We start from the raw sequence: 41,496 nt of genomic DNA, 5'->3' as shown, positions 1-41,496 counted from the left end.
CGCGGGCCGCCCCCCCCCCCCCCGCCGGGCGGGGGGGCGGCCCGCTGGGGGCGCCCCGCGCCCCCCCCCGCCCCGGGGGGCCCGGGGCGGCCGCCCCTCGGCGGGGGGGGCCGCAACCCGCCCCCCACCGCGCGGCGCCCCGGGTCAGGTGGTGCTGAAGGTGAACCAGTTGACGTTGACGAAGTCGGCCGGCTGGCCGCTGGTGAACGTCAGGTAGACGTCGTGCTTGCCGGTGGTCCCAGCGATGTTGGCCGGGACGGTCGTCCAGTTCTGCCAGCCACCGGTGTTGGCGACGGCGAACGAGCCGATCGGGGCGGCCGTCCGGCTGTCCAGGCGGACTTCGACCAGCCCGCTGACACCGCCCGCCGCGCCCGAGGCCACCCTGGCCTTGAACTGCCGGGCCGGGGTGCTCCCGAAGTCGACGCCCGGGTAGAGCGCCCAGTCACCGTTGGCGAGGGCGGCGAGGTTCTGGCCGCCGCCGCTGTCGGTGGTGGCCTCCAGTGCCGTCCCGGACTGCCCGCCGTAGCCCTCGGCCTGGATGGTGGCGTACGCGCTCCCACCGCCGCTCGGCGGCGGGGTGGTCGGAGGCGTCGTCGGCGGGGTGGTCGGAGGCGTGGTGCCGCCGCCCGAGCGGTAGACCGCGACGTAGTCGACCAGCATCGGGACGCCGGAGGCGGTGGCGGCGGTGGGCGTCCGGTAGCCCGCCACCGGGTCGGGGAAGGCACCGCCCATGGCGACGTTCAGCAGGATGAAGTGCCCGTGCGCGGTGGCCGCGTCCCAGGTGGCGGCGTCCATCTGGGAGGCGTTGACGGAGTGGAACTGCACGCCGTCGACGTACCAGCGCAGCTGCTGCGGGCTGACGCTGCGGTCCCACTCCAGCGCGTAGGTGTGGAAGTTGCCCTGGCAGGCCGACCCCGGGCAGGCGTGCACGGCGCCGAGACCGGTGGTCTCGTTGCACGGGCCGCCGGGGTTGCCGCCGCAGTGCAGCGTGCCCCACACCTGGTTGATGCCGTTGACGTTCTCCATCAGGTCGAACTCGCCGATGGTCGGCCAGTTCCAGTAGTTGCCGCGGTACGGCGCGCCCAGCGTCCAGAAGGCCGGCCAGTAGCCGGCGGCGGCCGGGCCGGTCACGTTGGGCATCTGGATCCGGGACTCGATGCGCAGCTTCCCGCCGGCGGGCGGCTCGAAGTCGCTGCGCCGGGTCTCGATCCGGCCCGAGGTCCAGTTGCCGCTGGCGTCCCGGATCGGGGTGATCCGCAGGTTCCCGGCGCCGTCCTGCCGGAGGTTGGCGTTGTTGGCGGTGTAGGTCTGGACCTCGCCGGTGCCCCAGTTCGCGGCGCCGCCCGGGTAGCTGGTGCCGGTGTCGACGATCCAGTCGGTGCCGGAGGGCAGGGTGTCGGCGGCGCCGCCGAAGTCGTCGCTCCAGACGGTGGTCCAACCGGAGGGCGCGGGCGGGACGGCGGCCGTGGCGGTGCCGAGCAGCGCCGCGCAGAGCGCGGTGGCCGAGCCGGCGGCGGTCAGGACGGTGGCCAGCGCGCGGCGCGGGCGCCGTCGGTGGGTGGCGGTGGTTCTGGACGTGGGGTTTCGGAACACGGTGGTACGCCTCCGTGGGTGGGCGGACGTGTGGTGGTGACGGTGTGGTGGTGACGGTGTGGTGCGGGCACTGCGGCGACAGTGCGGGCAGGACGGGCGGACCGGGGAAGGACGGGCGGGACGGCGGGACGGGAACGGCCGGCCGGACCGGCTGTCCCTGCGGTGCGGCCCCCGGCCCGCCGGCTCGGGCTACCAGCCGATACCGAGGGTCAGCCCGGTGGGCGGAGCGGCGTTGCCGAGGATCTGGACGGACGACTGGTCGTTGATGTCGTCGTAGGGGAAGGCGTACGAGCGGCCGCCCAGGCTGATGCCGTGCAGGTAGGCGGCGTAGTCGTTGGCGGCGTCGGCGCTGCGGTAGTAGGCCGCGGGCCGGTACCAGTCGGCCGGAGTGAGCGCCACGCCGCGTTGGAAGGCGGCGCACAGCTCCGCGCCGAGCTGCTTCTCGGTGTCGTTGCCGGTGGCCAGCGCGCCCCGCAGGCCATCACGTCCGGCGAGCTGGGCTTGGTCAGGTGGAACGGCCCGGCCCCGTTCTTGGTGAAGGTCAGGGTGTTGCCGGCGACCCGCCCGGTGAAGGTCTCGCCGAGCCGGGTGAGGGTGAACTGGTTCGCCGTGAAGGCGGACCAGAAGCGGTCGATGACCGGCTGGAGGTACCCCTGCTGCGCGCCGCCCGCCAGGAAGAGGGCGGACGAGCGCGGGGCGGTGATGCGGTGGGTACTCTGCAGCGGGCGGAAGGCGGGCCCGACGGCCGCGGCGTAGCCGGCCATCACCTCGGCCCGGGTGCGGGTGATGCCCGCGGTGGTGTCGTAGCCGCTGGAGGTCTGCCGCAACCGGGCGGTCATCGGGAAGCCGAAGCCGTCGACCTGCGTGGTGTTGCCGCCGAACGCGACCTCGTTGTGGACGTAGGTGTACTCGTACCAGTCGTAGTAGACGTCGCTGTTCGGGTCGGCGGGGTTCTGCGGGTCCGGCCCGCCCCAGCCCTGGTCGTCGGGCGAGACGGGGATGAACAGCGGCGAGCCGAGTGAGACGTAGACGCGGCCGCCGCGGATGGCGGCCGGCGAGGGGACGGTGGCGGCCCGGTCCAGGGTGAAGGACATGTTCGGGTAGTCGACGCCGTTCTTGGTCAGGTGCCCGGGGGCCTTGGCGCCGAGGTGGTCGATGTGCGCCATCGAGCCGTCGGGCCGCAGGTAGGACCACTGACCGGGGGTGACCATGCCGAGGACGGTCACGTAGATCTGGGCGTCGGCGTAGGTGCCGCGGGTGTTGTTGACGAAGGTGAGCGGGAAGCTCCCCGCCCCTCCGCCGCCGCCGTTCGAGCCGCCCGAACCCACGGTGGTGGTGAAGTGCGGGGTGTCGTACAGCGGGCCGGCCTTCTCGTAGGTGAACCAGTACTCCAGGGTCGAGCCGGCCGCCAGGCCCGTGGCGGTCTTCTCCCAGCGGCCGGCGACCGCCGTCATCCGGAAGTCCTGCTGGCCGCCGGTGCCGGGCCGGTAGTGGACGTCGACCAGGGTGGCGGGTGTGACCGGAGTGAAGGTGAACAGGACCGAGCCGGGGCCGGCGGTGGTCGCCGACTGGGTGTAGTCGGCGACCGCCCGCGCGCCGGCGGCCGTCCACAGGCCGGCGAGCAGCAGGGCGAGCACGGTGAGGACCGCCACCGGGACGCGGCGGCGGGGCGCGGCGGCGCGGGAGGGCCGGTGGGTCGGCCCGGGCCGGGCGAGCCGGGGCACGGGTGCGGACGCGGGGACGGAGGCGGGGACGGGTGGGGGTGGGGTTGCCGTCATGGGGGATGCCTTCCCTCGGCGGTGGGAACACGGCGGGACCGTTTGAGAGCGCTCTCAAGCGTCCGACACACTGTCCCGCTCCGCCCGAAGGTCGGTCAAGAGGTGAAGCAGTGGAACTTCCCTGTGCAGTTTGTGACTTCACCTCTTGAAGCGAGGCGGTTGGCAGCAGTCCTGGACATGTGTCTATTATCGTTGGACAACAGTCCAGAAAGGAGCCCCGTCATGGGCATCGTCGCGAGCACGCTGGTGGGCCTGGTGGCCGCACTGCACGGATACATCCTGGTGTTGGAGATGTTCCTGTGGGAGCGTGCGCCCGGGCGCGGGCTCTCCGGCTTCGACCCCGCGATGGCCAGGGCCACCGCGCCGCTGGCCGCCAACCAGGGCCTCTACAACGGCTTCCTGGCCGCCGGCCTGGTCTGGGGCCTGGTCGCGGACGACCCGACCGGCTTCCGCGTCCAGGTCTTCTTCCTCAGCTGCGTGGTGATCGCGGGCCTGTACGGCGCGGCGACCGCCAACCGTCGGATCCTGTTCGCCCAGGCCCTGCCCGGCGCGCTCGCACTGGCCGCGGTCCTGGTCGCCCGATGACCGACGCACGGGCCGACCGCACCCGGGCGCGGCTGCGCGCCGCCCTGCTGGCCGAGTGCGCCGAGCGCCCGCTGGCCGAGGCCAGCGTGGCGGCCGTGGTCCGCCGGGCGGGCGTCGGGCGGGCGACCTTCTACCTCCACTACGAGGACCTCCAGGCGCTCGCGGTGGACTCCTGCGCCGAGGTCGTGCGGGACGCCGTCGACGCCCTGCACGCCTGGCGCGGCACCCCCGACCCGGCCGCCCCGCCGCCCGCCCTCGCCGCGTTCCTCGCCGACGTGGAGCAGCACGCCGCCGTCTACCGCTCGCTGCTGCTGCCCGGCGGCACCGGTCCCCTGGGCGACCTGCTGCACCGCGAACTCCGCGAGCGCAGCCGCACCGAACGGGAACTGGCCGGCGCTCCGCACGCCGAGCTGGTCGCCACCGCCGTCGCCGCGACCTTCACCGCGCTGCTCGCGGACTGGCTGCACGCCCTCGTGCCGGCCACGGCCGACGAACTCGCCGCCCACAGCTGGCGCCTGCTGATCTCGCTCCACCGCACACCGTTCACCTGAGCCCGCTCGTGCCGGGGCGGCGCCGGGAGCCGGTGCCTGCTGCGACGACGGACCGCATTCAGGGGCGCTCCGGGCCCGGCTGCGCCCCCTCCGCGGCGGCGGGGCGCAGCAACGAGGCCGCCAGGCTGCCCGGCGCCGGCGCCGCCGGGGGCTGCTCGGCCCGCAGCATGTCCAGCGAGACCCGGGACCACTCGACGTCCGCCAGGTGCTTCGCCAGCAGCTCGACGCGCTCGCGGTAGAGGGCGGCCCGGTCGAGGTCCGAGAAGGCCGGCGGCAGGACTTCGCGCAGCGGCTCGAACCGCTCGGCGGCGCCGGCCAGCAGGCTGCGCAGGACGCGCTCCCAGGTGACTCCGCGCAGGCCGATCGACAGGTGCAGGGAGGGCTCGTCGGTGGTGTCGCCGACGTGCACGAAACCGCGCGGCAGGTAGAGGCACTCGCCCTCCTTGAGGACGACGTCGAGCACCGGCTCGCCGACCTCCGACGGGTCCACCGCGCGGGCGCGGCTCGGCAGCCGCCGCACGGGGGCGCTCACCCGCCAGCGCTTGGAGCCGTGGAGCTGCCGCAGGAAGATCCCCACCAGGTCGAAGTGCGGGGCGGCGCCGCGTGCCCGAGGGGGCGTCAGGAAGGCGGTGCAGTCGGCCTCGTAGCCGGTCTCGCGGGCCACGGCGGCGGCGAAGCGGGCGACCTCCGGGCTGTGGTTCTGGAGCTCCTCCAGGGTCAGGGTCGCGCCGCCGGCCACCAGGTCGGCGACCTTGGTGCCGTCCGCGAGCTTCTCGCGGCTCCTCGGGTTGCTCCCCCGGTTGCGCAGGACGCGCTCCGCCGGCAGCAGTTCGCCGTCGCGGAAGAGCCGCACCGCGGTCATCGGCAGGCTGCTGTGGATCAGCCGCTCGGCGGTCTCCAGCGAGAACACGTCACCGAAGTCGCCCAGGCCGGTACTGACGAAGGGCTCGCGCTCCCAGGCGGTTCGAAGAGTCGGCAGGTCGTCCACGAGCCGGAGCAGACTGTCCACGAGAGCCTCACAGGATGTTCGGGTGCCGGGCGGGAGGGCGACGACCGGCCTGTGCGGGTGCACCCGCACAGGCCGGCCCGGCCTCGTCCCGCCGGGACCGTCCGGTCTCCGTCGGCGAGTCGGCCGTTGACGAAGCGTCGGGCCGGGTCCGGTCCGTCAGACGCCGGCGGGGCCGTCGGCGGCGCTGGCGTTGAACTGGATCCCGCAGCCCGCCAGGTCCTCGTCCTCGTCACCCACGCTGTGGGCCTGCACCTCGTCGTCCACGGCACTGGCGTTGAACTGGATCCCGCAGCCCGCCAGGTCCTCGTCGTCGCCGCCCACGCTGTGTGCCTGCACCTCGTCGGACATTCGGATCTCCTCTCGCTCGCGCTCGGACGTCGGCCGACGTCACGGTGCGACGCTAGGAGCCGGCGGTTGAACTCCGGTATGTGCGGGGCTTCCTGGCAGCTTGTCCCGCCCCTCCCGACAGTCCGGTGCCACTGTTCACCAATCGCTCACCGCGTCCTTGCCAGACATCCTCTTCTCGGCGAAGCTACCCGTCGGAGTACAGACGAAGGCGACCGGCCCCGATCGGGCCGGCCCGAACTGTGCCCATGGCGTGGCGCACTCTGGGGGAGGGGCCAGTTGACCGGGAACACCGGCGCGACAAGACCGCTGCGTTTCACCGTGCTCGGACCACTGCAGGTACGGTCCGGCGACACCCTGCTCGAACTCGGCCCGTACAAACAGCGATTACTCCTGGCCGCACTGCTGAGCCGGGCGAACACCGTGCTCTCGGTCGACCAGCTCATCGACGCGCTCTGGGACGGCGACCAGCCCCGGACGGCGCGCAAGAACCTGCAGGTGTACGTCTCCGCCCTGCGCAAGGTCCTGCGGGACCGGATCGGCCACGTGCCGTACGGCTACACGCTGACGGTGACCTCCGAGGAGTCGGACCTGCTGCGGTTCGACGAACTCGCGACGGCCGGGCGGCAGGCGCAGCGGGAGGGCAATCCGGCCGGCGCGTCGGCGCTGTTCGGGGAGGCGGTGCGGCTCTGGCAGGACCAGCCGCTGGTCGACCTGCTCGGCAGCCCGTTCGCCGCCCGCGAGTCGGAGCGGCTCGCCGACCGGTTCCTCGCGGTGTACGAGGACTGGGCCGAGCTGGAGGTCGAGTCCGGCCGGGCGCTCGGACTGCTGGACCGGCTGGGCGAGTTGACCCTGCGGCACCCGTTCCGCGAGCGGCTGATCGTGCTGCACATGACCGCGCTCGACCAGGTCGGCGGCCGGCGGCAGGCGCTCGCCTGCTTCGAGAGCCACCGGCAGTTCATCGCCCGGGAGCTCGGCCTCGACCCCAGCCCCGTCCTGCAGCAGACCTACCGGGCGATCCTGGCCGGCGAGGGATCGGCCCGGCCGGGCCGCGACCGCCCGCGCGAGCACGCCAGACCCTCCCAACTCCCCCGCGACCTGGCGGACTTCGTCGGCCGCCGGGAGGAGGTCGAGGCCGCGGAGGCGGTCCTCACCGGCGGTGCCCGATGTACCGACGTCGCGGCGGTCTCGGGCCCGCCGGGCGTCGGCACCACGGCGCTGGCCGTCCATGTCGGCCACCGCGTCGCCGACCGCTTCGCGGACGGCCAGGTCTTCGTCCCGCTGGGACACCCCGACGGAACCCCCCGCGACTGGCACGAGGTGCTGACCGAGCTGCTGCGGAGCACCGGTCTCGACATCACCCCGCCCCGGGAGGAGACCGCGGCGCTGGCGCTGTGGCGGTCCTGGATCGCCGACCGGCAGGTCCTCCTCGTCCTCGACGGCGCGACCGGCGAGTCCCAGGTCCGTCGGCTGCTGCCGGGCCGCGGGCCGAGCCGCACGCTGGTCACCTCGGCGCACCGGCTCAGCGGCCTGGAGTGCGTCCACCGCATCGAACTCGACGAGTTCACCCCCGGCGAGGCCCGCGAGCTCCTGGTGCGCGTGCTCGGCGAGCAGCGACTCGTGGACGCGGACCGGACGCTGCACCGGCTTCAGGACGTGTACGGGCTCTCACCGCTGGTCGTCCGTGCGCTGGCCGCCAAGCTCACCGCGCTGCGCCACCTCTCCCTGCGCGAGTACGCGGACCAGTTGGGCCGGCAGCCGGCCTGCCCCCATGAACTCTCGGTGGGCGGCGCCTCCGTCCAGGACGGCTACCGCCGGTTCCACCGGGCGCTGTCCCCGCAGCAGCAGGCGGCGCTGGGCGCACTCGGCGCGCTGCCGGGGCCGGCCTTCGACCAGACGGTCCTGCTGGCGGCGCTGGGCGGTCTGGCGGAGCCGGCCGAGCGGATCGTCGAGGAGCTCATCGAGGCCCATCTGGTCGCGGTGGCCGAGGACGACGAGGTACGGGCCCATGCCGTCCGCTACCGCATGCCGAGGCTGGCCCACCGGTACGCCGCCGCCCTGCACCGCAGTCCGCTGCCGGGCGGCTGCTGACACTCCGAAGGGCGCGCGGCGGGTGGCGGCCGCCCGCCGCCCGCTCAGCGCGCCATGGCGGCGAGCACCTCGTGCAGGGACTCGACCAGCCGCAGCCCGCTGGCCCGCTGCTCGGGTGCCAGCTCGCCCAGCACCCGGACGATGCCGGCCAGCCGCTCGAACTCCGCGCCGCCGAGCGCCAGCGCGCTGCGGGCCGCCCGGCTGCGGACCAGGCCGTGCAGGGCGAGCCCGGCCTGGCCGGCGAAGGCCACCAGCAGGTCCAGGTCGGCCAGGCTGGAGCGGGACTGCGGGTGCGGGTCGAGCACCTGGATGACGCCCAGGATCTCGTCCCGGTGGACGACCGGGGCCGCCATGATCGCGTCCGGCACGTAGCGGGTCCGCTCCGCCAGGTCCTGCGCGAAGATCGCGCTGCCCCGCAGGTCGTCCACCGTCATCGGTTCACCGGTGTCGGCGACCCAGCCGGCGATCCCCCGGTGCGCCGGGAACCTGGTGCCGACCAGGAAGTCCTCGCCCTCCCCGGAGACGGCCTCGAAGACCAGCTGGTCCTCCTCCCGGTCGAAGAGGAAGATCGAGCTCGCGGCGGCGCCGAAGATCTCACGCGCCACCCGCACGATCGAGGCCAGCAACTCGCGGTCGTCCGGGCCGGGATCGGCCAGGGCGCCCGAGATCGCCGCGATCATCGCCGTGGAGTCCGCCGGATGGTCCATGGATCTCACACTCCCCGCACGTTGGCTGCCGTCAGGTAGAGGATCGTCTTCAGCTCGAAGGTCGTCAGACGAGGGTGCTTGCCGAGGATGAGCGCGCTCAGTCCGGTGACGTGCGGCGCCGCGAAGCTGTTGCCGGTGTTGCGGGTCGTGCTGCCGTTCGGCCCGGCGACCTGCACCGCCTGCCCCCGGGCGAAGAACTCCACCGGCGGGTCCGGGTTGTAGAGCACGAGGTCCGAGTCGTCCTCGGCGTGGCTGCCGACCGAGATCACCGAGGAGAACCGCCAGGGGAAGCTCTCGATCCGGGAGTTGTGCGCCGAGGCGACGATCACCGAGCGGTTGAAGTAGGCGTCGTCGGCCATCTCCCGCAGCACCTGGCTGAACTGCGGGCGCGAGGTCGACAGGCTCAGGTTGATCACGTCGAACCGCTGCTCGATGGCCCAGTTCAGCCCGGCGAGCAGGGCGGCGCCCGTCCCGCCGCCGTTCTCCCCGAGGATCCGGACGCTGTGCAGCTCGCAGCCGGGGGCCACCCGCCGGACGATGCTGGCGCAGGCCGTGCCGTGGCCGCAGGTGTCCGCCGGGGCCACCTCCTCCACCGTCAGGCCGCCGTCCCGCCCGACGACGGCGTGCGAGCCGACCACGTCGCCGACCAGCGGATGGCCCGCCTCGACGCCGCTGTCGACGATGCAAACCCGGACGCCGGTGCCGTCCGCTCCGCCGTACGCCCACTCGGGCGTGACGGGCACCGTCTCGGAGGTGGCGACCGGGATGTCGGCGGGGCGGCGGTCGAGCAGGTTCCAGGTCAGTGCGGCGGCCCGGGTGGCGGCCCGACCGGAGGGCGCGGTGGTGGTCATCGCTCGCCTGTCATTTCGCCCGCTCGCCTCCGGGCCGCTTGATCCGGTGTCGACGGTCGTCGCTCCCGCGCTCCTCCGTCGCTTCCTCGCTCCTCCCTTTCGACACCGGCGCGGCCCTTCGGCTCGGGGCGGGTTTGGTGCGGGGTGGGGCTCAAGACGGGCGGGGCGGGACTCAAGACGAGTGGGGCGGGGCTCAAGACGGGCGGGGCGGGACTCACTACGGGCGGGACGGGGCTCAGGCTCGCGGCGGGTTCGTCGCGCTCCGCTGCCCGTCCCGGATCCTCGGCCAGGCCCAGCTCCTCCGTCAGCAGCCTGGTCCTGGCCACGCCCACGAGGTGCCCCTTCGCGTCGAAGCGGCGGCGTGCGGCCCGCAGCGCCGCCCGGGCCTGGAGCGGCCGCCCGACCAGGGCGCCGGTGTACGCCAGGTCGAGGCAGGCCGTGGCCTGGTCGGCCGGGGAGTCGGTGCGGTGGGCCAGCAGCACCGCCCGGCGGGCCAGCGCCAGGGCCTGCGCGTGCTCGCCGCCGAGCGCCCGGATCCTCGCCTGGACGCCGTAGCGGTTGGCCTGTACCACCGGGTGCCCGTCGGCGACGGCCAGGTCCTCCACCAGGTCGGCGGCCTGGCGCCACTGCCCCGCCGCCAGCTGGACGCGGGCCAGTTCGAGCGCGGTGGTGCGGACCAGCCCGCCGGCGCGCAGCGCCCGGGCCGCCTCCAGCGCCTCGCGCAGGGCTGTCTGGGCCTGCTCCGGCCGGCCCGCCAGCGCGGCGAGCGTCCCGTCGAGCAGCGGCCCGAACACCGCGCCCTCGCCGTAGGCGAGCGCCGCCATCGCGCGCCGGACGGCGGCCAGGCACTCGGCCGCCCGGTCGGACCGGCCCTGGAGGGCGTGCAGCACGGTGAGCGGGAACCCGAGCGTGACCTGCACGGCCAGCCGGTCGGCGCCGTACGTGGCCAGCAGGGCCTCGCACCGGGCCGCGGCGGAGGGCGCCGGCTCCGGACCGTGCCAGAGCGAGAGCCCCGTCGCGCCCAGGGTGTTGGCGAGCTCCCGGTCGGCCGCCGCGGCGAGCGAGTGGGTCAGGGCGTGGCCGAGCGCCGCCACGGCCTCGCCGTGCTGCCCGCGGCGCTGGCAGGAGCCGGCGAGCACCAGGCGGCTGCGGGCCAGCCCCAGTTCGTCGCCGCAGACCCGGAAGACCGTCAGCCCGTCGACGGCCGCCTGTTCCAGCGCGGCGTCGTCGTGCCGGCACGCGGCGAGGTGCAGCCGGGCGTGGGCGGCCGTCCCCGCCGCCCCCTGCTCGTCGGCCTCCGCCACGGCGCGGACCAGCACCTCGCGCGCCTCGGTGGAGCGGCCGAGCGCCAGCAGGACCTCGCCCAGCCGTTGCAGCACCTCGGGCCGGCCCTGGTCCCCCGGGTCGGCGAGGTCGGCGGCACGCTGCAGCAGGGTCAGCGCCCAGGGCAGGTCCACCCGGCCGAGCGCGCCGACGCCGGCCCTGGCCAGGTGCCGCAAGGCCCGTCGGCGCAGCAACGGGTCGCGTTCGGTGCGGCGGCCGACCGCGCTGCGGTAGCGGTAGGCCTGCTCCAGGTGGGTGCCGATCAGCGCGTCCGGGCGCCCGGCCCGCAGCAGGTGTTCGGCGTAGCGCTCGTGGAGTTCGCCGCGCCGCACCTTGGTCAGCCCCTCGTAGGCGACCCGCTGGGTGACGCCGTTGACGAAGCAGTAGGCGGCACTGGCACCGAACGGACGGCGCATCGGCTTCACCAGACCGCGCCGGGTCAGGGTGCGGAGCACCGTGCCGCTCGCGGCCAGCGGCCCGGGCTCGCCGGCCAGGGCGTCCAGGTCCTCGGCGTCGAACTCGCGCCCCACCACCGACGCGTGGCGCAGCACCGTCCGGTCCGTCTCGTCCAGCCGGTCGATCCGGGCGGCGAGCAGCGCGTGCAGATTGGGCGGCAGGCCCTCGGCGCCGCCCGCTTCTTCGACCGTCGCGGCGAGCTGTTCGAGGTAGAGCGGGTTGCCGTCGGCCTGGGCCACGATCTGCTCGGTGGCCGCCGAGGTGTGCAGGGCGAGGTCGACCAGGTGGGCCGCGAGGACGGCCGAGTCCGCGCCGGAGAGGCCGGTGACGGTCACCGTGGTCGAGTTCGCCCGGCCCGTTCCCCAGCTGGGGCAGGAGTCCATCAGTTCGGGCCGGGCCAGGCAGAGCACCAGGATCGGCAGCCGGCGCAGGTCCTCCACCAGCCGGTCGAGCAGGGCGAGGAAGGGCTGGTCCGCCCAGTGGAGGTCGTCGACGACGAGCAGCATCGGGTGTTCGCCGGTGCGCACGGTGAGCACGTGGGCGACCGCCGCGCAGGTGTCGTCCTCGGAGGGGGCCGGCGTGCCGTCCAGCAGCAGCCCGGTACGGAGCAGCGCCAGCGCGGCGGCGGTGGCCGACCCGTCGAGCGCGTGCCGCTCGGCCTCCTCGGCGAGCGGGGCCATGCACTCGGCCAGCGCGTGCAGCGAGCCGCCGGTGCCGGCCGCACGGCAGCGGCCCGCGCCGACCGCCTCGACGGCCGGGGCCGAGCGCCTCAGCCATTCGTCGACCAGGCGGGTCTTGCCGATGCCCGCCTCCCCCAGCAGGGTGAGGACGTGGACGTCGCCCTCCTCGGCCACCCGCCGCCAGGCCAGGTCGAGTTCGCTCAGGTAGCGCTCCCGGCCGACGAACGGCACGTCGGAGCGGGGCGCCCGCTCGGGCTCCGAGAGGCCCAGCAGGCGGCCGGCCTCGATCGGCCCGGCCACCCCCTTCAGACGGACCGGTCCGACCTCGGCGACGGTCAGCCCGGATCCGCAGGCCCGCCAGGTCTGCGCGCTGAGCAGGATCTCACCGGGGCCCGCCGCCTGCTCCAGCCGGGCGGCGACGTTGACCACCTCGCCGGAGACCAGCGCCTGGCGCCTGGCCGGATCGGCCGTGGTGACCACCTCCCCGGTGTGCACGCCGATCCGGGCACCGAGCCGGACCCGGTGGTCGCGCTCCAGCTGGGTGTTGAGCTCGCCGAGCGCGGCCAGCATGTCCACGGCCGTCTCCAGCGCCCGGCGCGCGTCGTCCTCCTGGGTCGCGGTGAGACCGAAGACGGCCATCACGGCGTCGCCGATGAACTTCTCCACGACTCCGCCGTGGGCGCCGATCCGGCGCTCCATCAGCTCGTAGTAGCGCAGCAGGATCGACCGGAGCACCTCGACGTCGAGCTTGCCGGACAGCTCGGTCGACCCGACGAGGTCGCAGAACAGCACGGTGACGACCCTGCGCTCCTCGGCCGCCGGCGTCGGGGCCGTGACCGGGGTGCCGCACCGGGCGCAGAATCGCGCGTCCGGGGGGAGTTCCGTGGCGCAGGACGGGCAGCTCATCGGTGGGGCCCTCCGGTCAGTACGCCGTCATGTCGCCGATGCACCACGGGGTTTCGCCGTCGTCCCCGTCGGCGGAGTGCAGGACGACCTCGGGTTCGTCGTCGTCGGCCGGGTGGTCCGGCGCGGCGCCCGGGTACGCGGCAAGCAGGTCGGCCGGTGGTTCGGCGGACCGTTCGGCGGGGGTCGGCTCGGGCACGTCGATCAGCCCTCTTCCATGACGTCGGTCAGGCAGTCTGGTCGTCTCCGTGAGCTTAGGAGCGGCCAGTTGGGGTTCGGTTTACGTCCGGTATGCCCCCGCCGCGGGCCCCGGCCGCCCGGGCCGGGCCGGAAGCTGCCCGTCAACCTGTCGCATACCGGCGGCAAACCACGGCTGCCTAGCCTCGCGCTGTCAGGGCCCGCCGACGGCGGCCGTGCCCGTCGACCCAGGGAGAGCAATGATCGGCACCCGGCTGGACGAGGTGGACGCGCCCCGCCTGATCAGGAGCGACCGCGGTTGGTGGTTCATCGGCAACCGGACGTGGACGCTGCTCAAACCCGAGCATGTCGCGGCCGACGGTCAACTGCGCCCGGACATCGACGAGTTCCTGCGGGACGCGGGCGCCTACCGGGAGCGCACCGCGAAGTCCTTCGCGCTGACGGTGCTGACCAGCACGGCCTGCAACCTCGGCTGCGGCTACTGCTTCCAGAACACCGGCCAGGACCCGAAGGGCGGCCACCGGCCGCCCCGGATCAACCTGCGCCGGCTGAACACCCGGACCATCGACCGGATCGTCGAGTTCACCGGCGAGCGGATGGCGCAGGCCGGCCTGGACCGGCTCTACCTGCTGCTGTTCGGCGGCGAGCCGCTGCTCAACCCGCGCGGGTGCCTGGAGCTCCTGGAGCGCTGCGCTCCCCTGGGGCTCGGCACCGCCGCCATGACCACCAACGGCGTGCTGCTGACCGGCCGCCGGGCCGTCCAGCTCAGCGCCGCCGGGCTGCGCGCCGTGCAGATCACCTTCGACGGCAGCCGGGAGGACCACGACGCGACCCGGGTCACCCACGCCGGCGGGGGCACCTTCGACGCCATCGTCACCAACGTGGCGGCGGCCACCGAGGCCACCCGGCTGTCCTGGAACTTCCGGGTGAACGTCTCCCACCACAACGTGGACCGGATCGGCGCGCTCTTCGGCCAGCTCGACGGCAAGGTGGACCCGACCCGCTGCACGTTCACCTACGCCTGGGTCGGCGACTCCGGGATCGGCTACCGCAACGACCTCGCGCGGGCCCGGCAGGTGGAGGACCACTTCGTCGAGTGGGCCGTCGAGGCGCTCGAACGCGGCTACCGGTTCGCCAAGCCGAGCATGCGGACGACCTGCCAGATCTGCTCGGTCCCCGGCGGGCGCGAGGGCGCCGTGGTCAACGCCGACGGCACGCTGTTCAGCAGCTGGCAGTCGGCCGGCAAGCCGGGCTTCGAGGTCGGGCACGTCGACCACGGCTACCTGGAGACGGGCGCGGTACCGGACCGCTGGGTGACCTGCGGCTACGAGTACGAGCAGGCCGACACCGAGGTCATGACGCGCTTCCAGGACAACGTCGACGCGCGGATCCTCGACCACCTGCACGCCACCGGCCGGTTGTAGCCGGGGAGGGAGGGACAGTGCTGGCAGGCGTGCTGCGCACCAACCGCGACTTCCGGCGGTCCTTTCTCGCCGACCTCACCTCGGCGCTCGGCTCGGCGATGTCGACGATCGCCTACCCGCTGCTGGTGCTGAGTCTGGGCGGCAACGCGGCGCAGGCCGGAGCGGTCGCCACCGTCGCCCTGGTGACCAGGCTCGGCTTCCGCCTCCCGGCGGGCAGCCTGGTCGACCGCTGGAACCGGCGCCGGGTCATGCTGACGACCGACCTGGTGCGCCTGGTGGCGGTGGCCACCATCCCGCTGGTCGCCCTCTGGGGGTCACCGTCCTACGCCCAACTGCTGGTGGTGGCCGCGGTGGAGGGCATCGCCACCGCGCTGTTCGGGCCCGCCAACACCGTCCTCACCCGGGATGTCGTCGCCAAGGAGGACCTCGCCGACGCGCTGGGCATGGGACAGGCCCTGCAGGCCGCGGTCAGCCTGGCCGGGCCGGCGCTCGGCGGCGTCCTGTTCGCGGCCGACCGGATGCTGCCGTTCGCCGTCGACGCGCTCTCCTACGCCGTCTCGGCCGCCCTGATCTGGCGGATCACCGTGCGCCCCACGGCCGCGGAGCCGCGCGCCGAGGACCGCGGGCTGACGGCGGGCATCCGCTGGCTGGTGCGGCAGCGGGAGCTGTTCGTCATCCTGGTGTACGCGGCCGTCATCAATCTGGTCGCGGCCGCCATCGATGTGATCGTCATCCTGGAACTGCAGGCGGACGGGGCGTCCGGCTGGGTCATCGGGCCCGTGCTGTCCTGCGCGGGCATCGGCGGGATCGTCGGCTCCCTGCTGGCCCCGTGGCTCGTCAAACGGCTGAGCGTGCCGGCCATCCTGCTCGGTATCGGCGTGGGCTGGACGGCGGTGCTGGCGGTGTTCACGCTGACCTTCCAGCCGGGAGTGGTCGCCGCCCTGCTGACCCTGCTGATGACGCTCTCGCCGGCGGCCGGCGTGGTGGTCGGACAGGCCCTGTTCGGGCAGACCCCCCGGCACCTGATCGGCCGGGTGAGCGCCGCCACCGGCCTGCTGCTGAGCGGCCTGGCCGCGCTGGGCCCGGTCGCGGCCGGCGCGCTGTTGCAGGGGCTCGGCGGCGCCGGCACCTGGGCGGTGCTCGCGGTGCTGACGGCGGCGGTCACCGCGGGCGGCTGGATCCCGCTGCGCGCCACCCGCCGGCTCGGGGCCGGCGCCCCGGCCGGGGCCGCCACGGAGGCGGGCCCGGAGGCGGAACAGCCGGTGGAACCGGCGGTCGTCGCGCACGCCGCCCCGCCCGGCGCCGCACCCACCGAAGCCGCCGCACCCGCCACGCCCACCGCACCCGCCGGCACCGACCCCGGGAGAAGCTCCGATGACTGACGGCCTCCTGCCGCCCGACCCGTACCGCTGGCTGGAGGACGCCGACGATCCGGCCGTCCTGGAGTGGACGGAGAAGCAGGACGCCCGCTACCGCGCCGCCGCCGACGGCTGGCGGGCCCGCGCGAGCGCCGAGGCCCGGCTCACCGAGCTGTCCGAACGGCTCGGCGCCCGCTCCGCCCCCCGCCCGGCCGGCGCGCGGCTGTTCCTCACCCGCTCGCGCCCCGGGGCCGAACACCCCGAACTCGTCGTACTCGAACCCTCCGGCGCGGTCCGGGTCCTGGTCGATCCGGCGCTGGTCGACCCGACCGGCGGCACCACCCTGGAGGAGTGGGAGCCCTCCTGGGACGGCCGCCGGCTCGCCTACCAGCTGGCGTCCGGCGGCACCGAGAACGCCGCCCTGCTCGTCCTGGACGTCGACACCGGCCGGCTCCTGGACGGCCCGATCGACCGGGTCCGCCGCAGTACCGTCGCCTGGCTGCCCGACGGCAGCGGCTTCTACTACGTCCGCCGGCTGCACCCCTCGCTCAACCCGGGCGAGGGCCAGTACCACCGCCGGGTCCGGCTGCACCTGGTCGGCACCGACCCCGAACAGGACGCGGTGGTCTTCGGCGCCGGCCGGGCGAAGACCCAGCACTACACCGTACGGATCAGCGCGGACGGCCGCTGGCTGGTCGTCGGCGCCGCGGCCGGCGCCGTTCCCCGCAGGGACCTCTGGATCGCCGACCTGACCGAGGACCGCCCGGACCGACCCCGGCTGCGGCCCCTCCAGGAAGGCCTCGACGCCCGGTCGCAGCCGCACATCCGCCCCGGCACCCCGCCGGACGGCCGCTGCTACCTCACCACCGACCTGGACGCACCCCGGGGGCGCGTCGTCGTCACCACCCCCGGCGCCCCCACCCCCGACACCTGGACCGAACTGATCCCGGAGGACCCGCAGGCCGTCCTGGAGGACTTCGCGGTCCTCGACGGCCCCGACCCGGCCCGGCCGCTCGCCCTCGTGCTCCGCACCCGGCACGCGGTCGGCGAGATCACCCTGCACGACCTGGCCGACGGCCGGCTGCTCGGCTCCGTGCCCGTCCCCCCGCTGGGCACCGTCGGCAAGGTCCGGGTCGCCGCCACCGACGCCCACCGGGCCTGGTTCGTCCACACCGACTTCGCCACTCCCCCGACCGTGCTCTGCTACGACGCGCGCACCGGTGCGCTGGAGGCCTGGCCCGTCCCGGGGGCCGCCGCGCCCGCGCCGGCCGACGACCCGGCGGGCGACCTCGTGACCAGCCGGGTCAGCTACACCTCCCGGGACGGCACCACCGTCCGGATGTTCCTCCTCGCCCGGCGCGACGCCCCGGACCGCCCCCGCCCGGCGATCCTCACCGGCTACGGCGGCTTCGGCCAGTCGCTGACCCCCGGCTACGCGCCGGAGGCCATCGCGTGGGTCCGGGCCGGCGGGGTCTACGCGGTCGCCAACCTGCGCGGCGGCGGCGAGGAGGGCGAGGAGTGGCACCGCGCCGGGATGCTCGACCGGAAGCAGAACACCTTCGACGACTTCCACGCCGCCGCCGACCACCTCGTCGCGGCCGGCTGGACCACCCCCGGGCAGCTCGGCATCTGGGGAGCCTCCAACGGCGGTCTGCTGGTGGGCGCCGCCCTCACCCAGCGGCCCGCGAGCTTCGCGGCCGTGGTCTGCATGGCGCCCCTGCTCGACATGGCGCGCTACGAGCTCTCCGGCCTCGGGCCTAGCTGGACCGGCGAGTACGGCACCGCCACGGATCCGGAGCAGCTCGCCCGGCTGCTCTCCTACTCCCCCTACCACCACGTCCGCGCCGGCACCGGCTACCCCGCCGTGCTGTTCGCCGTCTTCGACGGCGACAGCCGGGTGGACCCGTTGCACGCCCGCAAGATGGCCGCCGCCCTCCAGGCCGCGACCGGCAGCGGGCACCCGGTCCTGTTCCGGCTGGAACGCGGTGCGGGCCACGGCGCCCGGGCCGCCTCGCGCCGCACCGCCCTCTTCGCCGACCTGCTCGCCTTCTTCGCCGACCGGCTCGGCCTGCCCGCCGGCTTCTGACCGCTCCAACTACCGACCGGTCCAGCTACCGGCGGGCGTGGCGGTTCGGGTCGATCAGGCGGCCAGCGTGCCGTCGTCGCTCCGGACGGCGCACAGGGCCCAGATGACGAAGCCACAGATGGCGATCACGGTGATGGACCAGAACGGGTAGTAGGGCATGGAGAGGAAGTTGGCGACGATGAGCAGCCCTGACAGTGCCACGCCCAGGATCCGGGCCCAGAAGGAGATCCGGAGCAGCCCGATGCCCACGCCGACGGCGATGACACCGAGGACCAGGTGGATCCATCCCCAACTGGTCAGGTCGAACTCGAAGACGTAGTTCGGGGTGTGCACGAAGACGTCGTCCTCGGCGATCCCCATGATCCCGCGGAAGACGCTGAGAGTGCCCCCGATGAGGAGCATCACGGCGGCGAAGACGGTCAGGCCCCCGGCCACGGTGGAGGAGCGGCTGTCGGTGCCGGTGTTCGTGGGTGAGGACATGGCGGGTCTCTATTCCTGTTGTCACGTCCGGCCGGATTCCATGGCCGGGGCGATGCGGGCGAGGAGTTTGCCCGACTCCCACAGGAGGAGAAGAGCGACGGGGGCCAGCAGGGCCCAGCCGAACTGGGCGAGGGTGAGCTCGGTGGTGCCGAGCATGCGGCGGAAGGCGTCCATCTGCGTCACCAGGACCGCGAGGACGAACTCGGACAGGGCCGCCAGGTTCATCGGCTTGCTGTCGAACGTGGTGACGGTCAGGACGGTGGCGCGTTCGCTGCGGCATTCGTAGGCCGCCACGATCAGGCAGAGTGCGAAGGCGGTGAAGGCGATCGAGCTGCCGGTCTTCAGGCTGCCGTAGTGGTGCTCGCCCAGTTTGATCAGCAGGAGCAGGGCCACGGTGACGGCCAGTCCGCCGAGTCCGACGGTGACCATGACCGACCTGGTCAGCAGCGATTCGCCGCGCGGGCGCGGGGTGCGCCGCATCAGGCCGGGGCTCGCCAGGTCGAAGCCGAGGGCGAACCCGAAGGGCGCGTTGACGACGAAGTGGATCCAGAGCACCTGCGGCGGGGTGAACGGCTCGCCGGCGGCGATGTTGAAGACCGTCGCGCCGAGGAACGTCAGGACGAAGGTGACCAGGAGCATCAGGACGAACCGGATGTACTTGGTGAGGTTGTCGTAGAGTTTGCGCCCCTCCTCGACGGCGTACACGATGGTGGCGAAGTTGTCGTCGGAGAGGATCATCCGGCCGGCGTTCTTGGCGACATCGGTTCCGCTGCCCATGGCGATGCCGATGTCGGCGGCCTTGATGGCGGGTGCGTCGTTGACGCCGTCGCCGGTCATCGCCACGACGTCGCCCTTCTTCTTGAGCGTGTCGGCGAGCAGGACCTTGTGCTCGGGCGCGACCCGGCCGACCACCCCGATGCCGTCGATCCGGGCCAGCCGTTCGTGCTCCGGCATCGCCGCGAAGTCGGCTCCGAGGATCGCCTCGCCCGGGATCCCGAGCCGGCGGGCGATGGCCTCGCCGGTGGTGACGTCGTCACCTGTGACCATGCGGACCCGGATGTGGGCGGCCTGGGCGTCGGCCACGGCGTCCCGGGACTCCGCGCGGGGCGGGTCGACCATGCCGACCAGGCTGGTCATCCGAAGGTCGGTGACGAGCGCGAGCAGGTCGCTGTCCGGGTCGAACTCCGACGGGTCCAGGTCGCGCTCGGCTGCCGCCATCACCCGGTGGCCCTCGCCGCCCATCCGTTCGGACCGGGTCTCGGCCCGGTCCCGCAGGTCGGCGTCCCAGGGGACGGTGCGGCCGGCGGCGAGTGCGGTGGTCGCGCGGGCCATGACGGCGGGCGCCGCGCCCTTGACGAAGCAGCGGACCACCGGCCGGCCCGTCGCGTCCACGGCCGAGGTGAAGACGGCCATCAGCTTGTACTCGGGATCGAACGGCAGCGTGGCGAGCCGGGGATAGCGCTCCCGGGTGGCGTCGATGTCCAGGCCGGCCTTGTGGCCGAGCACGAGCAGTGCCCCCTCGGTCGGATCGCCGACCACCGTGCCGTCCACCAGCCTGGCATCGCTGGCGATCAGGTACGGCAGGATGGCGTCCTCGATGGCCGCCGAGGATCCGGCGGCGTGCTGGATCCGCCCCTCCAGGCCGTAGCCGCTGCCCGAGACGGTGTAGCGGTCGGTGGGGCTGAGGACCTCGACGACGGTCATCTGGTTCATCGTCAGGGTGCCGGTCTTGTCGGAGTTGATGGCCGAGGTGAAGCCCAGGGTCTCCACGGACGGCAGTTCCTTGACGATGGCGTTGCGTTTGGCGAGGTTCAGGCTGCCGACCGAGAGGATCACCTGGGTGACGGTGGGCAAGGCCTCCGGGATGGCGGCGATGGCCAGCGAGACGGCGCTGACGAACAGGGCGTCCCAGGCCTGGCCGCGGCTGCGACCGAGGGCGAACATCACCACCATGGTCAGACCGGCCGCCGCCGCGATCCACAGCGTCAGGGTGTTGAGTTCCCGGGTGAGCGGCGTCTGCTCCTTCTCCGTCGCCGAGAGCATCCCGGAGATCTTGCCCAGCTCCGTTCCCGCACCCGTCCCGGTGATGATCAGCACCCCGCTGCCGTGGGTGACCGGGGTGTTCATGAACGCCATGGTGGACTGGTCGCCCGGCCCGAGCCGCTCTCCCGTCAGGGTGCCCGCGTCCTTCAGTGCCGGCACGCTCTCACCGGTCAGCGCCGACTCGTCGATCTGCAGCGAGCTGGCCCGGACGATCCGCCCGTCCGCGGGGACGGTGTTGCCCGCGGCGATGAGCACGACGTCACCGACCACCAGCTGTTCGGCCGGGATCTCCGCCTCGGCCCCGTCCCGCCGGACCCGGGCCGTGGTCTTCATCATCGACCGCAGCGCGTTCATCGCGCTCTCGGCCTTGCCCTCCTGCCGCAGGCCGACGACCGCGTTGAACAGCGTCAGGACGATCAGCAGGACCGCGGTGCTCCATTCCTTGATCGCCAGCGCCACCACCGCCGAGGCGACCAGGATGATCTGCATGTAGCTGCGGTACTGGTCGAGGAAGCGCAGCAGGTCCGGCCGCGCCTTCTCCTCCGGCAGCGCGTTCGGGCCGTCCGCGGCCAGCAGCTCCGCCGCCCGAGCAGCCGAGAGCCCGACCTCCGGGTCCACGCCGAGCCGCGATGCCACCTCCTGAGGCGGCGTCGCGTACCAGGGCCGCATGGCCGGGCCCGCGTCCGACCGGTCAGCCCGCGGCGTCATACCCGCACCTCCGGTGTTCCGTTCCTCGCGGCGGTCGGCCCCTGAGGTGCTCAGCCACGGTGCCCGGTCCGGTGCCCGGCCGCGTACGGGTCGCGCTCGGCGCCCTCGGGGGCCTCCTGCTCCAGCAGCCGCCTGGCGGCCCGCAGCTCCTTGCGGGCCTTCTTCCCGACGACCGGGTACCGGGGGTCGATCTCCATCAGCGTGTGCACGAGCACCGCGGCGGCGCAGATGCGCGCGAACCACTTGCGGTCGGCCGGCACGACGTACCACGGCGCCCACGGGGTGCTCGTGGCCGAGAGCATCTCGGAGAAGGCGTGCTGGTAGTCGTCCCACCGCTCACGCTCGCGGAGGTCCGCCACCGAGAACTTCCAGTTCTTCTCCGGCAGGTCGAGCCGCTTCAGGAAGCGGGTGCGCTGCTCCTCCTCGGAGAGGTTCAGGAAGATCTTCACGACTTTGAACCCGTTGTCACAGAGGTAGCGCTCCCAGTCGTTGATCTCCCGGTAGCGGCGCGCCCAGACGTCGTGCCCTTTCGCCTCCTCGGGCAACCGCTGGCGGTCGAGGTTCTCGGGATGCACCCGCACCACGAGGACCTCCTCGTAGTGCGACCGGTTGAAGATCGCGATGTCCCCGCGGGCCGGAAGCCGCCACGCGTATCGCCACAGGTAGTCGTGGTCGAGCTCCTCGGCGGAGGGCACCTTGAAGCTGCTGACGTGGACGCCCTGCGGGTTGACCCCGCTCATGACGTGGCGGATCGTCCCGTCCTTCCCGCCCGCGTCGATCGCCTGGAGGCAGAGCAGCACACCGTAGGTGTCCTGGGCGGCCAGCTTCGCCTGGTACTCGGCGAGCAGGCCCACGCCGGTGCGCAACAGCTCGGCGCCCTCCCGCTTCTTCATCCGGGCCTTGTAGCGGGGGTCGAAGTCCTCCGCGAGATCGACCCGCGAGCCCGGTTCCACGCGCAGCGGCTCGATGAACTCCGCGATCCGTCCGGCCTGCTTGTCCGGCATCGACGACACCGCTTCCTCTCGGTCACGACGGCCGCGGGTCGACCACCCGGTGCGGGCCGGGGCCCGTCCGCACCGGGGTGCGGGCACTTCCGCGGTGGCCCGGCCCACCGTCCGGTGGACGTCGGTACCTGTCACCCTCCGGCCGGCCGTCGGGGCCGTCCAGCCGGGCACGGCCGTCCGGGTGACCGCCCTCCTCACTGCCCCGTCGGTGGTCCGCGTTTCGGGGGTGGCCGGCACCGGTGGTCGGAGCGGTCAGGGCGTGGCCGGGGCGGTCAGGGCGTGGCCGTCAGCAGGTGAACTTGATCAGGCGGAACGTCGCGTAGTGGTCCCCGGTGTAGTAGTCCTCCTGGTACGCCTGGCCGGTGACGATCCGGCGGGCGCCGCGGGTGGGCGAGCCGGGCGTGACGACGGTGTACTCGTGGTAGTAGCCGGTGGTCCTGCTCGGCAGGACGCGCTCACGGTTCTGGAAGACGACGCCGTCCTGCGAGTACGGGAACGGGCCGTTGCTCGCGATGAGGTCGAGGGTGTGGTCGGCCTCGGGCGGCAGCGCGGAGAGGCACACCGAGCCGCTCACGGCGGCGTGCGCCTCGGTGGCGGTCACGGCGGGGGCGAGGGTCAGCAGGGCGACGGCGGTGACGGCGGCAGCGCGCGTCTTCCACGCGCGTAGAGTGCGGGTCATGACAACAGTGTGACCAGGGCCGGAGCCGCACCGGAAGGCCCGATCCAACTCTTCACCTGCGGGTAAGTCGCCGGACGGACAGGCGACTTGAGCCGTATCCGGAAACGGGCCGGAGCGGCCCGCCGGTCAGCCCCTGGCTGCGCGCTCGCCGCCCGGCGCGACCTGCTCCCGGAGCAGCCGGGCCAGTTCCTCGGCGTAGGGCGGCAGGCGGCGGCCCCGGGCGCGGGCGATCCCGAAGTGCCGGGCGGGACGGGGCGCCGTCACCGGCACCACCAGGGTGCCGGGCAGGGCAGGGTCGAGCGCGACGTACGGCACCAGCGAGACTCCGACCCCGGCGGCGACCAGGGAGCGGGCGAAGAAGTAGTCGGTCGTGGAGCCCGCCACCCGCAGCTCGAAGCCGGCCACGGCCGCGTACCGGCGCAGGAAGGTCTCGGTCTTCAGACACCCCAGCACCCAACGCTCGTCGGCGAGTTCGGCGAGGTCCAGGGCTTCCCGGCCGGCCAGCCGGTGCCCCTCGGGCAGCACCACCGAGAGCGGATCGTCCATCAGCGGCGTCCAGTCGAGGCCGGACCGGTCCCCCGGGAGCACCGGCAGCGGCCCGTCGAAGTGGTAGGCGAGCGCGAGGTCGGCGACCCCCTCGCGCACCATCGGCAGACTGTCCTCGGGCTCCCGTTCCAGGATGCGCAGTTCGACCTCCGGGTGCTCGGCGGCGAACCGGGTCAGCGCCGCCGGCAGCAGGTGCCGCCCGCCACTGGTGAAGGTGGCGAGGGTGAGCCGGGGCCGGGCCGCGCCCAGCCGGCCGATCTGCTCCTGGGCGTGGCGCAGCTCGGCGGAGACCGCGGTGGCCGCCTCCACCAGCAGTCGCCCCGCCTCGGTGAGCCGCACGCCCCGGGTGGAGCGCTCCACCACCACCGTGCCCAGGCCCCGCTCCAGCGCGGCGACCTGCTGGGACACCGCGGACGGCGTGAGCCGCAGGGCGGCGGCGGCCCGGTTGAAGCTGCCGTGCTCGGCGACCGCCTGCAGCACGCCGAGCCTCCGGACGTCGATCATCGTGCTCCCCCGGTCATCATGCTCCCCCGGTCAACAGTTCTGCTGATGACGCGTTCAGCAGGTCGGTAGTTCCGCTGATGACGATACGGCAGCAGAGTGGGGGCATGCGAAACGTCTGCGTCATCGGCGGAAGCCGGTACTTCGGCCTGAACCTCGTCACCCTGCTGCGGGACTCCGGTACCCGCGTCACCCTGGTCAACCGCGGCTCCACGGCGCCGCCGCCCGGTGTCGACCACGTCCGCGCCGACCGCTCCGACGAGGCCGGGCTGGCCGCCGCGCTCGGCGGCCGGGGCTTCGACGCGGTGATCGACCAGGTGCTCTACACCCCCGTCCAGGCGGCCGTCGCCCGCCGGGTGTTCGCGGGCCGCACCGATCGGTACGTGATGACCTCGACGATGGAGGTGTACGACCCGGCCACCTCGCCCCGGGTGCTGACCACGCCGGGTGTCCCGGTGACCGAGGAGGTCGTCGACCCGACCGACCCGGCGGCCCGGCCGGAGCTGCCGTGGCACGATCCGGCGGCGCTCGCCCGGCACGCCGACGAGGCGACCCGGTATGCCGAGGGCAAGCGGCAGGCCGAGGCGGTGCTCGCCCAGGACCCGCCGTTCTCCTGGGCGAGCGTGCGCAGCGCGCACGTCCTGGGTGGCGGGGCGCGGGACTTCACCGGCCGGCTGGCGCACTACACGGAGCTGATCGCGGCCGGGCGGCCGGTCGCGGTGCACGCGAGGCCGCAGCCCACCTCCTTCGTCCACCACGAGGAGATCGCCGCCGCGCTGGTGCGGACCGCGGCCTCCACCGCCGTCGGCCCGCTCAACGCCGGCTCCCCGGACGCCCTCGACGTGGTCGCGCTCTGCGAGCTGATCGCCGACCGGCTGGGCACCACCGCCCGCTACCGGGTCGCCGCGGGCGCGGACGCCTCACCGTTCTCCTTCGACCGCTGGTACCCGATGGACAACCGGCGCGCGGTCGAGCTCGGCCTGCACTTCTCCCCGGCGGCCGACTGGCTGCCCGGCGCCGTGGCCGAGGCGGCCGCCCTTCCCGCACAGGAGGCCTGACATGCGGCAGCGCACCATCGGCGGCACGGCCGTCGGCGCGATCGGCCTGGGCGCGATGCCGCTCTCGGTCGAGGGCCGCCCGGACGAGGAGTCCGCCCTGACCACCCTGCACGCGGCGCTCGACGCCGGTGTCACCCTCGTCGACACCGCCGACTCCTACCACTGGCACGCCGGCGAACTCGGCCACAACGAACGGCTGGTGGCCCGCGCCCTGGCGGCCCGCTCCGCCGCGGACCGGGCGGCCGTACTGGTCGCCACCAAGGGTGGGCGCGGCCGGCCCGGTGACGGCTCCTGGACGGTCGACGGCCGGCCGGAGCAACTGCGGCGTGCCTGCGAGGGCTCGCTGCGGCGGCTGGGCGTCGAGGCGATCGGCCTCTACCAGCTGCACAAGCCCGACCCCCGGGTGCCGTGGGCCGATTCGGTGGGCACCCTGCGCGAGTTGCTGGACGCCGGGAAGATCCGGGCCGCGGGCATCTCGAACGTCGACGAGGAGCAGATCCTGGCGGCGCGGGACATCCTGGGCACCGGACTGGTCTCGGTGCAGAACCGGTTCTCCCCGGCCGTCCGCACCGCCGGGCCGGAGCTACGGCTCAGCGAGCGCCTGGGGCTGGCCTTCCTGCCGTGGAGTCCGCTGGGCGGACTGTCGCGCAGCGCCGTCGACGGACCCTCGGACGCCCTCGTCGCGCCCGGCGCGTTCCACCGGATCGCCGCCGAACGCGGCGTCTCGCCCCAGCGGGTCGGCCTGGCCTGGCTGCTGGCCCTGTCCCCCGCCGTCGTCCCGATCCCGGGCGCCCGCCGGGCCGCCAGCATCCGCGACTCCGCCGCGGCCGCCGACCTCGTCCTCGAACCGGCCGAACTCGCCGAGCTGGCCCGGCCGTTCGACGAAGCGGAGCCCGGGGCGCTCGCCGAGCCCGCGCGGCCGGCCGGGTGAACCGGTACGCCGGCCCGCCCCGGTGGGCGCCGTGACACGCCGAACGGCCGGGACGCGCAGTCGCTGCGCGCCCCGGCCGTCCGCCGTCGCCGTCCGGGTCAGCCGTAGATCGTGAAGACCGCGTCGGCCTGGCCGCCGTAGGCGTTGCTCAGCGCGAAGACGTGGCTGCTCGGGCGGAAGATCCCGAAGGTCGTCCGGCCCCGGCCCAGCCAGTCGCCGACCACCGGCAGGTCACCCTTGACGCCGTAAGCGGCGCTGGAGACGCTGCCGTCGTCGTGCCGCAGGATGAACAGGTTCGGGTCACCGGCGTTCCGCCCGGGGCGGAAGACGCCGAACTGGGCGTGGCGCACGCCGTCCCAGTCGCCCACCACCGGGAGGTCGCCCGGGTCGCCGAAGCGCATGGTGGAGACGCTGCCGTCGTCGTGGCGCACCGCGAGGGTGCCGGTGCTCGGACGGTAGATGGCCAGCTGGTCGTGGCCGTTGTGGTCCCAGGCGCCGACGGCCGGGAGGTCACCCGGGTCGCCGAACTGGACCGTGGAGACGGACTTGTCGCCGTGCTGCAGGGCGAAGGTGCCGGTGCTCGGGCGGTAGATGCCGAGCCGGCACTGGCAGGTGTTGTCCCAGGCGCCGACCACCGGGAGGTCACCCGGGTCGCCGAAGGTCCAGGTCTGGTTCACCGAGCCCGAGGTCTTCTGGTACGACAGCGCCCAGCGGCCCTTGTCGAAGAGCCCGAGGTGGGTGGTGGGGCCGCCGAAGTAGCCGGTGAACGGCACCCCGGCCTGCGGGCCGCCGACGGACTGCTGCCTCGCGGCGGTCCCGGTGCGGCCGTGGTCGTCGACGACGGTCTCGGTGACGGTGTACGTCCCGGCCACGCCGTAGTCGTGGGTGACGCCGCTCGGCGGGGTCGGCCCCTCGCTGACGACCGGAGCGCTGCCGTCACCGAAGTCGATGGCGTAGCGGCTCACCGGCCAGGCGCTGGAGGTCTGGTCCGTGACGGCGATCCGGGCGACGGTCCGGTCCGCCTGGGAGAGCGTGAAGCTCGGCTGGAGCTCGGCCAGCGGAGGCAGCGTGACCGTGCCGGTGGAGGTGCGGACCAGACCGGTCTCGCTGGTCGCGGTGAGCGTCAGCGTGTAGCTGCCGCCGGCCGGGTAGTCGTGGTCGAAGGTCGGGTTGCCGGAGGTCACCGCGATCGGCGCGGTGCCGTCGCCGAAGTCCAGCACGGCGCCGACCGGAGCCCACCCCGGGCTGTACCAGGCCGTGATCCGGGCGGTCAGCGGGTGGCCCTCGGACCAGTTCCGCTGCCCCGAGACCATGACGCCCATGGTGTCCTGCAGCTCGACCGCGCCACGGTCGTGGTACCCGTTGCCGGTACCGGTGTTGGCGATCTTCGGGTGGTCGGCGCGCGGGTCGCCGTACAGGTCGGTGTCCAGGGTGCCGGGAGCCGTCGCGTCGGCGGCGTCCGTCAGACCCTCGACCGCGACCGGGCGGTAGTCCGTCGCCCACTGGGAGAAGGTCGGGTCGGCCCCGTTGTCGTGGGCCCCCTGGCCGGTGGCCCGGAAGGCCTCCGGGGTCGCGTAGGCCGTGCCGCCCCAGGAATAGGCGGCCACGCCGGGTGCGGGCTGGACGCTGTTGTAGTCGACCTTGGTGCCCTGGGTCGAGCCCGGCGACACCGCCAGCGCGACCGCGGAGACCGGCACGCCGCCGCACCAGTCGGCCGGACGCTTCGCCAGCACGTTGTTCTCGACGACCGCGCCGGAGGAGTTGCCGGCGAGGTCGATGTCACTGAGGCAGTTCCGCCCGAAGGTGTTGCCGACCACCACGGTGCCGGGGGCGTCGGTGACCAGCACGCCCCGGCCCTCGGTCTCGGTCACCAGGTTGGTGGTGAGGACGGTGCCCGTCACCCCGGCCTCGACCGCGATGCCGGTCGTGCCGCCCGAGCCGATCTGGCTGCGGCTCACCGTGACGCCCGCGCTCCGGCCGGTGATCCGGACGGCCGGGCCCGGCTGGGCGGCGCCGCCGCTGCCCGCGTACACGGCGGTGCGGTCCAGGACGATCCGCTCGGAGTCCTGGACGAGCACGCCCTCCTGCGGGGCCCTGATCGCCAGGCCCGTCACGGTGACGTCGTGCACGCCCGAGATCAGGAACCCGTACGGGGAGGGGTTCGGCCCCTCCTGGAAGTTCGCCTCGATGCTCGTGGCCGGGATCTTGTACGGGATGTCGGCCTTGAAGACGATCGGCTTTCCGGGCAGGCCCGAACGTCGGACCGTGATCTGCCCCGTGTAGGTGCGGTTCTGGGCGATCTGGACGGTCTGTCCCGGCTGGGCCGCGTCCGCGGCGGCCTGGATGCTGCAGTAGGGCTGGGCCTGGGTGCCGGTACCGGAGTCCGAGCAGTTGGCGGCGGTGCTGTTGTCCACGTAGAGCACGGCGGTCTCGGCATGCGCGATGGACGGCAGCGCCGTGCCCGCGCCGGCCGAACACGCGACGGCGATGGCTATGCCAACGCGACGGCGGAACGACAAGGTTGATCCCCCCTGGGGTGAAGCCGAAGGCGCGCCGGTGCCGGGGACACCGAGAGATCCAGGCGTCCCACCTGCGCGGCGATCAGTATCCACGACGCCGCCTCCGCCCCGCACCCCAGTATCGCCGCTGCGGCGGCCGGGCCCCGCGGGCGTGTGGTCGGGGCGTGCCGGCGGCGCTGGACGGGCCGTCCCCACCGGACCGGCCCCACGTGGTGACGGACTCTCCACCGTCCGCGGGGGTGCCGGCGGGCCCGACCGGCACAGCCGCTCAGCGCTCGTCCGGGTAGCCCCACTCGACGGCCGCTCGCGCGTTCGGCGCCACCTTCCCGACGGCCTGGGCGACGTAGCCCTCGAACGCCGGCCGCCAGGCGTAGAACCGGGTGACGACCAGCGGGTAGTCGCTCTCGCCCGAGACGATGAACTCCCCGTCCAGCTCGCCCACGCCGATCCGCACCTCGTCCTCGATCCCCTCGTCCCGCAGCACGGCGGCGAGGGCGTGCACCACCTCCCACGCCTGCTCCCGACCGGTGAGGCCGTCGACGACGAGGGCGAGTTCTATGTTGACCGACACGGGAGAAATGCTAGGCCCTGCCACCGACACCCGTCGGCCCGCGCGGCGTTCACCCGGCGCCGAAGGACGCGCCGGGCGAGGCCAGGACCTTCGCCGCGCACCGGTGGCCGCGCACGGTGGCCTCGCGCAGGTCGACGCCGGCCAGGTACCCGGCGAGGAAGCCGGCGGCGAACGCGTCGCCGGCGCCGGTGAGGTCGCGGACCTCGTCGACCGGCGGGACGGGAACCGAGAAGGGGGCCTGCCCGGGCGCGTCCACGGTGGTCGCCGCCGCACCGGACTTGGTGACGACCGTCGTGGCCGCCAGCCGTGCCCGCGCCGGGCCGGGGCGGCCGTCCACCAGGAGCCCGAGGAAGGCGGCCTCCTCCCGGTTGGCGAACAGCAGTGTGGGCGTCAACTCGGCCGCGAGGGCGAGGAAGCGCTCGCGGCCGAACCCGCCGAGCATGCCCGTCGAGGAGGCGTCCAGCGAGGTGGTGCCGCCCGCGCGGCGGACGCGCCGCAGGGCGTCGGCCGCCGTGCCGCCGATCGGCTCCCCGTCGAAGGAGTAGGCGGGCACGTGCAGGTGGGCCAGATCGGCGAGCCACTCGTCCGGCACGGCGTCCAGCAGGGTGGCGGCGCCCCGGTCGGGGAGCATCGTGCGCTCGCCGGCGTCGTCGATGAGGACGACGATGCTGCCCGTCTGCCCCTTCCTGACGACCCGGACGTCGACGCCGTGGCCGGCCAGCTCGGCGACCACGCCGTCCCCCGCCGGGTCGTCGCCGACGCAGCCGATGAACCGCGCGGGCCACTGCCCGGCGGCGAAGCTCGCGACGTTCGCCGCGCTGCCGCCGCGTCGGCGGAAGACCCGGGCCGTGGAGTCGGTGCCGTGCCGCAGCGGCCCGTCCACCCAGACCACGACGTCCTCGACGAGATCACCGAGTACCCCGAGCACCGGCCTACGCCTCGTTCCGCAGCGCCGCCAGGGCGGTGGCGATCCGGCCGCCGAGCCGGACGTTGCCCCGGTAGACCGCGACGTTGACGTCCAGACTGCGGCCCCGGGTGTCGCGCTGGATGAAGTCGAGGAGGAACGGCGTCGAGGCGTTGCCGGTGATGCCCCGGCGCTCGGCCTCGGCCCGGGCCCTGGTCAGTAGCGCGTCCAGCTCCCGGGGCGGCAGCTGCTCGGCGGGGTCGACCGGGTTGGCGATCAGCACGGCCTGGGGCAGTTCCAGACCGTCCCGGGCCGCGATGACCCGCGCGGCCTCCTCGGGGGAGTCCACCCGGTAGGCGATCTCGTGCCCGGAGTCGGTGACGTAGAAGCCGGGGTAGTTGCGCGTCCGGTAGCCGATGACGGGGATGTTGAGCGTCTCGAAGCGCTCCAGCGTCGCCCGGATGTCCAGGATCGACTTCACGCCCGCGCTGATCACGGTGACGGGCGTGGCGGCCAGCGTGGTCATGTCGGCCGACTCGTCGAAGCTCTCCGCCGCGCCGAAGTGCACGCCGCCGAGCCCGCCGGTGGAGAAGACCCGGATGCCCGCCCGGTGGGCGAGGAAGGCGGTGGCCGCGACGGTCGTCCCGCCGTGCCGGCCCAGCGCGGCGACCACCGGCAGATCGCGCAGGCTCGCCTTGTCCAGGTCGTCCGACTCGGACAGCTCCTTGATCTGGTCCGGGCCGAGCCCCACCGTGGGCACCCCGGCGAAGACGCCGATCGTCGCCGGGACGACCCCGGCGGCCCGCAGCTGCTCCTCCGCCTCCAGCGCGACCTCCAGGTTGCGGGGGCGCGGCAGCCCGTGCGTGAAGATGGTCGACTCCAGCGCGACGACAGGGGTCCCGTCGGCGACGGCCCGGGCGACGTCGTCGGAGATGCGGATCGGCAGTCCGGTCATGGGAACCACGACTCTCTCTGGGATGCCACCACATTGTGGCAACGTGCCGGTCAGCCTAGGGATCGTTCGCATCGGGATCCAGAATGAGTACCGGGCCTTCCCATAGTCTTTCGGCTATGGGATTCACCTTGCGTCAGCTCGAAGTCTTCCTCGCGGTCGCCGAAGGTCTGCACTTCGGCCGCGCCGCCGAGCGCCTGCACATCTCGCAGCCGACCGTCAGTCAGGAGGTCGCCCGGCTGGAGCGGGCGGTCGGCGTCGAGCTGTTCGACCGCAGCCGCCGGGCGGTCGGCCTCACCTCGGCGGGCGAGGTGATGGCCGCCGAGAGCGCCCGGCTCCTCGCCCAGGCCGAATCCCTGCTCGCCCGGGTGCGGTTGCACGAGGAGGCGCGGATGGGGACGGCCCGGATCGTCGCCTCCCCCAGCGTCATGAACCGGCTGCTGCCCGCCGTGGTCAGCCGGGCCGAGCGCGAACTGCCCGCCCTGGAAACGGCGGAGGTCTCCGTCGACACGGGCCGCGTGTCGACGACGCTCGCCGCCGAGCTCGCCGACATCGGCCTGGGCCGCTTCCTTGACGAGGTGCCCGGCTACCGGCGGGAGACGATCGCCGACGAGCCCGTCCGGGTGGCGCTCGGCCGCGGCCACCCGCTCGCCGGGCGCGACGCCGTGCGGCTGGACGAGTTGCGGGACCTCCCGCTCCTGCTCTGGCCGCGGGAGCAGCACCCGCGCTACCACGACCACGTCCTCGGCCTCTGCTCCGAACGCGGCGTCGAGCCGCCGGTCCTGGTCAGCCCGCCGCGCATCGTCGGCTCACGGCTGTACCTGCTCTCCCAGAACCGCGCGTTCTCGCTCGTCCCCCGCTCGATGACCGGGCACCTCACCGAGGAGGTGGTCACCGTGCGGCTCACCGGCCGGGCCACCCTGCCGTTGGAGATGCAGTGGCGGCTCGACGACGACCGGCCCCGGCTGGCGGCGCTGCGCGAACTGATCCGCGAGGAGGCGGCCGCCCTCCGGGACGGCTGAGCACCCGCCGGGGCCGGCCGGTCAGAACCGCAGCGCCCAGCTGTTGATCGTCCCGGTCCAGTAGCCGAAGAGGTCGGTCACCCGCAGCCGCCAGAGGCCGTTCGCGGTGCTCGCCGAGGCGTCGGTGCCGACGATCCCGGTGATCGCCGGGTCGCCGTCCCAGATCTTCTCCTCGCGCAGCAGGAACACCGCGCCGTTCGGCGCCACCAGCTCGACCCGCAGGTCGCCGCGCCACTCGTAGGCGATGTCGAGTCGGACCTCCAGGTCCTTCGGCGCCTTGCCGGCCACCCCGGAGACGGTGATCGGGGACTCGTGGACGCCCTGGCCGTCGATGGGCACCGGGGTGGGGCTGGCGAACTGGGTGCGCGGCCGGATCGGAACGGCACCGGTGTAGAGGAGCCGGTCGGGCGAGCCGGGCCCCGCGTCGCTCACCGCCTCGGTGGTGGCCGCCGCGGTGAGCGCGGTGGCCACCTGGGCGGGCGTGGCGGCCGGGTGGTCCGCCAGGTAGAGCGCGGCGGCACCCGCCACGTGCGGGGCCGCCATCGAGGTGCCCGACATGTCGAGGCCGAACCCGCCGTAGTCGCTCCAGTTCTGCGTCGAGGTGATGTTCACCCCGGGCGCGAAGAGGTCCACGAGCGGGCCGTAGTTGGAGAACGAGGCCCTGGCATCGTCCTCGTCGGTCGCCCCGACGGTGATCGCCGTGGGGACCCGGGCGGGCGAGTGTTCGGAGGCGTCGACGGCGTCGTTGCCCGCCGCCACCGTGTAGGTGAGGCCCGTGGCGATCGAGTGGGCCACCGCCGCGTCCAGGACCGGGTCCGGCTCGCTGCCGAGGCTCAGGTTGACCACCGCCGGCTTGACGGCGTTCCTGGTCACCCAGTCCAGGCCCGCGACGACCTGCTCGGTGGTGCCGTAACCGTCGTCGTCCAGGACCCTGACCGCCACGATCCTCGCGTTCTTCGCGACCCCGAAGACGCTGCTGGCCACCGTCCCGGCCACGTGCGTGCCGTGCCCGTGACCGTCCGCCGCCTCGCCGTCGCCGTCGATGGCGTCGTACCCGTAGGACGCCCGCCCGTCGAACTCCTCCTGGGTGATCCGCACCCCGGTGTCGACGACGTACGCCGTGACGCCCCGCCCGCCGGAGTCCGGGTAGGCGTACCGGTTGTCGAACGGCTTCCGGCGCTGGTCGATCCGGTCCAGCCCCCAGGAGTCCGGCTCGGGCTGGACGGCGTCCACCCGCAGCCGGCGGTTCTGCGAGACCAGCGCGACGGACGGGTCCGCGGCCAGCCGCCGCGCCTGCCGTTCGGTGAGCGTGGCGGAGAAGCCGTTCACCGCCGCGTCGTAGGTGCGCCGGACCGTCCCGCCGTAGGCGCGGGCGAGGACCGCCGCGCTGCTCGCGACCGAACCGCTCCCGCCCGCGGGCGCCTTGAGGACGACCAGGTAGCTGCCCGGGACGGCGTTCCCCGCCCGGGCCCCCTGGACCACCCCCTCGGGCGCGGCCGCCGACGCGGGCAGCACCCCACCCGCGCCGAGCGACAGCGCCCCGGCGACGCCGAGGACGACGCAGACACGGCGAAGACCTTGCTTCGGGCCCATGGACCCACCCCCTCCGAAGATTCCCCGGAACAGCCTGACTGTTCGTCAAGTTATGGACAAGACATAAGGGTTGACGAGCCGCCTCGAATCGCCGGACGGCCCGGCCGAGCAGGCGGATCACCGCCCGCGCACCGCCCGGACTCACCCCGCGCGCCGGGTTCTTGACCTCAAGCCCGCTTCACCCTCTACGGTCGACGCGTTACCCGGCCCTACCGAACGGAGCGCAGCAGTCATGGTCTTCACCCCCGAGGAGCGCGCCTACCTCGCCGGTCAGCAGCTCGGCCGGCTGGCCACCTCCGGCCCGCAGGGAGCTCCACAAGTCCGACCGGTGGGCTTCCGGCTCAACGAGGACGGCACGATCGACATCGGCGGGCCCCGGATGGCCACCAGCCAGAAGTACCGCAACGCGGCCCGCGACCCGCGGGTCTCCTTCCTCGTCGACGACATGACGCCCGCCGACGACACGGACGCGCCCGCCCCGGGCTGGGGCCGGGGCGTGGAGATCCGCGGCCGCGCCGAGCTGCTGACCGTCGACGTCCCGCCGGTGGCACCGGCCTACTTCGCCCACGAGATCCTCCGGGTGCATCCCGAACGGGTCATCAGCTGGAACCTGGTGGCCAGGAGCAGCACCGCCCGCGACGTGTCGGGCTGAGCCGACACCCGGGTCGGCCGCCCCGGGGCACCGACACCGCACCGCGCCACCCGACCGCGCCACCGCGCGCGCCACGGCGGTGGCGCCGGAAAGGGGCGCGCGCCACGGCGGTGGCGCCGGAAAGGGGCGCGCGCCAAGGCGTTCGCCACCAGAAAGGGGGGCGGTGACCAGAACCGGCCGGGTGGCCGGAATGTTGCACCTGTGTGAACCGGTTCCGCAGACTCTCCCACCACGCCGCCCACCGCACCGCCCTGACCTGCGCCGCCGTCGTACGCGGCGCCCGGGCCCTGGCAGCCGCCGTCGAACGCCTCGACAACCGTGCGATGTCCGCCCTGCGAAGGCGGGTCCACCCGTTCACCACCCGCCTGACCGCCCTGCTGTGCCGGGCGGCCGCCGCCAACTGCGGCGACGCGCTGAGCCGCCACCTCCCCTGTCACTCCAGGGACCGCGCCCAGGACCGGCGGGCCGACGACGCGGCCGGGGGCCGGGACTCCGGATGACCCCTCGGGGTCCACGGCGTCCCGGCCCCCGGCCGCGTCGCGTCGGGGCCGGCGATCAGGCCCGGCGATCAGGCCCGGCAGAGCCCCCTCGTCCAGTCGACGGTCGCGGCGGCCTGCGAATACGTCCACTGGGGCGCGAGCAGGTCGCGGTCCAACTGGGCCGCGGCACCCTTGTCCTCGACGACGTAGCCGAAGTCCTGCAGCCAGGCGGGGTAGAGGTTCTTCGAGCCGATGTAGAAGGCCGAGCCGTCGACCGCGACCAGCTTGTGGTGCAGCGCGTACGGGTGCCCGTCCGCCCAGGTGGCGGTCGGGGCCGCGCGGAAGGAGGCGAGCTGGAGGTTGCCGCACAGCGCGGCGCCGGCCTTCGCCCGGTCGCCGGTCAGGGCGGTCAGCCGGGCCCGCAGCACGTCGGAGACCTCGGAGAGCGACTTGATCTGCGAGTAGCCCCCGCTGCCGACCGCACCGCGGTTGGCCGGGTCGCTGACCACGATGCGCACCTTGACCCCGGCGGCGAGCTTGGCGGCCAGCAGGTCGTACAGCCGGGCGTCGTAGCGCGGCAGCGGCGGGCAGGTGCCGTTCACGTCCTGCTGGGAGATCTCGATGTGGCCGCGGGCGCTGTCGACGAGCGCGCGCAGGGCGTTCTCCTCGGGGTTGACCGTCTCGTAGTCGCGGTCGGCATTGGTGTTGTCGTGCAGCGCGAGCGGGCCGCACTGGGTCTCGGCGACCCCGGCGACCGGGCCGGGCCGGTAGGCCGAGGCGGGGTCGGCGGCCTTGACGCCGACGCCCAGGCCGCCGACGGCGATGACCGGGACGCCGCCGACGGCGGGCGCGGCGGGGTTGAGGTCGCGTTCCATCGAGGGCCGGCAGGCGCCGCCGTCGGAGGAGGCGAACCACGCGTTGTCGAACAGGCCGGTGCGGCCGCAGGTCCACGCCCACAGGGTGTCCAGGTAGCGCGCGGCCGAGGTGGCGGCGGGCCCGGCCAGGGCGAGGTCGACGTCCGAGACGGGGTGCGCGGTGTCGAGGTAGTCGTCCTTCCACCCGTTGATGCCACCGGCGATCACGCTTCGGCCGTCGACCACCAGCAGCTTGGAGTGGTTCCAGGAGAGTGCCGTGCGGGAGGTGGTCATCGAGGCGACGTTCAGGGTCACCGAGCCGGCCGCGGGGCCGAGCTTGGCGAGCAGTTCGTCGCGGTAGCGCGAGGGCAGGATGTTCGCGTTGTAGAGCGGCGCCGCCCCGACCAGGATCCGCACCTGGAGGTGGTGCCCGGCGGCGGCCGAGGCCCTGAGCCCCTCCACCAGCGCGTCCTGGAAGCCGCCGTTGGGGAACGGCGCGAGGGTGGAGACGTCGACCGTGCGGGTGGCGGCGGCGACGTCCGCCCGCATCCGGGCGAGCAGCGCGCGGGTGCCCCGGCGGTCGGCGCACCCGGAGTCGCCCCAGCAGCCGGGCGTCTGGAGCAGCCAGCCGGCCGGATCGTCGGTGGCGGAGGTCAGCGCGTTGCCCTCGGTGCGCTCCCAGACCGTGCCCTCCAGGCCGGGCGACACCTCGCGCAGTGCGCGCTCGACCGCGTCGAGGTGGGTCGTCCCGCCGTCGGTGACGGCGCCGTCCGCAGGGGCCGCGAGGGCCGACGGGGGCGGGACGGCGGCGAACAGGGTGGTGGCTGCGGCGACGGCCAGGGCCGAGCGCACGAGGCGGCCGGACCGGCGGGACCAGGGGAGGTGCACGTGAGGTTCCTTCAGCAAGCGGCGGGTGGTTCACCCGTGGGACGACCCGAGATTACCGAAAAGTAACTTCCAGTCCAACTGCGCATGACAACCAGTCACCAGGCCGGAAACCGACCCGCCGTTCGACCCCCGCCGACCGGCGGACGTGACGTCAGGGAAGCTTCCCGACCAGCGGTGTGACGGTGTGCCCGGGCGTCCGGGCGGGTGACGGCGGCGGCGATCCGCACCCTCCGCCCGGCGAGCCGGACACCCGTCCGCCCCCGGATCCGTACCGTCGGCCCATGTCCCTCGGCCTGCTGGCGGCACTCCTGGCCGCACTCCTGACCGGCTCGGCCACCGTCCTCCAGGCGGTGGGCGCGCGCCGCGCCGCGGTCGGCCACCAGCCGGGCGAGGCCGCCGCGCTGGCCGGGGCGTTCCGCCAGTGGCCGTTCCTGGTGGGCGTCGCGATGGACATGCTCGGGTTCGCCGCCGAACTGGTCGCACTGGAGCGGCTGCCGCTCTACGTGGTCGAGGCCGCCCTGGCCTCCGCGCTCGCCGTCACCGCCGTCGGAGCGGCCCGGGTGCTGCGGATCCGGCTGCGCCGCAGCGAGTGGGTCGGGGTGGTCTCGGTGTGCGTCGGGCTCTGCGTCCTGGCGCTCACCGCCGGGCGCGACGGCAGCGGCACCGGCGATCCGCCGCTGCGTCTGGGCGTCCTGCTGGTCTCGGTCGTCCTGACGGCCGCGGGCTGGGCGGTGGTCCACCTGGCCGGGGCGCGACGCGCCCCGCTGCTGGGCCTGGTGGCCGGACTGCAGTTCGGGGTGGTGGGCGTCGCGGTGCGGGTGCTGCCGGAGCCGCGGCTGCCGGAGCTGCTCGGCGAGCCGTCGGCGTACGCGATCGCCGTCGCCGGGCTGGGCGGCTTCACCGCGCTGACCTGGGCCATGCAGAGCGGCTCGGTCACCGCGGCGACGGCGGCGATGGTGCTCGGCGAGACCCTGGGCCCGGCCGTCGTCGGGGTGCTCCTGCTCGGCGACCGCACCCGCCACGACGCGACGCCGCTCGCCGTCGCCGGGTTCGCCGCCGCGATCGTGGGCGCGCTGACCCTGGCGCGCTTCGGCGACGCCGAACAGCCCGCCCCGGCCGCCGGGAACTGAGCCGCGTCGGGTTCGCCGCCATGGCCAGTTCCCCTTCAAGCAGGGGAGATTGACGAATCGTCAGGTCGACCCCGGGTGATCGGTACGTGGTCGACCGGTCACGACGCGGTCGCGCTTCAGGTCGCGCAGGCTCGCCGGCCGGGGCCCGGCGGCGAGCCTGCGCTCGCCCACCCGGGCCCCGACACCGCCGTGGAGCGGGAGGTCAGGCCGCAGGGCCGGCGAGGACCTCGTTGACCAGCTCGCGCGCCTCGGCCTGGACCCGGGCGAGGTGGTCGGCGCCGTGGAAGGACTCCGCGTAGATCTTGTACACGTCCTCGGTGCCCGACGGGCGGGCCGCGAACCAGGCGTTCTCGGTGCAGACCTTGATCCCGCCGATCGCCGCACCGTTGCCCGGCGCCTCGGTGAGGACGGCGGTGACCGGCTCGCCGGCCAGGTCACCGGCACGGACCTGCTCCGGCGACAGCCGGGCCAGCAGCGCCTTCTGCTCCCGGTCGGCCGGGGCGTCCACCCGCGCGTAGGCGGGAGCCCCGAAACGGCCGGTGAGGTCGCGGTAGTACTCGCTGGGCGTGCGGCCGGTCACCGCGGTGATCTCCGAGGCCAGCAGGGCCAACAGGATGCCGTCCTTGTCGGTGGTCCACACCCCGCCGTCCCGGCGCAGGAAGGACGCCCCGGCCGACTCCTCGCCGCCGAACGCGATCGAGCCCTCCAGCAGCCCGTCGACGAACCACTTGAAGCCGACCGGCACCTCGACCAGGTCCCGCTTGAGGTCGCCGGCGACCCGGTCCAGCATTGAGGACGACACCAGCGTCTTGCCCACGGCGGCGTCGGCCGGCCAGTCGGCGCGGTGGCGGTAGAGGTAGTCGACGGCGACCGCCAGGTAGTGGTTCGGGTTCATCAGGCCGCCGTCCGGGGTGACGATCCCGTGGCGGTCGGCGTCCGCGTCGTTGCCGGTGGCGATCGCGAACTGGTCCCGGCGCTCGATCAGCGAGGCCATCGCGGCCGGCGAGGAGCAGTCCATCCGGATCTTGCCGTCCCAGTCCAGCGTCATGAAGCGCCAGGTGGGGTCGGTGACCGGGTTGACCACGGTCAGGTCCAGGCGGTGCGTCTCGGCGATCCGCCCCCAGTAGGCGACGGACGCCCCGCCCAGCGGGTCCGCGCCGATCCGCAGGCCCGACGCCCGCACCGCGTCGAGGTCCAGCACCGAGACCAGGTCCTCGGTGTAGGCGGTGAGGTAGTCGTGGCGGCCGGTGGTCGCGGCGGTCAGGGCGCGGGCGTAGGGCACCCGCTTGACGCCCCGCAGGCCGTCCCGGATCAGGGCGTTGGCGCGGTCCTGGATCCAGCCGGTGGCCTCCGAGCCGGCCGGACCGCCGCTCGGCGGGTTGTACTTGAACCCGCCGTCCCGGGGCGGGTTGTGGGAGGGCGTCACCACGATGCCGTCGGCCAGCGCCTGCGGGTGGCGCCGGTTGTGGGCCAGGATCGCGTGCGAGACCGCCGGGGTGGGGGTGTAGCCGTCGGCGCTGTCCAGCAGGACGGCGACGCCGTTGGCCGCCAGCACCTCGACGGCGGTGGCCCGGGCCGGCTCGGACAGGGCGTGGGTGTCCACGCCGAGGAACAGCGGGCCGGTGATCCCCTGGGCGGCCCGGTACTCGCAGATCGCCTGCGTGGTGGCGGCGATGTGGTCCTCGTTGAACGCCGCGTCCAGCGAGGAGCCCCGGTGCCCCGAGGTGCCGAACGCCACCCGCTGGCCCGGCTCCTCCGGATCCGGGTGCAGCGTGTAGTACGCCGTCACCAACCGCGCCACGTCCACCAGGTCGTCCGGCTGCGCCTGCTGCCCGGCCCGTGCGTGTGCCATCGTCTCTCCCACCAGTGTTCCTCGCCGTACGCCGGCCGCGCGGCCCGGCGCGTCCTGTGCCCCGTGCTCACCGATCGTAGCCAGCGCGCGACCTTCGGCCCACCCGGGGCGACGCCCGGGGCGCCGGGGCGCCACGCGCGGGCGTCCGGGCCGTCGGCCGCGAGCCGCCCAGGGCGGGCTGCCGCGGGCCCGCGCCGCTCAGTCGCGGGCTTGCGACGGCCGCGCCCGGGGGCGGCGCCGTGGCAGGAGCAGGGCGAGGCCCCACCCGACGGCCGCCAGGCCGATCAGGGCGACCGGACGCGACCACTCCCCCGCCCCGGTCGACGCGAACGCCACGGGCAGGACCAGACCGGACGCGGCGAGGGCGGCCAGCGCGTGCGCGGGCCGGATTCGGTCGTGCTGCGGGCCGAGGGCGTCGACGAGCAGCAGATAGCCGATCAGCAGCGCGGCGACCACCGCGACCTGCCCGAACGGGGGCTCGCCCAGCGCGGCCAGCAGCACGCTCCCGGCGGCCAGTACGGTGCTGCGCGCCGCCGCGAGGCGGCCGAGCCAGGTGTGCGCGCGGGGCGGTGGTTCCTCCAGCGGCGGGGCGGCCCAGAGCGCGAAGGCCACGGCGGCCACCACGGCGGCGGGCCCGAACCGGTCCACCACGGCGCCGGCGCCGCCGCCGACCCCGGCGGCGGCGAGCACCAGGGCGACGCCGGTGCAGCGCAGGGCGGCCCGATCGGCCCGGCGGGGCCACCGGGCCCGCACCGCCGGGGGCTCCGGCCGGGACTCGCCGGCGGTGGCAGCGGCGGTACCGACAGCGGCACCGGTCGTGGTCGTGGTCGTGGTCATCGGGCTCCTCCCCCGATCCGGCGGCGCAGCAGCGGGGCGAGCGCCAGGTCGAGCGCCTCGCCCGGGGTGTAGCGGGCCACCGGGATGCCCCGGGCGCGCAAGGCCGAGCGCATCGCCTCGCGTTCGGCGTGCCAGAGCCGCCGGGCCACCTCGCCGATCTCGTCGCCGGGCTCCACCGCCGGTTCGCCGGCCGGGATCTCCACCACGACCAGCGGATTGCCGCGGTCGCGGACGTGGCCGAGCACCTCCAGGATGCGCTGGTCGGCGAGCGAGGTGAACGCGTACACCAGCGCGTGACCGGGCAGGGCGGCCGGTGGGAGCCGGGGCACGGCGGGCCCGCGGAGCCCCCGGTCCTGACGGACCTCCAGCACGCTCTCCACCATCCGGTGGAACTGGCGGTCCCCGCTGCCCGCGGTGAGCCAGCGCAGCTTCCCGCCGACCGCGATCAGGCCGACCCGGTCGTGCCGGCGCAGGTAGGCGCGGGTCAGTCCGCCGGCCGCGCGCAGCGTCTCGTCCAGACTGGACAGACCGGTGGCCGCGTCCCGGAAGTCGGCCAGCGTGTCCAGCAGGACGACCGCGTCGGCGGCCCGCTCGGCGGCGAACTGGTTGATCTGGACGGCGTCGCGGCGGGTGGTCGACGGCCAGTGGATGCGCCGCTGGCGCTCGCCCGGCACGTGCGGGCGCACGCCGATGACCTCGACGCCGGTGCCCTCGTGCGCGGTGGTGTGCTCGCCGAGGCGCTCCGGCAGCCGCACCGGGATCGGGGTGAGGCGGGCCGCGCTCGGCAACGGGAAGACGTCCACCGCGCCGAGCTCGGTGCGCACCGTCCGGCGGGTCAGCCCGCCGGCGTCGTAGACGTCGAGGTCGACGCTACCCAGGGTCCAGCGGCCCCAGCGTTCGGCCCGGACGACGAGGTCCACCTCGGTGGCGCCGACGGTCACCGCCGTCAGGGCGAGGCCCGGGCCGAGGGCGACGGTCGGGTCGAGCCGGCCGATCCGCCCGTCGTGGCGGATGGTGACCCGTACGGTGATCGGCTCGCCCTCCAGGCAGCGGCGCGGTGTGGCCACGCTCTCGGCGGTGAGTCGGGACGGCCGGTCGCGCCCCGGGGCGGCCAGGGCGAGCAGGACGGTCGGACCCGCCGCCAGGGCCAACAGCCAGGCGTGGCCGGTGGCCAGCGCGGCGACGGCCGCGACGGTGGCCACGGTGAGCAGGCGCAGGCTCCGCTCACCGGCCCGCCAGTGCGGCGAGGGCGGGGTGCTGGGCAGGCCGGCCTCCGTGGCCCGGGCGCTGCGGGCCACCAGGCGCGCGGCCGACCGGTCGGCGGCGCGCGCCGGGGCCCGCGCCGGGCCCGGGGT

Annotated in this window: 33 protein-coding genes and 1 pseudogene; 12 read left to right on the top strand and 22 right to left on the bottom strand. The window is 74.5% G+C overall.

Going from position 1 to position 41,496, the window contains the following annotated elements; translation table 11 throughout:
- Positions 1-144: 144 nt before the first annotated feature.
- Together ACFVYI_RS19755 and ACFVYI_RS19750 are read right to left on the bottom strand one after the other, a co-directional pair.
- The gene (locus ACFVYI_RS19755) at positions 145-1,593 is read right to left on the bottom strand and encodes a glycoside hydrolase family 16 protein (protein WP_387887155.1); all 1,449 of its coding nucleotides are present in this window, start codon (positions 1,591-1,593) and stop codon (positions 145-147) included.
- 189 nt (positions 1,594-1,782) lie between these two features.
- Positions 1,783-3,371 (bottom strand): annotated as a pseudogene (locus tag ACFVYI_RS19750) (glycoside hydrolase family 64 protein).
- 222 nt (positions 3,372-3,593) lie between these two features.
- Here ACFVYI_RS19750 and ACFVYI_RS19745 point away from each other — a divergent pair.
- Both ACFVYI_RS19745 and ACFVYI_RS19740 read left to right on the top strand, forming a co-directional pair.
- Positions 3,594-3,956 (top strand): DUF1304 domain-containing protein, encoded by a 363-nt coding sequence (locus ACFVYI_RS19745; protein ID WP_387887153.1) that lies wholly within the window; start codon positions 3,594-3,596, stop codon positions 3,954-3,956.
- A complete protein-coding gene (locus tag ACFVYI_RS19740; protein ID WP_387887150.1) occupies positions 3,953-4,507 on the top strand; it encodes a TetR family transcriptional regulator in 555 nt (184 codons plus the stop codon). The genes ACFVYI_RS19745 and ACFVYI_RS19740 overlap by 4 nt, the downstream gene beginning before the upstream one ends.
- 58 nt (positions 4,508-4,565) lie before the next feature.
- On the opposite strand, the gene ACFVYI_RS19735 is transcribed toward ACFVYI_RS19740, so the two are convergent.
- Positions 4,566-5,516 (bottom strand): JmjC domain-containing protein, encoded by a 951-nt coding sequence (locus tag ACFVYI_RS19735; protein WP_387887148.1) that lies wholly within the window; start codon positions 5,514-5,516, stop codon positions 4,566-4,568.
- Positions 5,517-5,672: 156 nt separating this feature from the next.
- Positions 5,673-5,864 (bottom strand): hypothetical protein, encoded by a 192-nt coding sequence (locus tag ACFVYI_RS19730; RefSeq protein WP_360641609.1) that lies wholly within the window; start codon positions 5,862-5,864, stop codon positions 5,673-5,675.
- Between the two features lie 276 nt (positions 5,865-6,140).
- Here ACFVYI_RS19730 and ACFVYI_RS19725 point away from each other — a divergent pair, with 276 nt between their 5' ends.
- Positions 6,141-7,952 (top strand): BTAD domain-containing putative transcriptional regulator, encoded by a 1,812-nt coding sequence (locus ACFVYI_RS19725; RefSeq protein ID WP_387887145.1) that lies wholly within the window; start codon positions 6,141-6,143, stop codon positions 7,950-7,952.
- Positions 7,953-7,996: 44 nt separating this feature from the next.
- Here ACFVYI_RS19725 and ACFVYI_RS19720 read toward each other — a convergent pair whose 3' ends face one another.
- The 4 genes from ACFVYI_RS19720 to ACFVYI_RS19705 are packed head-to-tail and all read right to left on the bottom strand — an operon-like array spanning position 7,997 to position 13,071.
- Positions 7,997-8,659: a GAF domain-containing protein gene (locus ACFVYI_RS19720; RefSeq protein WP_387887143.1), complete on the bottom strand. Its 663-nt coding sequence runs from the start codon at positions 8,657-8,659 to the stop codon at positions 7,997-7,999.
- Positions 8,660-8,664: 5 nt separating this feature from the next.
- The gene (locus ACFVYI_RS19715; RefSeq protein WP_387887141.1) at positions 8,665-9,510 is read right to left on the bottom strand and encodes a S8 family serine peptidase; all 846 of its coding nucleotides are present in this window, start codon (positions 9,508-9,510) and stop codon (positions 8,665-8,667) included.
- Positions 9,507-12,875 (bottom strand): adenylate/guanylate cyclase domain-containing protein, encoded by a 3,369-nt coding sequence (locus ACFVYI_RS19710; protein ID WP_387887138.1) that lies wholly within the window; start codon positions 12,873-12,875, stop codon positions 9,507-9,509. The genes ACFVYI_RS19715 and ACFVYI_RS19710 overlap by 4 nt, the downstream gene beginning before the upstream one ends.
- A gap of 16 nt (positions 12,876-12,891) precedes the next feature.
- A complete protein-coding gene (locus ACFVYI_RS19705; protein ID WP_387887136.1) occupies positions 12,892-13,071 on the bottom strand; it encodes a hypothetical protein in 180 nt (59 codons plus the stop codon).
- A 238-nt stretch (positions 13,072-13,309) separates the two neighbouring features.
- Between ACFVYI_RS19705 and ACFVYI_RS19700 the strand changes: the two genes are divergently transcribed.
- The 3 genes from ACFVYI_RS19700 to ACFVYI_RS19690 are packed head-to-tail and all read left to right on the top strand — an operon-like array spanning position 13,310 to position 17,938.
- The gene (locus tag ACFVYI_RS19700; protein WP_387887135.1) at positions 13,310-14,494 is read left to right on the top strand and encodes a radical SAM protein; all 1,185 of its coding nucleotides are present in this window, start codon (positions 13,310-13,312) and stop codon (positions 14,492-14,494) included.
- A gap of 17 nt (positions 14,495-14,511) precedes the next feature.
- Complete coding sequence (locus tag ACFVYI_RS19695; RefSeq protein WP_387887132.1) at positions 14,512-15,876, top strand: MFS transporter; 1,365 nt, start codon at positions 14,512-14,514, stop codon at positions 15,874-15,876.
- Positions 15,869-17,938 (top strand): prolyl oligopeptidase family protein, encoded by a 2,070-nt coding sequence (locus ACFVYI_RS19690; RefSeq protein ID WP_387887130.1) that lies wholly within the window; start codon positions 15,869-15,871, stop codon positions 17,936-17,938. Before ACFVYI_RS19695 ends, ACFVYI_RS19690 begins: the two co-directional genes overlap by 8 nt.
- A gap of 54 nt (positions 17,939-17,992) precedes the next feature.
- On the opposite strand, the gene ACFVYI_RS19685 is transcribed toward ACFVYI_RS19690, so the two are convergent.
- The 5 genes from ACFVYI_RS19685 to ACFVYI_RS19665 all read right to left on the bottom strand — a co-directional run bounded on the left by ACFVYI_RS19685 (position 17,993) and on the right by ACFVYI_RS19665 (position 23,902).
- Positions 17,993-18,418 (bottom strand): hypothetical protein, encoded by a 426-nt coding sequence (locus ACFVYI_RS19685; protein WP_387887127.1) that lies wholly within the window; start codon positions 18,416-18,418, stop codon positions 17,993-17,995.
- 21 nt (positions 18,419-18,439) lie between these two features.
- Positions 18,440-21,169 (bottom strand): cation-translocating P-type ATPase, encoded by a 2,730-nt coding sequence (locus ACFVYI_RS19680; protein ID WP_387887125.1) that lies wholly within the window; start codon positions 21,167-21,169, stop codon positions 18,440-18,442.
- A gap of 50 nt (positions 21,170-21,219) precedes the next feature.
- Positions 21,220-22,173, bottom strand: coding sequence for a polyphosphate kinase 2 family protein (locus ACFVYI_RS19675; protein ID WP_387887123.1), 954 nt, complete (start codon positions 22,171-22,173; stop codon positions 21,220-21,222).
- Between the two features lie 286 nt (positions 22,174-22,459).
- Entirely contained in the window at positions 22,460-22,852 is a 393-nt protein-coding gene (locus tag ACFVYI_RS19670) for a ribonuclease (RefSeq protein WP_387887120.1), read from the bottom strand.
- A 126-nt stretch (positions 22,853-22,978) separates the two neighbouring features.
- Complete coding sequence (locus ACFVYI_RS19665; RefSeq protein WP_387887118.1) at positions 22,979-23,902, bottom strand: LysR family transcriptional regulator; 924 nt, start codon at positions 23,900-23,902, stop codon at positions 22,979-22,981.
- Between the two features lie 104 nt (positions 23,903-24,006).
- On the opposite strand from ACFVYI_RS19665, the gene ACFVYI_RS19660 reads away from it, so the two are divergent.
- Positions 24,007-24,957, top strand: a complete 951-nt coding sequence (locus ACFVYI_RS19660) for an NAD-dependent epimerase/dehydratase family protein (protein WP_387887115.1) — start codon at positions 24,007-24,009, stop codon at positions 24,955-24,957.
- A gap of 1 nt (position 24,958) precedes the next feature.
- Positions 24,959-25,888 (top strand): aldo/keto reductase, encoded by a 930-nt coding sequence (locus tag ACFVYI_RS19655; protein WP_387887113.1) that lies wholly within the window; start codon positions 24,959-24,961, stop codon positions 25,886-25,888.
- Between the two features lie 98 nt (positions 25,889-25,986).
- On the opposite strand, the gene ACFVYI_RS19650 is transcribed toward ACFVYI_RS19655, so the two are convergent.
- From ACFVYI_RS19650 to ACFVYI_RS19635, 4 genes are all read right to left on the bottom strand, one after another.
- Positions 25,987-28,407, bottom strand: a complete 2,421-nt coding sequence (locus ACFVYI_RS19650) for a PKD domain-containing protein (RefSeq protein ID WP_387887111.1) — start codon at positions 28,405-28,407, stop codon at positions 25,987-25,989.
- 268 nt (positions 28,408-28,675) lie between these two features.
- On the bottom strand, positions 28,676-28,978 hold the full coding sequence (locus tag ACFVYI_RS19645) for a hypothetical protein (protein ID WP_387887108.1): 303 nt from the start codon (positions 28,976-28,978) through the stop codon (positions 28,676-28,678).
- A gap of 49 nt (positions 28,979-29,027) precedes the next feature.
- Positions 29,028-29,906 (bottom strand): carbohydrate kinase family protein, encoded by an 879-nt coding sequence (locus ACFVYI_RS19640; RefSeq protein ID WP_387887106.1) that lies wholly within the window; start codon positions 29,904-29,906, stop codon positions 29,028-29,030.
- 4 nt (positions 29,907-29,910) lie between these two features.
- Positions 29,911-30,837, bottom strand: a complete 927-nt coding sequence (locus ACFVYI_RS19635) for a pseudouridine-5'-phosphate glycosidase (protein WP_387887104.1) — start codon at positions 30,835-30,837, stop codon at positions 29,911-29,913.
- A 116-nt stretch (positions 30,838-30,953) separates the two neighbouring features.
- On the opposite strand from ACFVYI_RS19635, the gene ACFVYI_RS19630 reads away from it, so the two are divergent.
- Positions 30,954-31,856 (top strand): LysR substrate-binding domain-containing protein, encoded by a 903-nt coding sequence (locus ACFVYI_RS19630; RefSeq protein ID WP_387887102.1) that lies wholly within the window; start codon positions 30,954-30,956, stop codon positions 31,854-31,856.
- Positions 31,857-31,877: 21 nt separating this feature from the next.
- Here the strand turns inward: ACFVYI_RS19630 and ACFVYI_RS19625 are convergent, their stop codons facing one another.
- The gene (locus ACFVYI_RS19625) at positions 31,878-33,449 is read right to left on the bottom strand and encodes a S8 family serine peptidase (protein ID WP_387887100.1); all 1,572 of its coding nucleotides are present in this window, start codon (positions 33,447-33,449) and stop codon (positions 31,878-31,880) included.
- Positions 33,450-33,681: 232 nt separating this feature from the next.
- Here ACFVYI_RS19625 and ACFVYI_RS19620 point away from each other — a divergent pair, with 232 nt between their 5' ends.
- Complete coding sequence (locus ACFVYI_RS19620; protein ID WP_387887098.1) at positions 33,682-34,101, top strand: PPOX class F420-dependent oxidoreductase; 420 nt, start codon at positions 33,682-33,684, stop codon at positions 34,099-34,101.
- A 203-nt stretch (positions 34,102-34,304) separates the two neighbouring features.
- Positions 34,305-34,601 (top strand): hypothetical protein, encoded by a 297-nt coding sequence (locus ACFVYI_RS19615; protein ID WP_387887095.1) that lies wholly within the window; start codon positions 34,305-34,307, stop codon positions 34,599-34,601.
- Positions 34,602-34,669: 68 nt separating this feature from the next.
- On the opposite strand, the gene ACFVYI_RS19610 is transcribed toward ACFVYI_RS19615, so the two are convergent.
- The gene (locus ACFVYI_RS19610; RefSeq protein ID WP_387887093.1) at positions 34,670-36,322 is read right to left on the bottom strand and encodes a phospholipase; all 1,653 of its coding nucleotides are present in this window, start codon (positions 36,320-36,322) and stop codon (positions 34,670-34,672) included.
- A gap of 281 nt (positions 36,323-36,603) precedes the next feature.
- Between ACFVYI_RS19610 and ACFVYI_RS19605 the strand changes: the two genes are divergently transcribed.
- The gene (locus ACFVYI_RS19605) at positions 36,604-37,452 is read left to right on the top strand and encodes a hypothetical protein (RefSeq protein ID WP_387887091.1); all 849 of its coding nucleotides are present in this window, start codon (positions 36,604-36,606) and stop codon (positions 37,450-37,452) included.
- Positions 37,453-37,654: 202 nt separating this feature from the next.
- Here ACFVYI_RS19605 and pgm read toward each other — a convergent pair whose 3' ends face one another.
- The 3 genes from pgm to ACFVYI_RS19590 form a co-directional block, all read right to left on the bottom strand.
- Positions 37,655-39,304, bottom strand: a complete 1,650-nt coding sequence (gene pgm / locus ACFVYI_RS19600; protein ID WP_387887088.1) for a phosphoglucomutase (alpha-D-glucose-1,6-bisphosphate-dependent) — start codon at positions 39,302-39,304, stop codon at positions 37,655-37,657.
- 198 nt (positions 39,305-39,502) lie between these two features.
- On the bottom strand, positions 39,503-40,141 hold the full coding sequence (locus ACFVYI_RS19595; protein WP_387887086.1) for a hypothetical protein: 639 nt from the start codon (positions 40,139-40,141) through the stop codon (positions 39,503-39,505).
- Positions 40,138-41,496 (bottom strand): DUF58 domain-containing protein (locus tag ACFVYI_RS19590; protein WP_387887084.1); only part of this gene is annotated, 1,359 nt, incomplete at its 5' end. The genes ACFVYI_RS19595 and ACFVYI_RS19590, both read right to left, overlap by 4 nt.

Origin of the sequence: Kitasatospora sp. NPDC058218 (assembly GCF_042882445.1) — a bacterium.
GTDB lineage: Bacteria > Actinomycetota > Actinomycetes > Streptomycetales > Streptomycetaceae > Kitasatospora.
Note: the sequence above shows the minus strand (reverse complement) of the source record. Positions and strands in the feature narration are given on the sequence as shown.

Excerpts from the sequence above, each read along its gene's own strand:
- ACFVYI_RS19745 (WP_387887153.1), top strand. The coding sequence starts at position 3,594 with ATGGGCATCGTCGCGAGCACGCTGGTGGGCCTGGTGGCCGCACTGCAC.
- ACFVYI_RS19740 (WP_387887150.1), top strand. The coding sequence starts at position 3,953 with ATGACCGACGCACGGGCCGACCGCACCCGGGCGCGGCTGCGCGCCGCC.
- ACFVYI_RS19730 (WP_360641609.1), bottom strand. The coding sequence starts at position 5,864 with ATGTCCGACGAGGTGCAGGCACACAGCGTGGGCGGCGACGACGAGGAC.
- ACFVYI_RS19720 (WP_387887143.1), bottom strand. The coding sequence starts at position 8,659 with ATGGACCATCCGGCGGACTCCACGGCGATGATCGCGGCGATCTCGGGC.
- ACFVYI_RS19715 (WP_387887141.1), bottom strand. The coding sequence starts at position 9,510 with ATGACCACCACCGCGCCCTCCGGTCGGGCCGCCACCCGGGCCGCCGCA.
- ACFVYI_RS19710 (WP_387887138.1), bottom strand. The coding sequence starts at position 12,875 with ATGAGCTGCCCGTCCTGCGCCACGGAACTCCCCCCGGACGCGCGATTC.
- ACFVYI_RS19700 (WP_387887135.1), top strand. The coding sequence starts at position 13,310 with ATGATCGGCACCCGGCTGGACGAGGTGGACGCGCCCCGCCTGATCAGG.
- ACFVYI_RS19690 (WP_387887130.1), top strand. The coding sequence starts at position 15,869 with ATGACTGACGGCCTCCTGCCGCCCGACCCGTACCGCTGGCTGGAGGAC.
- ACFVYI_RS19685 (WP_387887127.1), bottom strand. The coding sequence starts at position 18,418 with ATGTCCTCACCCACGAACACCGGCACCGACAGCCGCTCCTCCACCGTG.
- ACFVYI_RS19680 (WP_387887125.1), bottom strand. The coding sequence starts at position 21,169 with ATGACGCCGCGGGCTGACCGGTCGGACGCGGGCCCGGCCATGCGGCCC.
- ACFVYI_RS19675 (WP_387887123.1), bottom strand. The coding sequence starts at position 22,173 with ATGCCGGACAAGCAGGCCGGACGGATCGCGGAGTTCATCGAGCCGCTG.
- ACFVYI_RS19670 (WP_387887120.1), bottom strand. The coding sequence starts at position 22,852 with ATGACCCGCACTCTACGCGCGTGGAAGACGCGCGCTGCCGCCGTCACC.
- ACFVYI_RS19665 (WP_387887118.1), bottom strand. The coding sequence starts at position 23,902 with ATGATCGACGTCCGGAGGCTCGGCGTGCTGCAGGCGGTCGCCGAGCAC.
- ACFVYI_RS19660 (WP_387887115.1), top strand. The coding sequence starts at position 24,007 with ATGCGAAACGTCTGCGTCATCGGCGGAAGCCGGTACTTCGGCCTGAAC.
- ACFVYI_RS19655 (WP_387887113.1), top strand. The coding sequence starts at position 24,959 with ATGCGGCAGCGCACCATCGGCGGCACGGCCGTCGGCGCGATCGGCCTG.
- ACFVYI_RS19635 (WP_387887104.1), bottom strand. The coding sequence starts at position 30,837 with ATGACCGGACTGCCGATCCGCATCTCCGACGACGTCGCCCGGGCCGTC.
- ACFVYI_RS19630 (WP_387887102.1), top strand. The coding sequence starts at position 30,954 with ATGGGATTCACCTTGCGTCAGCTCGAAGTCTTCCTCGCGGTCGCCGAA.
- ACFVYI_RS19625 (WP_387887100.1), bottom strand. The coding sequence starts at position 33,449 with ATGGGCCCGAAGCAAGGTCTTCGCCGTGTCTGCGTCGTCCTCGGCGTC.
- ACFVYI_RS19620 (WP_387887098.1), top strand. The coding sequence starts at position 33,682 with ATGGTCTTCACCCCCGAGGAGCGCGCCTACCTCGCCGGTCAGCAGCTC.
- ACFVYI_RS19605 (WP_387887091.1), top strand. The coding sequence starts at position 36,604 with ATGTCCCTCGGCCTGCTGGCGGCACTCCTGGCCGCACTCCTGACCGGC.
- pgm (WP_387887088.1), bottom strand. The coding sequence starts at position 39,304 with ATGGCACACGCACGGGCCGGGCAGCAGGCGCAGCCGGACGACCTGGTG.
- ACFVYI_RS19595 (WP_387887086.1), bottom strand. The coding sequence starts at position 40,141 with ATGACCACGACCACGACCACGACCGGTGCCGCTGTCGGTACCGCCGCT.